A 57671-nucleotide genomic window follows, 5' to 3' on the forward strand; every position below is an offset into this window, starting at 1 on the left:
ATCGAGAACCAATTGCAAACGTTGACTCAGAACCAGTTCCACGCCAATCAACGCTATCATCGAGAGCAAGGCAACGCCGACGCCACCGGCAAACAGCCTGTTTTGGAACAGCGAGAAGTCAATCATCGGGTATCGCGCTTGCCTTTGACGGCGCACAAAAAGGACAAGAGAGACAATACCGATTGCAGCCGCAGTCGTTAACGCAATGAAGGAGGGGGCCGTTTTGCTCAATTCTTTCAGCGCGTAGATGCTGCCCACCAGACCGATCATGATCTGTACCGAACCGATAATGTCGTAAGGGCGCTTATTCTCCCCGCCACAGTGCGGTATCAGCCGCCATGCCAGCGGCAGCACCAACATCACTACCGGCACGTTGATCAGAAACACCGAACCCCACCAGAAATATTCCAGCAATACCCCGCCGACCACGGGGCCCAGCGCAGCCGCACTGGAGGCGACCGCAGCCCAAATGCCAATAGCCAACGCGCGCTCGCGTTCGTCGGTAAAGATATGGCGGACGATGGACAGGGTTGCCGGCATCATCATTGCGGCACCCACGGCGAGAAATGCACGCGCTGCGATTAGCCACTCGGCGGAGGGGGAAAAGGCGGCGCAAAGCGAGGCGGCGGCAAAAACCGGCAATCCGGCCATAAACAGGCGTTTATGACCGACGCGATCGCTCAGCATGCCTGCACCAGGCAGCAAACCTGCAACTACCAGCGGGTATGCGTTTACGATCCATAATTTTTGTGACGCATTGGCATCCAGCGCCTGCGTCAGCCGTGGCAAGGCGGTGTATAACACCGTCATGTCGATGACGATGAGAAATAGGGCGCTGGAGATTAAGGACAGGATCAACCAGCGGTTGTTTACGAACATAATATTATTCCAAAAAATGCGGCCAGCGCGGATGCGCGACCAGAAGGTAAACCCCAGTCTCCACTGATGGTATACTGGTCATAATATATATCCATACGTACGTATTGAAAAGAGGGGTTTATCAATGGGACGTCAACGCAGCATCGATCGTGACAAAGTTCTGGATATGGCCGAAGAAATAGTCGCCAACCAGGGTGCCACTGGGCTGACCATTGATTCCGTCGCAAAAGCGATGGGGATCTCCAAAGGTGGAGTGCAATACTGCTTCGGCAGTAAAGACGCGTTGATTGATGCGATGTTTGAACGCTGGGGCAAGGCTTATGACACTGTGTTCGACGCGATAGCCGGGGAAAATCCCTCTGCTACAACCTCCGTGCGGGCGCATATGCAGGCGACCAGAAGCTCCGATCAGGCGTCCAGCGCCAAGGCTGCGGGGCTGATGGCGACACTGATTCAAACGCCGGAACATCTGAACAGCACCCGTGAATGGTACCGCAGCCGGATTGCCGGTCTGGATTTGACCACTGAGGAGGGAAGGCGCGCGCGATTGGTTTTTCTGGCCACCGAAGGGGCATTCATGCTGAGGTTTTTTGGCCTGATGGATATTGGCCAGCAAGAGTGGGATGCTATGTTTGCGGATATGCAGGCACTGGTTCTGGCGCAGAGTCAAACGACTGTGGCGGATCCGGCATCGAAGTAAGAAAGTGATCTTACACCCCGACACTGTACGGGGTCGGCGTGCAGGTCGGGTTGATATTCAACCTGGCCGGTTACCCAGTTTTACGGCACAAATATTTGCCCTTTATGACGCCGTCATAAAACCGGCCTTTTGAAACCACCACGACAAAATCCTGGTAGATTCGCTTGGGAACCCCGATATATTGGTAGGTTCCCGCATCACGAAACTGAATTTCCAGAATCTGAGTCTTTTCATCATAGCCTATTGATATAATTCTTGAAGATGAAACCGGTTGTCGCTGCAAGTAGACTCCCCCTGTTAATTCATTATTATTTATATGGTTATAGGTTGCCCGTTAACCATACCAGAAGCAGTAATGCGCCGCCAGACGCTTTGCTTTAAGAGGAAAACTATCGCACTGATAGCTGGTGGGGCGGAAGAGGAGAGAGTAGGGTTATCGGACAAGATATTCCCTCGAAGAACCCTTTAGCCAGCCTCTCCGTGCTGGCTTTTTTTTGACTTCAATATGAAAAAGCCGCAGTAATCTGCGGCTGCCGGCAGCATAAAATTTTTATACCTGACGCATATAAACGTCAGTAATGCGCAAATCGAAACCACCCTTCATTTTTGTCGTATCCACCAGCAGGAAAGCGTGGGTTGCCCAATCCGGAGCACGATCGATCATCGGAGACTGCGCATCCGAACCTTGCATTTGGCCCGGAATAACTGCAGTTTTAAACTCCGACTCGCTGCCACTGAAGTTATAGACGTAGCTGTGGCCCGTTGCCTGCATCAGAATCGTAGGTTCAATGTCCTGAGCCGGGCCGTATTGGAGCAGCTTGGCCCAGACAATTTTCACCTGACAACTTTGGCCGTCGCCTGCGTAGGTACCTGCGCGGAAATTGTGGATCACGCTGCCATAGCCTTTCAGCGCAATGGTACCGAGCACTGCCTGATACACGCCGTCCCCTGCGGCTGCGTTACGACCAAGAGAGACGAATCCAGCCTGGCGTATTATGCTGAAGTTGGTACTATTTGCCGTGCCCCAGCCGAAGCGAGATTTGCGTACATTGTTAATCCCACCCGGCGACAATACCCAAGCCTCTTCTGTCCATTTATCATTACTGCCGCCACTGGTATAGGTCGTGCTGTCCAGCCAGTTATCCTGCACGCTGGGGTTCGTGCGTACTTTCGTCAGCAAATAGGGCCAGTTCATCGGTAATTGCATATCGCGAAATGACACCGAACCAGTGCCGTCAACCCAGCCACTTACGCCGACGTCACCTGCCTGTTGCAGCTTGCCAAGATTAACGGCTTGAAATACTGCGCGAGCCTGGTCACCAAAGTAGAATGGGTTAGAAAGGGTAGCTTCGTTCTCTGTTGAAGGATCACCAGCCTTAAAGGTAAATAAACCACCAATAAAGTTGATTTTGCATTTCTTGGTATCAGGTACGTTAACGATGTAATTTCGCGGGCCAAAACCTTCAATGTGACAATCGCGGAAAATGTGCTGTCCACCCTCGATATGAATATATTTCCCCAGACTTACCGTTGAGTCCTTTGCTCCGCTATCACCATAGATATAGTCAAAGGAACAATTAAAGAAATAACTGTAGCCTCCCTGCAGGTTAACGCCGCAGTTGCTTTGTGCAAAGACGCAACTATGGAAGTTCATCTCTTCGCCAGAGTTCGTCGCGTTGTTGGGGAAGTAATAGCAGGTATGGCAATGGTTGAACATAAAACTGTACATGCGCAGGAAATAAAAGTTGTTGTTGCCGGTAATGCCGTAGGCGAAGCTTTCAAGGCCACCGCCGATGAATGTCATCGAGTTACGTGGGTAGGTGGTTTTAACCTCTTTAGCAGGCTCTGTGGGGGTTGCGGGGGTGATATCGTTGCGAAAAGTCATGCCGTCGACAAACTTATCCGCTCCGGGACCAATCATGCGTAGATTTTTCACGGTCAAGCTACCCTGCGGATAGCCATCAGTATTCATCCAATAAATGGCGGTTGCGTGCGCAGTGGCTGTACCGCTGGCAAAAGACCGGAAATCCAGTAACGCGCCGGAAAAATCATAATCGACGGTTTTGGTGTCAAACTTTAGTGTGTTGCTGCACTTAAAACGACCGTTTCCAAACGTCAGGATGCCGTTTTTCAATACTTGCTCGATGCTTGTATAAACCATACCGCCAATCGTAGTTTGCTTAGTGGTATGTTCATGCAGCGAGCTGACGTAGTCATGCGCTTTTTGAATCGCATCGGTATCATCGGCAATGCCATCGCCTTTAGCGCCGTACATATAAGGCGACACTGTACCGGCGACCTCCAATACGCGCAGCCAGACCCATGACGTATTAGGACGTATAAACATGCCGCCATCGTCTGCGGGCGTTGACTGTGCTTTAGCGACAAAAATGCCCCCGCCGGTGGGTTGACGGTTACTGGTGCTCCAGTTGGCATCATAGGCGGTTACAGCGATCAGCTCGCCGGCAAGGGTAGGTACAGTACTTCTCAATGTTGCGATATCAGGGCAGGTGTTCATCATTTGGATCCTCATAGGAAAATACTGTATTTATATACAGTTATTGGAGTCTATGAGCATGCCGGTTAATGTACAATAGAATGAGAGAACAAGGCTGTTGTGCCGGGCAAGACTAAACGAGGAAAGGAAGTTTTGGGTTTTGCGTTGATCTTCAACGGATACGTCAGGTTATGGGCCACCAATATCTGCAGTCCAGCGTGATAAAATTGCTCGTAATAGCCAACCCGCGGAGGCAGAACCCAACGGGTTGTGATTAAACTAAAACACCTGCTTGAACGGTTTTACCGTCACGTCACCATAAACGCCGGCAGCGACATAGGGATCCTGTTCAGCCCAGGCTTGAGCATCCGCCAGCGAGGCGAATTCCGCAATCACCGTAGAACCGCTGAAGCCCGCACTGCCCGGATCGTTGCTGTCGATAGCCGGGTTTGGGCCGGCAATCACCAGACGGCCTTCATCCCGCAGCGCCTGTAGGCGTGCCAGATGCGCCGGCCGCACCGACAGACGGTTTTCCAATGAATTGGGAACGTCCTGCGCATAGATCAGATAAAGCATGTTTCACCTTTAAAATCATTAGTATAGAAGGGGTGATTCAAAGTAGCGCAAAAGGCGCGTCAAGGGAATGCCTGGTAAAGGGAATTTATCCACAGCTGGCGCTTATGCCTTGAAGCCGCTAGTTTTTATTCGTATAGTGCGGCCGCGCGATGAATTGAACTCCTGTGTGAGAGGTGAGGAAATGACGGAACTGGTTAGGGATAAACTCGACTTGCCCGAAGGCAAAAGCAAGCTGTTGCTGCACTCTTGCTGTGCGCCTTGTTCCGGTGAGGTGATGGAAGCCATTCAGGCCTCCGGCATCGAATATGCCATCTTTTTCTATAACCCGAATATTCACCCGCAAAAAGAGTATCTGCTGCGCAAGGAAGAGAACATTCGCTTTGCCGAGCAACACGGGATACCCATTATTGACGCCGATTACGACACCGATAACTGGTTTGCCCGCGCCAAAGGCATGGAAAACGAACCAGAGCGAGGGATCCGTTGCACCATGTGTTTCGACATGCGTTTCGAGCGTACCGCGTTGTACGCACATGAGCATGGCTACGACACCATCTCCAGCTCGCTGGGTATTTCCCGCTGGAAGAATATGCAGCAAATCACCGACTGCGGTGTCCGCGCGGCAGAAAAATATCCTGATCTGCAGTATTGGGATTACAACTGGCGCAAAAAAGGCGGCGCATCGCGAATGATAGAAATCAGCAAGCGCGAACGCTTTTACCAGCAGGAGTACTGCGGCTGCGTTTATTCGTTGCGTGATACCAACCTGCATCGCAAAGCGCAGGGGCGACCTCTGATCAAACTGGGTGTGTTGTACTACGGTGATGAAGAATAAGTGCCGCATTGGTGAAAAATGACCCGCTACGGCGGGTTTTTTTGTTTTTGTCGCGGTTAGCCAGGTTAATAGAGCGTGTGAAATCCTCAATAAAAAAGCAAATGAAAGGTTAATATCCCTATGAGTTTGCAGGTTTTAGCGATGAATAATGACGATTAAAGCGATAGTTCGCCATTCGTTATTGAATATGATTGCTATTTGCATTTAAACTTGGCGAACCAGAGGAAACAGAATCATTATGCCGCTAAAAAAGATGTTCCTTAATCGCCGTTTGTCAGTGCCGATTGTCTTGTCCGTTGGCTTACACAGCGCCCTGGTGGTGGGGTTGCTCTACGCTTCTGTCAAAGAGGTTATGGAGTTGCCGAAACCCGAGGATGCGCCGATCAGCGTCATGATGGTCAATACCGCCGCGATGGCGGAACCGCCGCCACCTGCGCCTGCTGAACCAGAACCGCAGGTGGAACCGGAACCAGAACCCGAGCCGGAACCGCTGCCAGAGCCACCGCCAAAGGCGATACTGAAACCGGAGCCGGTAAAACCCAAACCGAAGCCGAAACCGAAGCCGAAGGTTGAAAAAACGGTCAAACGCGAACCGCAGAAAACCGAGCCGCGCGAGCCATCGCCGTTTGAAAATAACGAGCCGGCCAAGCCAGTCGATAAAGCGCCGGTGAAGCAAGCACCTTCAGCGCCGGTTCAGGGCAATTCGCGTGATGTGGGGCCGAAGCCAATCAGCCGTGCAGATCCGATCTACCCGCCGCGCGCCAGGGCATTGCAGATTGAAGGCAATGTGCGGGTACAATTTGATATCGACAGCGACGGCCGCGTGACGAACGTGCGCATTTTGTCTGCGGAGCCACGCAATATGTTCGAGCGTGACGTGAAACAGGCATTGCGCAAGTGGCGCTACGAAGCCAAGGAAGCGAAAGATCGCGTCGTTAACATTCGCTTTAAAATAAACGGCACCACGGAGATGGACTGATATCGACGTTGGCGCCAATAGAAAAGGGTCGCGGAAGCGACCCTTTTTGCTGCCTGCGTTTCAGCTATTCTTCAAAGCCGACGCGGAAGTTCATTTTACCGTCGGGCAGGGCGCGTGAATTGCCCTCGTCGTCCACCGCGACGTAGGTAAATACCGCCTCGGTTGCACGGTAACGCTGGCCGATAGGCGCAGAAGACACCTTCTTCACCCACACTTCGATATTGATGGTGATCGAACTGCGGCCGGTACGGATACACTGCGCATAGCAGCAAACCACATCACCCACTGCGACCGGTTTCAGGAAGGTCATACCGTCGACACGCACTGTCACCACGCGTCCTTCGGCAATTTCTTTCGCCTGAATAGCGCCGCCGATGTCCATTTGCGACATCAGCCAGCCGCCAAAAATATCACCGTTGGCATTGGTATCTGCCGGCATTGCCAGAGTGCGCAGCACCATCTCGCCACTGGGTAAAGGTCGTTGTTGAGTCATAGCCGTCTGCTTATCAAAGAAGGGTTTTCATTATACTGCCCGCAGCAAGCGCAACGGGCATTAACAATTTTGTAACTATTTTTTCTGTTCTTCCGGCATGTGCCGATAAATATAAATACCGCTGAGCAGGGTAAACACCAGCGTCAGGGCCGTCAGGCCGAACACTTTAAAGTTAACCCAAACGCTTTGCGGCAGCCAAAAGGCGACGTAGATATTTGCCAGACCACAGAGCAGGAAGAACACTGCCCAGGCCAGATTGAGGTTGCTCCACACTTTGTCCGGCAGCGTGAGCTCTTTACCCAGCATGCGCTGAACCAGCGGCTTCTTGAGCACCAGTTGGCTGATCAGCAACGCCAATGCAAACAGGCTATAGATGACCGTGACTTTCCATTTGATAAACAAATCGTTATGGAATACCAGCGTCAAGGTACCGAACACCAGCACCATCAGGAAGGTGATCAGCGTCATCTTCTCGACCTTGCGGTATTTGATCCAGGTGAACACCAGCGCCAGCGCGGTAGCGACAATCAAGGCGCCGGAGGCGACGTAGATATCGTAGAGCTTGTAAAAAGCAAAAAAGACAATTAACGGGAGGAAATCAAGAAACTGCTTCATAAATCAATCCATCATATGTTCATCAGCCGACTATACCGGATTCGGCGGGCTCTGTGTACCGCAGGTAGGCGCTGATTATCGGCGTTTGAGAGCTGGATTTCTGCCATGAAAGCAGGAATTTGCATAAACTTACGATTGAGGTCGCGAGTCTGCGGCGGGTTGCTTGCCAGCACGGTACTGGCATCTCATGATGTGCATAATAATAGCCTGATAATTTATAACGGAAAACAGTTTATGCAGTGGAAATCTCTCCAGGCGCTAACGCCCGGTTTGACGCATTTATTGGGGTATCAACGCAGTTGGCTTAAACCGGATATACGCGCCGGGCTCTCCGTAGCCGCGGTGGCATTGCCGGTGGCGATTGCTTACGCCGAGCTGGCCGGGGTCAGCCCGGTGGTGGGGTTGTATTCCTGCATTTTGCCGATGGTCGCTTACGCGTTTTTCGGATCGTCGCGCCAGCTTATTGTCGGGCCGGATGCCGCCACCTGCGCCGTGATAGCCGCAGTAGTGACGCCGCTGGCGGCGGGTAATATGGAGCGGCATTGGCAGCTCACCATCATGATGACGGCAATGATGGGCGCCTGGTGCCTGTTGGCGAGCCGTTTCAAACTGGGCGCACTGGCGGATCTGCTCTCCCGGCCGATACTCAGCGGGCTCCTGAACGGCGTGGCGATCACCATCATTGTCGATCAAATCGGCAAAGTCCTCGGTTTTGGCGTTCATCCTGCGCAGTTGATTGAGCGCATTTACGCGCTGCCGGGTAACCTGATGCACAGCGACTGGCTGACCATGGCGGTGTCGCTGCTGACGCTGGTCACGCTGGTGGGGTTTAAGAAATGGCGCCCTAACTGGCCGGCACCGCTGTTTGCCATCGTATTGGCGGCTTTCGTCACCTGGATAGGCGGGTTGCAGCAGCATGGCGTGGTGACGGTGGGCGGTTTTAGCGACGTGCTGCCGATAGTCCAGTGGCCGGATTTCCAACCGGGTTTGCTGCGAGACATGGTCATTCCGGCGCTTAACCTGGCGGTAGTGAGTTTTGTCAGCATGATGCTGACCGCTCGCAGTTTTGCGGCGAAGAACGGCTATGAGGTGAATGCCGACGCCGAGTTCCGCGCGCTGGGGTTGGTGAACATCGTTTCGGCGCTTTCGCAGGGGTTTGCCATCAGCGGGGCGGATTCCCGTACTGCGGTTAACGATGCCAACGGCGGCAAGAGTCAATTGGTATCGATCATTGCAGCGGGGGTGATTGCTTTCGTGCTGTTGTTCCTGATGGCGCCGCTGCAGTTTATTCCGGTGGCGGGGTTAGGCGTAGTGCTGATGTATGCCGCTTGGTCGCTGCTGGATTTTCGGGGCATCTGGATCATGCGCCGCCGCAATGTGCAAGCCTTCAGGCTGGCAATGTTCACCTTCTTGTGCGTGCTGCTGGTGGGGGTGATCAGCGGCATCGGCCTGGCGGTATTGCTGGGGCTGATGCAGTTCCTGCGCACGGTATTTCGTCCGACGGAGCAGTTGCTGGGGGTGAACGACGAGGGCATGATCCACTCGATGGGCAACAACAACGGCGTTAAAGCGGTACCGGGTGTGATGATGTACCGCTTCAACTCGCCGTTAACCTATTTTAACGTGGCGTACTTCAAGCGCCGGATCCTGAATTTGGTGGACAGTACGCCATTTCAGCCGCGTTGGGTGGTGGTGGATGCTGTCGCCAGCTTTACCCACGCGGATATCAGCGTTCTGGCGGCGATAGATGAGCTGAAACGCGATCTGTTACAGCGTAACGTGAAACTGGTATTGGCGGGGAGGCGAACCGAGCTGACGCGCTGGTTCCGCATCAATCGGCTGGGCCGCGATCGGGAATTGATTCTGGTACCGGATTTGTATTTGGCGCTGAAGCTGATTCAGAGCAAGGAACAAGCGGAGACGGCGGCGGCCCCATAAGCAAAAAGGGCACGCCGAGGCGTGCCCTTTTAGTTACTGCGGGCAGATCAACTGCGCAGCAGCATGTACAGACGGAACAGGTAAATCAGCAACAGGGCGGAAACCAGGTTGCTCAGCGCGGTAAGCACTACGCTGGCGACATTCGGGGTCAGTACCGACAGGTGGCTCACCATAAACAACACCAGCAGCTTGGCGGCCAGCCACAGCATCATGGCCGGCACAATCACGCGTGCATTGGCGAAGGCCAGTTTGCAGCTCAGCTTAATCGAAGCGAATACGCCTTTTTTGTCTGCTGTGGTGATGACAGGCGCTAATGAGAAGGCGATCGCCATGATCACGCCCGGCACGACAAACAGCGTCAAGCCCAGCTGAATCAGCAGAGTGCAGATAAACAGCAGCAGCAGCAAACGCGGCAACTCCGGCGCAGACGCGCCAATAGCGCGCAGTGCGCTGATGCGTTGCCCCTGGGAAACCAGGCGAATCAGCGTCAGCATCCCGCCAACCAACAACACGTTGCCCACCAAAGCGGAGAAAGTGGCGGCAGCTGACACCTTCAATAACACCATCTGCTGCTCGGGCGTCATTTGCTGAATGATTTCCTGGATCCCCATTCCGGCGGATGCCGTAAAATCACCTTCCGTTGCGGACAACATTTTCAACTGCTCGACGTCAGGGCTAAAAACCTGATTGAGCAGCACCGAAATGAACGCGGTCAACAGCGCCAGCATCAGGATGCTGGTCAGTTGATTACGGAAAAAGTTAAAACTGTCACGGTACAACGTGTTGGCCGTGATAGGCATGCAGACTCCTTGGCGTCGAGAAACAAAGATATATCCATCGCTTTTCAAGCTGCGCCGTGGTGGCCGCAACTTGAAATTCATAGGTATATAGCAAAATCAGTGGGCGATTGTACCCTGTTCCGCGTCGCTGTGGCACCCCGCGAGTTGCACTGCGGCTATTTCTTCGGCAATCACCGTTATTGGCAGCGACAGGGGTAAAGGAACCGGCAGCGGCGGTAGACCATAACGCTCGCGAGCGCGATCGCAAGCTTCGTTGCGCAGGCCGTTTTCTCCGGACTGATCGAACTCGCGACAAGGGCTGGGGCGATTGAGGTAAATGGAGCAGGACACGGCCTTGCCGATTTCCCCCTCGAGAGCGGTACAACGCGGGGACTTGCTGTTGGTCCCCTGCATACAGCGCAAAAAGGGAGTTAAGGGTTCGGTAAGAGATATAGGAACCACGCCGCCGCCATCTTCCGCTTCGGCCCAATAGAATGACACTCGAAAATAGCCGCAGCATGCGCCGCAACTGACACAGGGATTAAGAAGTTCGCTCATCTTGATTGCGCCGACTCCTTACGGCACCAACCAAAACCAACACGGATGATGAAATTACTCAGCGGTTGTTTTTTTAGCAACTGAAATTTGAACATGTAGATAATTTGCAACAAAATACATTTTTTGATTCAGATCAATCCTCGATTTATTAGTCCCTTAGGTAACCTTGTTTTTAGTGGGAATTAAAAAATTTACACATAAGATGTGATCTCGATGGGATCATGAATACCCGTAAGTAGGTATATTCCCTTCCGAATAGTAACCATACAAATGGAATGGATAATGAAAAAGACAACTCTGGTGGTATTGGCGGCCATGATGGCCCCTATGTTGGCAAGTGCGCATCAGGCGGGTGATTTCCTTTTCCGCGCGGGAGCGGCGACGGTACGGCCTAATGCAGGCTCGGACGACGTACTGGGACAGGGATCGTTCAATGCCGATAATAATACCCAGCTCGGCCTGACCTTCGGCTATATGGTGACGGACAATATTGGTGTGGAACTGCTGGCTGCGACGCCATTCCGCCATAAGGTGTCGTTGAACGGCGCTGCAGTGAACGGCAATATTGCTACGGTGCGCGATCTGCCGCCGAGTCTGATGGCGCAATATTACTTTGGCGATAAGCAAGACAAACTGCGTCCGTATCTGGGGCTTGGCGTGAACTACACCACTTTCTTCGATGAAAAATTCAATGACAATGGTAAAGAGGCCGGGCTGAGTAATCTGAGTCTGAAAGACTCCTGGGGTGTCGCTGCGCAGGCGGGCCTGGATTACAATCTTGATGAACACTGGATGTTGAATATGTCGGTGTGGTGGATGAATATCGAGACCAAAACCCGCTTTGATGACGCCAACGGCAATCATCACAGCATAGATACACGGTTGGATCCTTGGGTGTTTATGTTCGGGGCAGGTTATCGCTTCTGAGGATGGCCGAGACAGGGAGGCTAAATGCCTCCCTGCGATCGTTATTTGAGCTGCATGACGTTCTCAACGGATTTAACACCCGCCACGCCGCGTGTGGTCTGCACCGCACGGTTGGCATCTTCGCTGGAAGTGACAAAACCACTCAATTGCACCCGGCCTTTGAAGGTCTCTACGCTGATTTCTCTCGACTTGATGTTTTTATCTGCCAGCAGTGCTGATTTCACTTTGGTGGTAATCACCGTATCGTCAATATAACCGCCAGTCCCCTCGGATTTCGCTGTCGGCGCGCAGGCGCTGACTGCGAATGCCACAACGGCTGCCATGCATAAGGCCGAAAGGGTTTTAAATAGCTTCATAAATTACTCTCCATGCAATGTTATTGTTGAAACTACATTCAGGTTATTACCTGAAAACGCTCAGTATTTCCGCAAAGTGCAGAAATCTGCAACGGGCATCTTCAAGTGTGAGTCAATAAGTGGGTTTGTTCAAATTTTAGATGTAAAAAAATAGAACAACCCTGAGAGGAAACAAGATGTTATCGACGGGCGCGATCCACCACGCCCGTCGCAGGAAGGATCAGGTTCGGGTCGCAGCTTTCATTTCGCTGACAAAGTTCGCCAGCCGAGTCAGCATTTCTGCCGGCTGCGCCTGATTTTGCTCGATAATTTTGACGATCGCCGAGCCGGAGATCGCACCGGCGGCACCGGCCTGCAGCGCATCACGTACCTGCACAGGCTCGGAAATGCCGAACCCCTGCAGCGGTGGCGCGGCATGGTATTCGCGCAGTTTGTTCACCAGATGATGCAGTGGCAATTGAGCGCGGCTTTCGGTGCCGGTAACGCCGGCACGTGACAGCAGGTAGGTATAACCCCGGCCGTGTGAAGAGATCTCACGCAACAAATCGTCGTCTGCGTTTGGCGGGCAGATAAAGATAGGAGCGATGCCATGGCGCGTGGCCGCGGCACGGAAGGGCGCAGACTCTTCAAAGGGTACGTCGGCAATCAGCACCGAATCCACGCCGACTTCGGCGCAACGCTGGTAAAACGCATCGATGCCTTTATGAAACACCAGGTTGGCGTACATCAGCAGGCCGATAGGAATGGTCGGGTACTTCTGACGAATGGCGGCCAGCATTTCAAAGCATTGGGTCGGCGTCACGCCGGAGGCGAAAGCGCGGAGCGCAGCGCTTTGGATAGTTGGGCCGTCGGCCAGCGGATCGGAGAACGGAATGCCCAGCTCCAGCGCATCGGCGCCGGCTTCAACCAGAGTATCGATAATTTGCAGCGACAGCGCCGGGTTCGGGTCGCCCAGGGTGACAAACGGGACGAAGGCGCCTTCCTTGTTGCTTTCCAGACGTTTGAACAGTTGCTGATAACGTTCCATCAGATTTCTCCCCGAGCTTTCAGTATGTCGTGAACGGTAAATATGTCTTTGTCGCCGCGGCCGGACAGGTTAACCACCAGGATCTGTTCTTTTTGCGGCGTTTCACGGATCATTTTCAGCGCGTGCGCCAGGGCGTGGGAAGACTCCAGCGCCGGGATAATGCCTTCGCTGCGCGACAGAGCCTTGAAGGCATCCAGCGCTTCGTCGTCGGTAATCGACACGTATTCGGCACGGCCAATGCTGTTCAGATAGGCGTGCTGCGGCCCGACGGACGGGAAATCCAGCCCGGCGGAAATGGAATAGGATTCCTCGATCTGGCCTTCGGAAGTCTGCATCATCGGCGCTTTCATACCGAAATAGATACCGACGTGGCCGTGCTTCAGCGGCGCACCGTGTTGGCCGGTTTCGATACCGAGACCGGCGGGTTCTACGCCGATCAGGCCAACGCTGACGTCATCGATAAAGTCGGCAAACATGCCGATAGCATTGGAACCGCCACCGACACAGGCCAGAACTGCGTCCGGCAGGCGACCTTCGCGCTCCAGCATCTGCGCTTTGGTTTCTTCGCCGATCATGCGCTGGAATTCACGCACGATGGTCGGATACGGGTGCGGGCCGGCTGCGGTACCCAGCATATAGTGGGCTGTTTCATAGCTGCCGGACCAGTCGCGCAGCGCTTCGTTACAGGCATCTTTCAGCGTGGAGGAACCGCTGTGCACCGGGATGACTTCAGCACCCATCAGGCGCATGCGGAACACGTTCGGCGACTGGCGTTCAATATCTTTGGCGCCCATGTAGATACGGCATTTCAGACCTAGCAGAGCACAGGCCAGAGCAGAGGCCACGCCATGCTGACCGGCACCGGTTTCGGCGATGATTTCGGTTTTGCCCATGCGCTTGGCCAGCAATGCTTGCCCCAGCACCTGGTTGGTTTTGTGCGCGCCGCCATGCAGCAAATCTTCACGCTTCAGGTACAGCTTGGTTTTGGTGCCGGCGGTGAGGTTTTTGCACAGCGTCAGCGCCGTCGGGCGGCCGGCGTAGTTTTTCAGCAGGTCGATAAACTCAGCCTGGAATTCAGGGTCGCGCTGGGCGCTGACGAAGGCTTCTTCCAGTTGTTTTAATGCCGGCATCAGAATCTGCGGCACATACTGGCCACCAAATTCGCCGAAGTAGGGGTTAAGCAGCGTCATTATAGTTCCCGTTATTATCCGTTAAATTGTCTACCCTTCATCTTTCAAACCGCAGGTGTGTTGGTTGCGCTCTTTCACCCAAGTCACTTACCTGAGTAAGCTCCTGGGAATTCACTCTCTTACCGCCTTCCTGTGCCTTGAAATCTATTGGGTATATTTGATTCAGTAGGCGCGCAGGGTCTTGAACACCGCCGCCAGGCGAGCAGGGTCTTTAATCCCTGGCTGGCTCTCAACGCCGGAGTTAAAGTCCAGCCCGGCACAGCCGAGTTTGGCTGCGTCAACGCAGTTATCTGCGCTCAAGCCGCCCGCAAGCATCACGTTATCCAGGTTTTGGCCGTGCAAGACTGACCAGTCGAAACGCTGGCCAGTGCCGCCGGCACCGTTATCCAGCAGATAGCGGTCAACGTGCTGCAGGTCACGCGCCGGCAAGCTGTCTTTCACACTCAGCGCTTTCCAAATCTGGCAGGCGGCAGGCAGTTTGGCGCGCAGGGCGTCGATATAGGTTTGATCTTCCGCCCCGTGTAGCTGTACCGCTTGAAGACCAAGACGTTCAACGGTTTGCACCAGGGTTTCCACCTGCGCATCGCAGAACACGCCGACGTATTTCAACGGCGCGCCGGCAATCACTTCGCGGGCGCGGTTGATGTCGACATAGCGCGGTGAACGGCCGACAAAAATCAGCCCGCCGTAGACGGCGCCGGCCTGATAGGCGGCTGCGGCATCCTGCGGGCGGGTTAGCCCGCAAACTTTATTGTCGCCCAGCGTTACCCGGCTCACGGCGGCGCGCAGATCGGTTTCCGACATCAGCGCGCTGCCGATAAGGAAGCCGTTGGCGAAGTGGCTCAGTTCGCGGATTTGGCCATAATTGTTGATGCCGGATTCGCTGATCACCGTCACGCCATGCGGCACGCGTGGCGCAAGTTGGCGGGTGCGGTTCAGATCGATGCTCAAATCCCGCAGGTCACGGTTATTGATGCCGACCACACGCGCTTCCAGCGCGATCGCCCGTTGCAGCTCTTCTTCGCTGATCACTTCGGTCAGCACGCCCATATTCAGGCTATGCGCTACTGCCGCCAACTGGCGATATTGTTCGTCGTCAAGTACCGACAACATCAACAGGATGGCATCGGCCTGATAGAAACGCGCCAGGTAGATCTGGTACGGATCGATAATAAAATCTTTGCACAGCACCGGCTGCGTCACCGTTTTGCTGACCAGCGGCAAGAAATCGAAGCTGCCCTGAAAGTATTTCTCATCGGTCAGCACCGAGATGGCCGATGCGAAATCCTTGTAAACCGAGGCGATTTCGACCGGGTCAAAGTTTTCGCGGATCAATCCTTTGGAAGGGGACGCTTTTTTGCATTCAAGAATAAACGCCGTTCTGGCCCCTTGCAGCGCATGATAAAAGCCGCGTTCGCTGGGGACGATTTCATTGTGAAAACTGGCCAGTGGTTGTTGTTGCTGTCGTGCTGCGACCCATTGCGCTTTATCACGAACAATCTTGTTGAGCACGGTTTCCTGCATCATTTATCCTCTTGCTGCCAGTGCGGTGACGCGCTCGTAAGCTTGCCCGCTGTGAATCGTGTCCAGTGCCTGCTGCGCGTTTTGGCGCAGGTCTTCATGCCCGAATAACTTCAGTAGCAGCGCCACGTTAGCGGCTACCGCTGTGGCGTGCGCCGGGTCGCCTTTACCTTGTAACAACCGTGCCAGAATGTCACGATTTTCTTCCGGCGAGCCGCCCTGCAGGGCTTCCAACGGGTAGCTTTGCAGTCCGAATGACTCTGGCGTCAGCTGATAGCTTTCAATTTCACCGTTGTTAAGTTCCGCCACCTGAGTAGCTGTGTGGATCGCCACTTCGTCCATACCACCGCCATGTACCACGGCGGCACGTTGATAACCCAGCACACGCAGGGTTTGGGCTATCGGCAACACCAGCTCCGGGCTGTAAACGCCGATCAGCGCCAGCGGCGGACGTGCCGGGTTGATCAACGGGCCGAGTACGTTAAATACCGTGCGCGTTTTCAATTGTTGACGTACCGGCATCGCATGGCGAAAACCGGTGTGATACTGCGGTGCAAACAGGAAGCACACGCCCAGATCATCCAGCGCCTGGCGAGACTCTTCCGCCGGCAGATCCAGGCGAATACCGAATGCCGCCAACAGGTCCGAAGAGCCGGAACGGCTGGAGACGCTACGGTTGCCGTGCTTCGCTACTTTGGCGCCGCATGCCGCCGCCACAAAAGCGCTGGCGGTAGAGATATTGATGCTGTTGGTGCCGTCGCCACCGGTGCCGACAATATCGGCAAACGGATAGTCCGGGCGCGGGAACGGCAAGGCATCGGCCAGCAGGGCTTTGGCCGCACCGGCAATCTCTTCCGGGCGCTCACCGCGGATTTTCATGCTGATCAGTGCCGCTGCCAGTTGGCTTGGCTCCAGCTCACCGCGCACGATGGCGCTGAACAACTGCTGGCTTTCCTCTTGGCTCATTGACTCTGAGCGGTACAGCTTCTCAAGAATAGGTTGCATCGTCGTTTCCCTTATTATTTCGCCAGCGCCCAGGCCAGAGTTTGCTCAAGCAAACGCGCGCCGTGGGTGGTGAGGATCGATTCCGGATGGAACTGGAAACCACATACGCGATGCCGGTCATTACGTACTGCCATCACCATGTCGCCAAATCGAGCGTTAACGGTGAGTTCGGCCGGGATATTGCTGCCGACCAGTGAATGGTAACGAGCCACCGGCAGCGGGTTCACCATACCGGCAAACATGCCTTCGCCATCGTGGCTGATGGCCGAGGCTTTGCCGTGCAGGATCTCGCCTGCCTGGCCGACGTGGCCGCCGTAAGCTTCCACGATCGCCTGGTGCCCCAGACAGATGCCGATAATCGGCAACTGGCCGCGCAGGCGTTGCAGCAGTTCCGGCATGCAGCCGGCTTCGGACGGCGTCCCCGGGCCTGGGGACAGCATCAGCACCGGTTGCTCCATCTGTTGCAGGCGTTCGATAATCACGTCTGCGGAAATCTGATTGCGGTAAATCACCACCTGGTGGCCGCTGGCACGCAACTGATCGACCAGGTTATAGGTAAAGGAATCGACGTTATCGAGCAGTAAGATATCGGCCATCAGAACACCTCCTTGGCTTGGTGCGCGCTGGCAATGGCACGCAGCACGGCACGTGCCTTATTACGGGTTTCATCGGCTTCCGCCTGCGGAACGGAATCCAGCACTACGCCAGCGCCGGCTTGCACGGTGGCGATACCGTCTTCAACATACGCGGAGCGGATGACAATACAGGTATCCAGATCGCCGGTGGCGGTGAAATAGCCCACTGCGCCGCCGTAGCTACCGCGACGGGAGCCTTCAGAAGCGGCGATCAACTGCATGGCGCGAACCTTGGGCGCACCGCTCAGGGTCCCCATGTTCATGCAGGCCTGGTAGGCGTGCAACACGTCAAGGTCTGCGCGCAAGGTGCCGATCACCCGGGAAACCAGGTGCATCACGAAAGAGTAGCGATCCACTTTGGTCAGATCTGCCACGTAGCGGCTGCCGGCCTGGCAGATGCGCGCCAGATCGTTACGTGCCAGATCGACCAGCATCAGATGCTCGGCCAGTTCTTTGTGATCGGTGCGCATTTCCAACTCGATGCGACTGTCGAGATCCAGATCCAACGAGCCATCGATTCTGCGGCCACGCGGGCGGGTACCGGCGATAGGGTAAATTTCGATCTGGCGGTTGCCGGCGTCGTATTTCAACGCGCTTTCCGGAGAGGCGCCGAACAGCGTGAATTCGTCGTCCTGCATAAAGAACATGTAAGGGCTTGGGTTGCTGTCTTTCAACGTTTGATAGGCCGCCAGCGGGGCCGGGCATGGCAGCGAGAAGCGGCGTGACGGCACCACCTGGAAAATCTCGCCCTGGCGAATGGCCTGCTGCAGTTCGCTGACCACGGCGCTGTATTCCTCATCGGTCTGGTTGCAGCTCAACTGCATGTTTTCCAGCTTCTGATGCGGAATGGGTTGCGGGCTCTGTTTCAACTGGGTCTGCAACTGCTCAAGACGCTGCTGCAGACGCTGTTCTTCCGCCGTGTCGGCGGTAAACACGCTGGCCTGCAGGCGAGCGACGCCGCGCTGGTGGTCCAGCACCAGCAGGGTTTCCGCCAGGTAGAAGCAGAAGTCCGGGCAACGTTGATCCTGGCGCAGTGCCGGCAGATCTTCGAAACCGGCAACCAGGTCATAGGCAAACAGGCCGCCGAGCATGACCGCTTCACGTTCGTCCGCCGGGGCGTCAACCAGTGTCAGCAGTGTGCGCAGTGCGTCAAATACTGACAGCGAGCGCAGGCGGGCATCTTCATCCTGCACCGAATCGATGACCGGGAAGGTCAGTTCACGGCCGTTTGGGCGAGCCTGAATCTGCACTTCCGCCGGCAGCGCTTCATCGAGCAGCGGTAACATCGCCGCACCGTTAGCGGTCAGCGCCTGCAGCGTGACGCTGCGGCCCAGTGCTGTGATGCGCAGGGCGCTGTCGATCACCAGCAGGCTCTGGAGGTTTTGCTTGCTGTTTATCTCGGCAGACTCCAGCAGCAGAGTGGCCGGGCGCGCGCCGCACAACTGGTGGAAAATGGTAGTCGGATCGCCCCGATAGCTGGTTTCCGCCTTCAGTAGTGTGAGTTGTGGCTTGATGTTCGTCATGGGTGGTTCCAGTTAGATTTTGTCCATAAAAAAGCCCGCATTACCGGCGGGCTTAGGGAATCTGCAGTGTCAGATGACAGGTATGCGTGATTACACCGCCCGCGAAAGGGAAGTACGCCACCAACGAAGAAGAGAAGTTTGCTTATTCATTTCTATGCTCTCTCGATTATCATCCAACCAGGGAATGCCCCTGAACTTGTGTACTAGTTAACTGGTTCGCGGGAATAAAGTCAACCCTCTTTTTACACAATGTTTTAGCGGCAAACGTGAGTTATTTTCATCAGGACGGGAGTGCGTGGTCCAGAATAGATTTCCGTCCGGCCGACGATAGCGGGTATGATAGAAGGCCAAGCCATTGCCGGATATTTCTTTTGACAGACAGCAACTCACAGCCTTCCGCGTTCACCCTTTACGACCTCCACAGCCATACCACCGCCTCCGACGGCTATCTGACGCCGGCGCAGCTGGTGCAGCGGGCGGTTGAAATGCGGGTTGGCGTATTGGCCATCACCGATCACGACACTACCGATGGGCTGGCCGCCGCCGCCGCCACGATTGCCGAGCTGTCGCTGCCATTGCAACTGGTGAACGGGGTAGAAATCTCCACGCTATGGGAAAACCACGAGATTCATATTGTTGGTCTGGGGATTGATATTGCCCATCCGGCGATGGTGCAACTATTGGCCGAACAAAGCGAACGCCGCAACCTGCGGGCGCAGGAAATTGGCGTTCGGCTGGCAAAGGCGCGTATCGATGGCGCCTTCGAAGGCGCACAAAAACTGGCGGACGGCGGAGCGGTGACCCGTGGGCATTTTGCGCGTTATCTGGTGCAGATTGGCGTTGCCGACAACATGGCGCAGGTGTTCAAGAAATATCTGGCCAAGGGCAAAACCGGTTACGTTCCGCCACAGTGGTGTACAATAGAACAAGCCATTGATGTGATTCATCAATCTGGCGGGCAGGCGGTGATAGCGCATCCGGGCCGTTACGATCTGACGGCTAAATGGCTGAAGCGGCTGTTTGCGCATTTTGCCGAACACGGCGGCGACGCGATGGAAGTGGCCCAGTGCCAGCAAGCACCGCATGAGCGTTCGCAACTGGCGAAGTACGCGCAAGAGTATCAATTACTGGCGTCGCAGGGGTCGGATTTTCATCAGCCCTGCTCGTGGATCGAACTGGGCCGTAAACTGTGGTTACCCGGTGGCGTTGAGCCGGTGTGGCGTGACTGGCCGCAACCGCAGCAGGCAGCAGTATATTGATTTAACGTGGGCGGATACGCCTGCGTGCATCATTTTTAGGAGCAAGTCATGAGTCAGCTTTTTTATATTCATCCAGATAATCCTCAACCGCGTCTGATCAACCAGGCGGTGGACGTGCTGCGCAAAGGCGGGGTGATTGTCTACCCCACCGATTCCGGTTACGCGCTGGGCTGCAAGCTGGAAGAAAAATCGGCTATGGAACGTATTTGCCGTATTCGCCAGTTGGACGGTAACCACAACTTTACGCTGATGTGCCGCGATTTGTCCGAACTCTCCACTTACGCCTATGTCGACAATACCGCATTCCGTTTGATCAAAAACAACACGCCGGGCAATTACACTTTCATCCTGAAAGCGACCAAAGAGGTGCCACGTCGTTTGATGAATGACAAACGCAAAACCATCGGTCTGCGCGTACCTTCGAACCCGATTGCGCTGGCGCTGTTGGAAGTGCTGAACGAGCCGATGATGTCGACTACGCTGATGTTACCGGGTAACGATTTCGCCGAGTCCGATCCGGAAGAGATCAGCGATCATTTGGGCAAGCAGGTAGATCTGGTGATCCACGGAGGATTCCTGGGTCAGCAACCGACCACAGTGATTGATCTGACGGAGTCGGCGCCGGAAGTGGTGCGCGAAGGCGCGGGAGACACAACGCCTTTCCGTTGATGTTATCGTTGCGGCGGTTGCTCATTTTCTGAAAAGTGGCTGAAACGACGTCATTTATCGTGAAAGCCGCTATTCTACAATATCGAAAACTGAAAATAGGCAGGATGCATAGCGATGATTAAACGGGGTTCTTTTTTAGCGGTCTTATTGTTTTCTTCTGTGGCCAATGCCGGTTTTTATTCCGGCAACGCTTTGCTGTCTGAAACCGGCGGCTATGTGAAAAATAAAAATGGGGCGGCTACCGTTGCCGAAGCCCTCGATGGCGGAATGTTTATGGGTTATGTGGCCGGCGTCTTTGACACCTATTCGATGCAGGGTAACCGCAATATTTGCCCGGACGCCGGCATGAGCGTAGGCATGGCTGCCGATGCGGTCATGCATTATTTAAATGAACATCCGGAACAACTGCACTATTCTGCACCTTCAGTGATCATGCTGGCGTTAACCGCTGCTTATCCTTGTGAAAGGCACTAAATTTGTTCATTTGGTGCGTATTTTTTCATTAGGTGCGCCCCCCCGTTTTTTAGCACGTTCTTCAATAGATTAGATCGCTAAACGCTGTCAGTTTACTTCCTGTGCACAAGTCCTCTTAACTGCTTTGAGGACATGACGCTTCAGGAGGCAAAATGACAGCGTTTCACTTTGGTACCCACTCTCTCGATTATCATGATTCCGGTTCAGGTTCGCTGACGCTGGTCTTGCTGCCCGGCTGGTGTGAGCCAAAAACGGTATTTGACCCCTTTTGCGTGCTGGCTGGTGAGCGATATCGGGTGATTAGCATCGACTGGCGCGGCCACGGTCTGTCTTCCCGCGATGACGCGCTTTCGCTTGGCGCCGAAGATTTGCTCGAGGACGTCCATCATCTGCTGACTGCGCTGCAGGTGGAGAGCTTTGTGACGCTTTCGGTGGCGCACGCAAGCTGGATTGCCGTCGCGTTGGCAGAGCTTATGCCGCAGCAGGTCAAAGGCCTGGTATTTCTCGATTGGATCATGACGCAGCCGGTACCGGCATTTTTCCAGTCGGTGCAGCAAATGCAACGGTCAAACCAATGGCTGGCGGCACGCGATGCGTTGTTTGCGTTCTGGCAGGGCGGCCTTGATCATCAGCGAGTGAAACATCATCTGACCGTTGAAATGGCCGGCGAGAATTTCCGCGTCTGGCAGGCCGCCGGCGTGGCAATAGAACAAGCTTACCGGCAATACCGTTCACCGCTTGACCGGTTGGCCGAATTAAGTTCCCCTCCTGCTTGCCGGCATATTTACTCGCTGGATCGCGATGAAAATTATCTGGAGCAACAGCGGGCGTTTGCTGCCGAATATCCGTTTTTCTCGGTAGTGCGACTGGAGCATGCCCGCACACACCTGGGGATCCTCGAGCGGCCTGATGAAGTGTATCGGGCGGTAATTAACTTTCTTGGCGATTAATCTTCTTTCCTGTTTTGACCTAATGCGGGGCAGAGCCCGCAGTTAATGGATTTCGATAATCTGTCGGGTAATAAAGAGGGTTCCAACCCTATTGAAAGCCTGTATAATGCGCGGTTCGATCCAAGTAAACGTATTGTTACCGCTGTGGTGTCTGCCGCCGCAGTGGTCATCCCCCCGACGCCTGTGAAGGCGACACTAGAGGTTGCTCAATGAGCGAAAAGTTACAAAAAGTTTTAGCGCGTGCCGGCCATGGTTCGCGTCGTGAAATCGAAACCATAATTGAAGCCGGCCGCGTCAGCGTTGACGGTAAAATTGCCAAACTGGGCGACCGTGTTGAAGTGACTGCGGCGATGAAAATTCGCCTGGATGGTCACGTGCTTTCCATTAAAGAATCCGAAGAAACGGTTTGCCGCGTGCTGGCTTATTACAAGCCGGAAGGTGAACTCTGCACTCGTAGCGATCCTGAAGGCCGCCCGACGGTGTTTGATCGCCTGCCTAAACTGCGTGGTTCTCGCTGGGTAGCGGTAGGGCGTCTGGACGTCAATACCTCGGGCCTGCTGTTGTTCACTACCGATGGTGAGCTGGCAAACCGCCTGATGCACCCGAGCCGCGAAGTCGAGCGCGAATACGCGGTACGCGTATTTGGCCAGATTGACGATGAAAAAGTGAAGCAACTGAGCAAGGGCGTTCAGTTGGAAGATGGCCCGGCCGCTTTCCGTACCATCACATTCCAGGGCGGCGAAGGCATTAACCAGTGGTACAACGTGACGCTGACCGAAGGGCGTAACCGTGAGGTGCGTCGTCTTTGGGAAGCGGTTGGCGTTCAGGTCAGCCGTCTGATCCGCGTGCGTTATGGCGATATCGATCTGCCTAAAGGCCTCCCGCGTGGCGGTTGGACCGAGCTGGAACTGCCGGCGATTAACTACCTGCGCGAATTGGTTGAGCTGAAGCCTGAAACCGTCAGCAAGATGCCGGTAGAACGTGAACGTCGCCGCGTGAAAGCGAATCAAATCCGTCGTGCAGTCAAGCGCCACACCCAGGTGGCCGGCAGCGGTCGCCGTAGTGCAGCGGGCAGCAAGCCTGGCAAGCCAAGCAAGCGCAGCTAATCATTACGCCGCACCCTCTCAGGGCTGCGGCGTTTTCTTTACGTTACCAGTCAATTCCCTTTTGCGCCATGATACCTGCGTCGAACGCGTGTTTTACCGGCCGCATTTCCGTCACCGTATCCGCCATTTCCAACAGATCGCGATGGCAGCCACGCCCGGTGATAATGACCGTCTGGTGTGCAGGGCGCTGTCGCAAGGCTTCCAGCAGCTCGTCTAACTCAAGATAACCGTAACTGACCATATAGGTCAGCTCATCCAACAGCACCAGATCCAGGCTGCTGTCGGCCAGCATGCGTTTGCCGTGTTGCCATACGGCCTGACAGGCTGCGGTATCGCCGGCTTTATTCTGAGTTTCCCAGGTGAAGCCGGTTGCCATTACCTGGAATTCGACCCCGTGCTGCTGGAGCAGGTTTTTTTCCCCGTTCGGCCATTCGCCTTTGATGAACTGAATAACGGCGGATTTCATACCGTGGCCGACGGCGCGGGTCACTGTGCCGAACGCCGCGGTAGTTTTGCCTTTTCCGTTACCGGTGAACACCAGCAGTAAACCGCGTACTTGCTGGGCGGCGGCGATACGAGCGTCAACCTGTTCTTTCAGGCGCTGCTGACGTTGTTGATGGCGGTCTTCGGCCATGATAAAGCCTCCTTTACTCAGCGGCACCGGGTTTACGATTGGGTTGAGCATCGAAGCTCATACCGGTTTTGCGGCGGCTGTCATCGCCCATTAAATAGAGGTAAAGCGGCATGATATCCGCCGGTGTTTTCAGTTTGTCTTTATCTTCATTCGGGAAGGCCGATGCGCGCATTTGAGTGCGTGTTCCGCCAGGATTGATGCAATTTACCCGAAGATGACGGCTTTTATATTCGTCGGCCAACACCTGCATCATGCCTTCCGTGGCAAATTTGGATACCGCATAGGCGCCCCAGTTGGCCCGGCCCGTGCGGCCAACGCTGGAACTGGTAAAGATCAGAGATCCCGCATTGGATTTCAGCAGCAGCGGCAGCAGCGCCTGAGTGAGCATAAAGGTCGCGTTGACGTTGACCTGCATGACTTCGTTCCACATCTCCATCGACAAGTCAGCCATCGGAGCGATATCGCCCAACAGCCCGGCGTTATGCAGAACACCGTCGAGGCGTGGGATCTGAGTGGCCAGAGCATCCGCAACTTGTTTGCACTGTTCCTGCGTGGTGTGCAGCAAATCCAGCGTAACGGTGAAGCTGGGTGCGCCTCCCAGCCGGGCGATCTCGGATTGTACCGCCTGCAGCTTGCTTTCGGTACGGCCCAGCAGCACCAATTGTGCGCCAAATTTGGCATAGGTGAGTGCGGCTTCTCGTCCGATGCCGTCGCCGGCGCCGGTGACCAGAATGATTCTTTGTTCCAGCAGGTCATGTTTAGGGTGGTAATGCACAATAATTCCTCGCGCCGTGGTGGCTATCTCCCGCTTGCATCGGGGAGTGGTGTGAATGAGAGAGAACCCGGCGGGAGCAAAGGCTCGACCGCATGCAGGATCCCGCAGCGAATTTGGTTCATCATGTTGATGAATAATGCGTGTTATATGCCTCAAATGGATCGTATTTTCAATGATTAGGCAGCAGAATCGGCATTCTTTTGTAACAAAAACGGAACAGCGGTAGCTTGGTTAAGTCAAAAAGCGCCCACATAGTACAGAGGCATCACAAGGAATTTTTATTTAGCCGCGACAGCCACAGCGTCGGTTGGCTAGAATGAATGAGATCATACTAACAACCTGTAAATAAAGGCGGAATCTGTGGAGTTTATATCTGTTTACGGCCTGTTTCTGGCCAAAGTCGCGACGGTAGTGATTGCCATCGCCGCGCTGGCGTTGCTGGCGGTCAGCATTGGGCAACGCAAGGCCCGGCACAAAGGGGAATTGCAGCTTACCGATCTCGGCGAGCAATATCGGGAGATGCAACGCGACATGCGCCTGGCGCGTATGGGCGATGCGGAACAAAAGACCTGGAGCAAACAGTTTAAAAAGCAGACAAAAGCCGACGATAAACTGAAAAAACAGCGCGCTAAGGCCGGTGCGGTCGAAGCGACCAAACCTTGTCTGTATGTGCTCGATTTCAAAGGCAGTATGGATGCCCATGAAGTGACTTCTCTGCGTGAGGAAATCTCGGCGGTGCTGGCGGTGGCAACGCCGCAGGACGAGGTTCTGTTGCGGTTGGAAAGCCCGGGTGGGGTAGTGCACGGTTATGGCCTTGCGGCATCGCAGTTGGCCCGCTTGCGCACTGGTGGGATCCGGTTGACGGTAGCGGTGGACAAAGTGGCGGCAAGTGGTGGTTATATGATGGCTTGCGTGGCGGATCGCATCGTCGCGGCACCCTTTGCCATCATAGGGTCAATCGGCGTAGTGGCGCAGATCCCCAATTTCCATCGCCTGTTGAAAAAGAACGATATTGATGTGGAACTGCATACTGCCGGCCAGTTCAAACGCACGCTGACTCTGTTTGGTGAAAACACCGAGCAGGGGCGCGAGAAATTCCGTGAAGATCTGAATGAAACCCATGAACTGTTCAAAGAGTTTGTGCACCAGCAGCGGCCTTCGCTGGATATCGACAGCGTGGCGACCGGCGAGCACTGGTTTGGCTCTCAGGCGAAAGATAAAGGGCTGATTGATGCGATTGGCACCAGTGACGATCTGGTGATCGCCGAAATGGAAAATCACGAAGTGGTCGGGGTGCGCTATGCGCGTCGTAAACGTCTGATGGACCGTTTTACCGGCAGCGCGGCGGAAAGTGTCGATCGTTTGTTGCTGCGCTGGTGGCAGCGTGGTGAAAAACCGCTGCTTTAAGCACTTTTGATTAATCACCACGGGGGCTAAAACCCCCGTTTTTTTGCTTAATCAGCCAAATGATATTTTTCGGAAAGCACGTGGGCCAAATGTTTAAACATATTAAATACTGCAGTGGTTTTTACCGTAGGTAATCCATCCTGATCCAAAAAGAATTCGCCGCGAAAAACTAAAACGCTGCCTTTTTGTTCAACATCGTTGGCCACCATGCCTTGCAGATAATCGCTATGCTGTCGAATAATGTTATTTGCTTCCTGCAGCAAGGCCTCGCGGCCAATGGGGGTGGTATTAATGCGCATTATTACACTCCAATCATAAATTCTGCGCGTATTCTAACGCCGGTTCGCATTTATCCGCAAACAGACTAAGGTTTATTTGCCATCTGGATGGCTAACGGTATCCATCGATTGGCGAAATCTCTGTTTCCGTGCTAATTAGGTTGCGTGACGCTTTTTATCAGGTACAGTGTGGGATTTTGCGGCGTCGGGTGGAAGCTTTTGTTTACGCCATGAATGAGTCTCACACAGCCATACTTCTGGGGCATGAGTGAATAGTCGGCAGGATCAACAACTTGCACTCAGGTTGAGCAGTTAAGCAACCAATAGAAAAAAACATGTTGATCTCTTGCCAGACTGCCGCAATATAAAAAAGAGATATGAATCGCTGCGGCACGGCGAGATAAAAGACTTCTTTTTAGAAGAAACAAATTTAGGTAAAGGTAAATATGGGTAAAGCTCTCGTAATAGTTGAGTCCCCGGCAAAAGCCAAAACTATTAATAAATACTTAGGTAATGACTACGTGGTGAAGTCCAGCGTCGGTCATATCCGTGATTTGCCGACCAGTGGCTCAGCCAGCAAAAAGAGCGCTGACTCAACCGAAGACAAAGCCAAGAAGAAAGTTAAAAAAGATGAGAAAACGGCGCTGGTAAATCGGATGGGCGTCGATCCTTATCATGGCTGGAAAGCGGATTATGAAATTCTGCCAGGTAAAGAAAAAGTTGTCGCAGAGTTAAAATCGTTAGCGGAAAACGCCGACCATATTTATCTCGCAACCGACCTTGACCGCGAAGGGGAAGCCATTGCCTGGCACCTGCGGGAAGTGATCGGCGGTGATGACAAACGCTTTAGCCGCGTGGTGTTCAATGAAATCACCAAGAATGCGATCCAACAGGCCTTCAAACAGCCGGGTGAGTTGAATATCGATCGTGTTAACGCACAGCAGGCGCGTCGCTTTATGGACCGCGTAGTGGGTTACATGGTATCGCCGCTGCTGTGGAAGAAAATTGCCCGCGGCCTGTCAGCCGGTCGAGTGCAATCTGTTGCGGTACGGTTGGTGGTGGAGCGTGAGCGCGACATCAAAGCCTTTGTGCCGGAAGAGTACTGGGAGCTGCACGCCGATCTGCTGGCGAAGAATGATACCGCGCTGCAGATGGAAGTGACGCATGCCCACGACAAACCGTTCAAACCGGTTAACCGTGAGCAGACTCATGCTGCCCTTAAACTTCTGGAGAAAGCCCGGTATACGGTGCTGGATCGCGAAGACAAACCTACCAGCAGCAAGCCTGGCGCGCCTTTCATTACTTCTACGTTGCAACAGGCGGCCAGCACCCGGCTGAGTTTTGGCGTGAAGAAAACCATGATGATGGCACAGCGGTTGTATGAAGCCGGCCACATCACCTATATGCGTACCGACTCCACCAACCTGAGCCAGGATGCGCTCAACATGGTGCGTGGCTATATCGGCGACAATTTCGGCGACAAGTACCTGCCGAAAGCGCCAAATCAGTACAGCAGCAAAGAAAACTCGCAGGAAGCGCACGAAGCTATCCGTCCGTCGGACGTGAACGTGCTGTCCGAGCAGTTGAAAGACATGGAAGCGGATGCGCAAAAGCTGTATCAACTGATCTGGCGCCAGTTTGTGGCCTGTCAGATGACGCCGGCGCAGTACGATTCCACTACGCTGTCAGTGAAGGCCGGTGATTATCAGTTACGCGCCAAAGGCCGTACGCTGCGCTTCGATGGCTGGACCAAAGTGATGCCTGCCTTGCGCAAGGGTGATGAAGACCGCACTTTGCCGTACGTCGAAGTCGGCAGCGATCTGGAACTGCAAAAGCTGATCCCGAGCCAGCACTTCACCAAGCCGCCTGCGCGTTACAGCGAGGCCTCGCTGGTGAAAGAACTGGAAAAACGCGGTATCGGCCGTCCATCGACTTATGCGTCGATTATCTCGACCATTCAGGATCGTGGCTATGTACGGGTCGAAAGTCGTCGTTTCTATGCCGAGAAAATGGGTGAGATCGTTACCGACCGTCTGGAAGAAAACTTCCGCGAGTTGATGAATTATGACTTTACAGCTCGCATGGAAGATGGCCTTGATCAGGTAGCCAATAATCACGCCGAGTGGAAAGCGGTGCTGGATGAGTTTTTTGCCGAGTTCAGCGAACAGCTGGAGACGGCGGAGAAAGATCCTGAAGACGGCGGCATGCGCCCGAATCAGATGGTCATGACCAGCATTGACTGCCCGACCTGCGGCCGTAAAATGGGTATCCGAACCGCCAGTACCGGTGTGTTCCTCGGTTGTTCCGGCTATGCGCTGCCGCCGAAGGAGCGCTGCAAAACCACCATTAACCTGATACCGGAAACGGAAGTGCTGAACATCCTCGAAGGGGATGATGCAGAAACCAACGCGTTGCGTGCTCGTCATCGTTGCCAGAAATGCGGCACGGCGATGGACAGCTACCTGATCGATAACCAGCGCAAGCTGCACGTCTGCGGTAACAACCCGGCGTGTGACGGCTATGAAATCGAAGAGGGCGAATTCCGTCTGAAAGGGTACGATGGCCCGGTGGTTGAGTGCGACAAATGTGGTTCCGAAATGCACCTGAAAATGGGGCGCTTCGGTAAGTACATGGGTTGCACCAATGAGACGTGCAAAAACACCCGTAAGATCCTGCGTAACGGCGATGTTGCGCCGCCGAAGGAAGATCCGGTTCCGTTGCCGGAGTTGCCATGCGAAAAGTCAGACGCTTACTTTGTGCTGCGCGACGGTGCTGCCGGCGTGTTCCTGGCGGCCAACACCTTCCCTAAATCGCGCGAAACTCGTGCGCCGCTGGTAGAAGAGCTGGCCCGTTTCAAGGATCGTCTGCCGGAAAAACTGCGTTACCTGGCGGATGCGCCGGTGGCGGATGGCGAAGGCAACAAAACGATGGTGCGCTTCAGCCGTAAAACCAAACAGCAGTATGTCTCTTCAGAGAAAGACGGCAAGGCCACTGGCTGGTCCGCTTTCTACGTTGATGGCAAATGGGTGGAAGGCAAAAAGTAAATCCGCAATGTGGACGCAATAATAAAAACCAGCCCTCGTGGCTGGTTTTTTGTTGCCTAAACGGGGGCGGGTCTATTTTCCCGGTCCCTGAGACTGGGTTTCACGTTGATAGCAATGCAAAATAATCGTTATCATGGTGTGACGTGGATCTATACTTGAAGCGGCTACGTGATATAGTGGTTATATAAAAAGTTTTTTTATGATTAAAGCTTATTAATAACGGCGTTTTCTTCAGCATCTGGGTAAGACACTGTGTTAAGGCTTGTCAGTTTTCAGCATACCGGGGCGACACCGATATACCTGGCTGCGGGTAAGCCGCAGTGTTTAACCTAGGATGGTATAAGATATGAAATTGCAGCAGCTTCGTTACATTGTGGAAGTGGTTAACCACAACCTGAATGTCTCCTCGACGGCAGAAGGGCTTTACACTTCACAACCCGGTATCAGCAAGCAAGTGCGAATGCTGGAAGATGAGTTGGGTATCCAGATTTTCGCTCGCAGCGGAAAACACCTTACTCAGGTCACCCCGGCAGGCCAGGAAATCATCCGCATCGCGCGTGAGGTTCTGTCTAAAGTGGACGCGATCAAAGCCGTTGCCGGCGAGCACACCTATCCAGATAAAGGTTCGCTGTACGTCGCTACCACTCATACTCAGGCGCGTTACGCGCTGCCCAACGTCATCAAAGGCTTTATCGAGCGCTACCCGCGCGTGTCGTTGCACATGCACCAGGGGTCGCCGACACAAATTGCAGAAGCGGTATCCAAAGGCAACGCGGACTTTGCCATTGCCACCGAAGCGCTGCATCTTTACGACGATTTGATCATGCTGCCTTGTTACCATTGGAACCGTGCGGTGGTAGTGAAACCCGATCACCCATTAGCCGGCAAAAGCCATGTCACCATTGAAGAATTGGCGGCGTACCCCATAGTTACCTATACCTTCGGCTTTACCGGGCGTTCTGAACTGGACACGGCGTTCAACCGCGCCGGCCTGACGCCACGTATCGTATTTACCGCAACAGATGCCGATGTGATTAAAACCTATGTGCGCTTGGGACTAGGGGTTGGGGTTATCGCCAGCATGGCGGTGGATCCGGTGCAGGATCCGGATCTGGTGACTGTGGATGCGCGCGATATCTTCACCTACAGCACCACCAAAATCGGCTTCCGTCGCAGCACTTTCCTGCGTAGCTACATGTACGATTTTATCCAGCGCTTTGCACCGCACCTGACCCGCGACGTGGTCGACAATGCCGTGGCACTGCGATCGAACGAAGAAATCGAAGCGATGTTCAAGGACATCAAGCTGCCGATTAAGTAAATACCGAATAGCGACTTTCACTTAGCGAAACGGGAGGATAACCCCTCCCGTTTTGCTTTATTACTGCGTATCGGTAATCAATAAGTTGGCAATCCCATAGCCGGTCAAAAAGTCCCTGCTCACACTGGAAACCCCTTGAAAAGCAGGTTGCTGGAATGTCAAACCTCTGCCCCCAAAGTGGCTAATGGCGCCACTTTCAGTCCTGAGCCGTTAGCGCCGCTGAATGTACAAACCCAACCTGGTGACTGGTTTGCCAACGCTTCACGCTTCAGAATTAGCGCTCCTTTTTGAATGATGCCGCTAATTTCGGTGTAGCTGTTATCAACGTAAATAATGGCTGGCGAGGTTTTGCCGATGCTGATGTTATTTCCCGTAGCAGCAATGGATTCATTCCCGATCACCACGTTATGCACTGCGCTGCAATTGGCGCCCGGCAACGTCAGATCGCCGAAAATATGGCAGCCGGCAACGCTAACTCGCTGTGCCGTTGTTCCAGCGATCAGGCTACCGGTAATCTGGCTATTGCTAATCTTGAGTCCGCCAGCGGAACCAAGCGGTGCACCTGTTGCTGCTGCGACCGTCACATCGCCGTTGATCCTGCAGTTGGTAACCAGAGTTGAACCCGACATCACAACTGTCCTCAGGTAATTCAGCACGCTGTTGCTGATTTGATAATCGCCCTGAATATTGCCTGAGATATACAAACCGCTGCAGAGGGTGTTATCGAGTTTGATACGACCGTTGCCAATCGTTGTCGTATCGTAAGGATAAATATCACCCGAAAGTCGATTACAACCATTGATCACCATTTGAGCGTATGGACCGTAAGAAACGGCGCGCGTGAAATTGCTAATGCCGCATTCGGTTAGCCAAATCTCACCCCCCACTTTGATGAAGGTCCCTAATGGCCAATGACCTTCAGCATCACCCCCACCAGGGCGTTCAGCATGCATTCGCGTAAAATGCATTTGAATGCCTCCACGGACTTCAACAAACGGTGTAACGTTGTTCAGCTCGATAGAACCGTCAAAAAAGCGGTTAAAATTACTTTGATCACCTGGGCGGGTACTCATGATTAACAGTGGTGGATAAGCGGTAGCATCTGGGTTGGCAACATCATCAAGGTTGGCGTAGCTGTAACCGTCCTTCATACGGCCAGAGGCAAAAACGGAAACCCGGTTGAAGTTGTTATCGAAGGCATTGTCGAGGTACAACGCTGAACCGCGGAAGTTTTGTATGGCGACATCCTCCCACATGGTAGCAATGGTACGACAATAGACTCCGTGGCAGTATGCCCGACCTTTTTCGTCTTGGGTGGGATCAACGATGCTGGTGCCAATCCCTTGCACCATCAGGTTGCGCAGAGTGAGTTGCTGGAACCCAAAAGGTTCGCCCCAGCAATGAATCGCACCGTAGTCGCCATAGCCTGCGCTGCGAGGAATATTAAAGTCGAGCACGGTACCTGAAGCGCCGTGGCCGCCTTGCCCTTCCAAAAACCAATCTTTGCTGTAATCCAGCACTATAGGTTTTTTAAAATTCACTGTTCCACGCGGAAACACAATTTTGGCTGCATTCCCGTTGATAGTCGATGCATGGTTGAGCAATGCATCCATTGCCTGGTCCCAACTGTTATTGGCGGTCTTAAACCAGGCAAGTTCGAGCGTATTACCGTCTCTAACCAGACGCCAGCGTTTGCCCGCCTGAGTGACTACGGTCAATGTACCGTCATCAGACGTGTTGTCGCTCGCTTTATAGACATAGAAAAGCACGCGATCGGCAGTGCCACGTAACAGAATCACCTGACCCTCTGATTCTGGTTCTGTAGCCCTTAATTCAGCCACATTCGCAAGGGTATTGATTTTAGTCTCGGCCATGTTTTTCTTCCTGGGTAATGAAAAATTGATATGCAAGGTAGGGCGTCCTGATGGCTGTACCTGCTGCATGACTTTGCCTGGGAAGATTAGCGTCGAGGGAAAGGAGAGGCACTTTGTTCGGGCCCTGTCAGGGTTCAATAAACATTGGCGATTAACTTATTGAGCCAACGTCACTTCGCTCACTTGATTGCTTCTGCCTATCGTTCTGATCAAAACGTGTTGTTATCAAAACGTTAATTTCTCTATGTGGTATCTTTAAACAAGACCTCAGTGATTACCCTGTTTTAGTCATAATAAGAAATGGAGGAGCTATGTCGTCCGATCTTCGAGAAATGAGTCTGGATAAGCTGGTTGCGCTGAACAGCGAGTATTACTACTACAGTCTGCCGCTGGCGGCGAAACAGTTGGGTGATATCGACCGGCTGCCAAAATCGATGAAAGTGCTGTTGGAAAACCTGCTGCGCCATGTTGATGGCGACACCGTACAGGTTGATGACCTGAAAGCCATAGTCGATTGGTTGCAAACCGGCCATGCCGATCGCGAAATTGCCTACCGCCCGGCGCGCGTGTTGATGCAGGATTTTACCGGCGTGCCTGCGGTGGTGGATCTGGCCGCCATGCGCGAAGCGGTGCAGCGGTTGGGGGGCAATGTTGACCAGGTTAATCCGCTGTCGCCGGTTGATCTGGTGATTGACCACTCGGTCACCGTGGATGAGTTTGGTGACGATGATGCGTTTGAAGAAAACGTGCGTATCGAAATGGAGCGCAATCACGAGCGCTACACTTTCCTGCGTTGGGGGCAGAAAGCCTTCAACCGCTTCCGCGTGGTGCCGCCGGGTACCGGTATTTGTCATCAGGTCAACCTGGAATACCTCGGCCAGACGGTGTGGCATACCGACGAAAGCGGCAGGCACGTTGCCTACCCGGACACCCTGGTCGGCACCGACTCTCACACCACCATGATTAATGGCCTGGGCATTCTCGGCTGGGGCGTCGGCGGTATCGAAGCCGAAGCGGCGATGCTTGGTCAGCCGGTCTCCATGCTGATCCCGGACGTGGTGGGTTTCAAGCTGACGGGCAAACTCAGCGAAGGCATCACCGCCACCGATCTGGTGTTGACGGTAACCCAGATGCTGCGTAAGCACGGTGTAGTAGGTAAATTCGTTGAATTCTACGGCGATGGGCTGGCCAGCCTGCCACTGGCCGATCGGGCGACCATCGCCAATATGTCGCCGGAGTTTGGCGCTACCTGCGGTTTCTTCCCGGTAGATGAGGTCACGCTTGGCTATATGAAGTTGAGTGGCCGCAGCGATGAGCAAATTGCGTTGGTGGAAGCCTACGCCAAAGTGCAGGGCATGTGGCGACATCCAGGCGATGAACCGGTGTTTACCAGCACGCTGGCGTTGGATATGTCGACGGTAGTGGCCAGTCTCGCCGGGCCGAAACGCCCGCAGGATCGCGTGGCGTTGCCGGATGTGCCGAGGGCGTTTAATGCCGCAACAGAATTGGACATCGGCAGCCAAAAGAGCAAATCGGAATTTAAAACCTTTACTCTCAGTGGTCGGGAACACGAACTGCACAATGGCGCGGTAGTGATTGCAGCGATCACTTCATGCACCAACACCTCTAATCCCAGCGTGATGATGGCCGCCGGCCTGTTGGCGAAGAATGCGGTGAACAAAGGGCTGCGGACCAAGCCTTGGGTGAAGACTTCGTTGGCGCCTGGCTCCAAGGTGGTCACCGACTATTTCGACAGCGCCAAGCTGACGCCATACCTTGAAGAGCTGGGTTTTAATCTGGTGGGCTATGGTTGTACCACCTGTATCGGCAACTCCGGACCATTGCCTGAACCCATCGAGCAGGCGATCAAAGAGGGCGATCTTACCGTTGGCGCTGTGCTGTCGGGTAACCGCAACTTCGAAGGGCGCATCCACCCGCTGGTGAAAACCAACTGGCTGGCCTCGCCGCCGCTGGTGGTAGCCTATGCACTGGCCGGAAGCATGAAGATTGATCTGACCAAAGAGCCGCTAGGTGACGGGCGTGACGGCAAGCCGGTTTATCTGAAGGATATCTGGCCGAGCAGCCAGGACATCGCTCTGGCGGTGGAGCAGGTTCGCACCGAAATGTTCCACAAGGAATATGGCGCGGTGTTTGACGGTGACGCCAATTGGCAGGCGATTCAGGTTGCCGGTTCGGCCACTTATCAGTGGCAGGCCGATTCCACCTATATTCGCCACCCGCCGTTCTTCAGCACCATGCAGGTGAAACCGGACCCGGTGCAGGATATCAAGAATGCGCGCATTCTTGCCATTCTGGCGGATTCCGTGACCACCGACCACATCTCCCCGGCGGGGAATATCAAGCGCGACAGCCCGGCGGGACGCTACCTGAGCGATCGCGGTGTCGCGGCCCAGGACTTTAACTCATACGGCTCGCGCCGCGGTAACCATGAAGTGATGATGCGCGGCACCTTTGCCAATATCCGCATCCGCAACGAAATGGTGCCGGGAGTTGAAGGGGGTTACACCCGCCATATTCCTTCGCAAAATCAGCTGCCGATCTACGATGCTGCGATGCAGTATCAGCAGGAGCAGGTGCCACTGGCGGTCATTGCCGGGAAAGAGTACGGCTCCGGCTCCAGCCGCGATTGGGCGGCGAAGGGGCCTCGCTTGCTGGGGGTTCGTGTGGTGATTGCCGAGTCCTTTGAGCGTATCCATCGCTCCAATCTGATCGGTATGGGCATTCTGCCACTGGAGTTCCCGGCAGGCGTCAACCGCAAAACGCTGGGGCTGAGCGGGGATGAGCAGATCAGCGTAAGTGGCTTGCAAACGCTGAAACCGGGGCAGACGGTGCCAGTGCATATCACTTACGCGGACGGTCGCCAGGACGTGGTTAATACCCGTTGCCGTATCGATACCGGCAATGAACTGACCTATTACGAGAACGATGGCATCCTGCACTATGTGATCAGGAAAATGTTGTAAGAATGCGGTAATAAGAAGGGCGCCTTTTATGGCGCCCTGATTTTTGGGAGGGAAATTACTTCTGGTCCAGCAAATGGCCCATTTTGGCGGCTTTGGTCGCCAGGTAGCGTTCATTTTTTGGATTGCGGCCGACGATCAAGGGTACGCGCTCGGTGATGTTGATTCCCGCCTCGGTCAAGATCTCCACCTTTTTCGGGTTGTTGGTCAACAAACGCACCGCGTCCACGCCCAGCAATTTGAACATGTCCGCACACAGGGTGAAATCACGTTCGTCAGCGGCAAAGCCGAGTTGATGGTTGGCCTCTACGGTATCGGCCCCCTTGTCCTGCAGGGCATAAGCGCGGATCTTGTTCAGCAAACCGATATTGCGACCTTCCTGGCGGTGGTAGAGCAGGATGCCGCGGCCTTCTTCCGCGATATGTTCCAGCGCGGCTTCCAGTTGAAAACCGCAGTCGCAGCGCAGGCTGAATAACGCGTCGCCGGTCAGACATTCAGAATGTACGCGTGAGAGTACCGGCGTCGAGCCGGCAATATCACCGAAGACCAGCGCCAGATGATCGTGCCCGGTAGCCAGTTCTTCGAATCCTACCATCAGGAAATCGCCCCAAGGTGTTGGCAGTTTTGCCTCTGCCACCCGTTTAAGCTGCATGTTGCTCTCCACAAACACATCCGATTCAATCATTGTTGCGCATCCTACGTCCGACGCAGTGACCTGACCAGTATTAAAACGTGCAACGACGATCTCTATTTCGTTAATTATCGGCTATTTTGCCATAACTTCTTGCCCTGCGGTGCTCAGCAAACCAGCATCCGGCGTTTTCAGCCCATTATTATTGCGATAGGTTTTTTATCTGTTTAATTTTTCGAGTGTTATCGATATTGCAAGATTGTTACACTGACCCTTGGCTAAAACAAAGGAAACGTGGAATGTTTGAGATAGCGAAACGCACGGCAGCGGGTGCGATAGTGCTGTTGCTGATGCCGCTGGCAGTATGGCTATCCGGCTGGCAATGGCAGCCGGGCGGTAACGAACAGGTGCTGAGAGGCCTTTATTGGGTGACCGAAACCGTGACCTCGCCGTGGGGGATTATCACCAGCGTCATTCTCTCCGTCTGGTTTCTTTGGTGTCTGCGCTTTCGTCTCAAGGCGGCCATCGGCCTGGTCATTTTGCTCTCTGCCGCGGTATTGATCGGCCAGGGCGTAAAATCCCTGATCAAGGACCGGGTACAGGAGCCGCGGCCGTTTGTCGTCTGGCTGGAGCAAAACCATGGCGTGGACGGAAAATACTTTTACTCGTTGCATCGCAAAGAGCGCAGCGCGCTGGTAGCGGAACAGTTGCAGGATCAGCCGCTGGTGCCCGTCTGGCTTAGCAAGCATTGGCAATTTGAAACCGGTTTTGCCTTCCCGTCAGGGCATACCCTGTTCGCCGCCACCTGGGCATTGCTGGGTGTGGGGTTATTGTGGCCGCGCCGCCATTATAAAACCGTCGCATTGCTGATGCTGTGGGCGACCGGAGTGATGGGCAGCCGGTTGCTGCTGGGCATGCACTGGCCGCGCGACCTGGCGATGGCGACATTGATCAGTTGGCTGCTGGTGACGATTGCTTGTTGGCTGGCGCAACGCTGGTTTGGTCCGCTGACGTTGCCTCCTCAGGAGCAACAGGAAGTGGTGGAAAGAACGTCCGGAAGCAAACATTAGGTGACGTAGTCACTTATCGCGGCGCCGGGCAGGCGCCGTATTAATCTCTTACATTCGTCAATCATTGCAATTCCTGTGGCAGCCCCCATATCTTTATAAATTCATTGTTTTGAGAAGCTTTCTCATTAATTTCCCTGGAGGGGCCATTTACTGCCGAATATGCCGGCAGATATCTGGTTTTATCGTGCCGCAGGGTTTCCCAGGCACGATAGGAAATGCTAACTTAATGGGAGGGACGCCACGCATTGGCATATACCTTTCGTCTTTCAAGTCGCCGCCAGGCGGCAACTTGAAATACATCGGGTATAATTCATCCGATTAACTCGGCATCGCGGGAAAGAATGTGAAATATTTGCTGATTTTTTTGTTGGTTCTGGTGGTTTTCGTGATTTCTGTCACGTTGGGCGCGCATAACGATCAGGTTGTGAGTTTTAATTACCTGGTTGCGCAGGGTGATTATCGTATATCGACCCTGTTGGCTGCGTTGTTTGGCGCCGGTTTTGTTCTCGGTTGGGTCATTTGCGGCCTGTTCTATCTGCGTACCCGCATTGCGCTGGGGCGAGCCGAACGCAAAATCAAGAGGCTGGAACTGCAGCTTGAACAACCTGCTGAGCCGGCAGCTCAGTCCGTTGTCAGCAAGGAATAATCTTCTATGTTAGAGCTGTTGTTTCTGTTGCTGCCCGTGGCTGCCGCGTACGGTTGGTACATGGGGCGCAGAAGTGCTCAACAGGATAAACAACAGGAAGCCAACCGTCTGTCGCGTGAATACGTGGCCGGGGTGAACTTCCTGCTTTCCAATCAACAGGATAAAGCGGTCGATCTGTTCCTCGATATGTTGAAAGAGGATAGCACCACCGTTGAGGCCCACCTGACGCTGGGTAACCTGTTCCGCTCGCGCGGCGAGGTCGACCGCGCAATACGCATTCATCAGGCGCTGATGGAAAGCGCTTCCCTGACCTTCGAACAACGCCTGCTGGCGGTGCAACAGCTGGGGCGCGACTATATGGCCGCCGGCATGTACGATCGCGCGGAAGACATGTTCGGCCAGTTGGTCGGCGAAGAGGATTTCCGCATCTCGGCGCTGCAGCAATTGCTGGTGATCCACCAGGCAACCAGCGACTGGCTGAAAGCGATCGACGTGGCGGAAAAACTGGTCAAGCTGGGTAAAGACAAACAACGTATCGAGATCGCGCATTTCTACTGTGAGCTGGCGCTACAGGCAATGGGCAGTGACGATCTTGATAAGGCGATGAGCCTGCTGAAACGCGCGGCCTCGGCGGATAAACAGTGCGCCCGTGTGTCGATTATGCTCGGCCGCATCTATATGGCCCAGGCTGAATACGCCAAAGCGGTCGAGTCTCTGCAGCGGGTGCTGAACCAGGATAAAGAGCTGGTTAGCGAAACCTTGCCTATGCTGCATGAATGTTATCAACATTTGGAAAATCAGCAGGACTGGGCGGACTTCCTCAAGCGTTGCGTAGAGGAAAATACCGGTGCCACCGCCGAGCTGATGCTTGCTGAGATCATTGAACAGCACGAAGGGCGCGACGTGGTTCAGGTGTATATCAACCGTCAATTACAACGCCATCCGACCATGCGCGTGTTTTATCGCCTGATGGATTACCACCTGGCGGACGCCGAAGATGGGCGTGCAAAAGAGAGCCTGCTGCTGTTGCGGGACATGGTGGGTGAGCAAATCCGTACCAAGCCGCGCTATCGTTGCCACAAATGCGGTTTTACCGCGCATTCACTGTATTGGCATTGCCCGTCATGTCGGGCCTGGGCATCGGTTAAGCCGATTCGAGGGCTGGATGGGCAATAAAAAACGGGGCGATTATCGCCCCGTTTTTCGTAGAATACGTAATTACTTTTTCTTGCCGGCTTTCACGCCACCTTTCAGCAACTGACGCAGCTTTTTCAATTCTTTCTGATTCAGAGGCTGTTCGATTTCTTCTTCAATTCCCTGATTATCAATTTCGCCGTGGTGCAGCTCATCCGATTTTTTAGCGGCTTTTTCCGCTTTAACCGGCACGTCGAAGCTGGTTTCAAGGCGTTGACATACCTCAGCGCTCAGAGAGAGTTGATTCTCAGCGGCGATAGCACGAATTTTCTCTTTGAGTTCCAGAGGGATTTTGATGGTTAGTGTAGATATCTCGCTCATTTTGAAGCCTTTCTGCGGGAAGATACCTTCAAGCTAAGCCAGTAATGAGTAAGAGTCTAGGGTGTAATAAAAATTTAATATTTATGTAACATGGGGCGCGGGAATAATGAACGGAATGACGGGAAAACAGGCAGAGCCCGGCGTGCCGGGCCCTCTGGCGAAAAAACTTATTTGTAGATGACAGCGGTACCGCTCAGCAGGTTGTTACCACCGGCTGAGATAATGCGGTAGCTGCTGGCGCCCTGGGCTTCTGCTTTGGCTGCCAGTTTGGCTTCCAGGCTGCTCAGGGTCGTCGCGTGGCCTGCGGAGACTACACCGGCAGGCGCCAGGTCGTTGGCTTGTTGCAAATTGACCGGTTCAGCGGCGAGGGTCGCGAAAGAGGTCAGGGCGATGGCAGTAGCGGCTACAAAATATTTGATGGTTTTCATGGGTGACTCCAGTCCGTTTGTTTAGGTTGGAAGCAGTTCGCTTCCGATGTGTTGAATAATAAAGCATCCGTATGGATTTGAAATCTGATAATGCTGAGTATTTTATTCAAAATATTTGATTGATAATTTACGCATCTTTACGGCGCTTTACGCATCCTGCGCTAGTGGTTGTGGGGGCTTATTGACGCTTGATGACGAACGATGAATTAACATTACTTAACGGCAGGGTGCGCTGTGGCTGGGATTTCTGCCGGCCGGCATGTAGAATGCGGCGGTCAGTTTGATGGGTTGTTACCTGGTCATGTCCATTTTAAAGAAGGTAGAAGAAATGAAGTCTGAAAAAAATATTAATAACAATGACTTAAAATCATCTCCGATCATCGTTGCGCTGGATTATGCCGATAAGGGCGCCGCGTTGGCGTTTGCCGATCGTATTAATCCACAGGACTGTCGATTAAAAGTGGGCAAAGAAATGTTCACCCTGTTTGGGCCGCAGCTGGTGCGAGATTTGCACGAGCGTGGCTTCGACGTATTCCTGGATTTAAAATTCCACGATATCCCCAATACCACGGCCCATGCGGTAGCGGCAGCGGCCGAACTGGGTGTATGGATGGTCAACGTCCACGCCAGCGGTGGCGCACGAATGATGACAGCAGCTAAAGAAGCGTTGCTGCCCTATGGCGCAGAGGCGCCGTTGTTGATCGCCGTTACCGTGCTCACCAGCATGGAGGCGGAGGATCTGCAGGCCATTGGCATTAACATTTCTCCGGCCGAGCAGGCTGAACGGCTGGCACGGCTGACTCGTGATTGCGGGCTGGACGGCGTGGTCTGTTCAGCGCATGAAGCCGAACGGCTGAAAGCAGTCTGTGGGCGTCAGTTCCAATTGGTCACGCCGGGCATTCGCCCGGTAGGCAGCGCAGCCGGCGATCAACGCCGCATCATGACGCCGGTACAGGCGCAGGCCGCCGGAGTCGATTATATGGTGATTGGGCGTCCGATCACCCAATCTGCCGATCCTGCCGCCACGTTGAGCGCTATTCGCGCCTCGCTGGCTTGAGGAGGCTTGAAATGAATGACGACAATAGCCGGTTGGTTTACTCCACCGACAGCGGGCGTATCAAGCAAGAAGAGGTCAAACCGCAACGAGCCAAAGGTGACGGCATCGTGCGCATTCAACGCCAAACCAGCGGGCGCAAGGGGAAAGGCGTTTGCCTGATCACCGGCATTGATTTGGACGATGCAGCACTTGAAAAGCTGGCGGCAGAGCTGAAAAAGAAATGCGGGTGCGGTGGTTCGGTCAAAGACGCGGTGATCGAGATCCAGGGCGATAAACGCGATCTCCTCAAGCAGTTGCTGGAAGCCAAAGGGATGAAGGTCAAGCTGGCGGGCGGTTAACGCCTGCAGGCGGAGTGCCATGCCGCGGTGCAATGCTGCGGCATGGCTTAGGTCGTGCTGTCGGGCCGGAGCCCATCGGTGGCGAAAATACCATGGATTAAAGGTAATACAGACCTGAAATAATCTTTATTATGCTTAATACGTCAAAGCGAAAACGCTTTTGCCAGCCTGTCGGCAGAGGTATCTATTAGTGGCCTGCAGGTTATTTTCCAACCTGATGACCAATGATGCCCCCAACGGCGGCCCCACCCAGCGTACCCAATGCGCTACCATCGGTCAGCACTGCACCGCCTACAGCCCCTGCGCCGGCACCAATTGCGGTGTTGCGGTCACGTTTGGACATGTTGGAACAGGCACTGAGTGAAAACGCCAGAGTCAGTGCCAGAGCGGCGGTGGCGAAACGTTTATTGATAATCATCATAATGACTTCTCCTTAGCATTGGCTATATGGAAGTGCCCTTTAAGTATAGGCGTGAACCATAAATTCGGCCTGCTATCGGCTCCCATACAGTATCGATATAAAAAATGGCATTATTTGTTAAAGGCAGAACATTAAAAAGTTGAAAGCGGTCTCTCTGCCCAAATTCACTATAAGCTACCGTTGATCAATAAACAGGTAAATAGTCCTAAATTCCAGACGCCTGTTTCTCTTTCTTTCCTATAAGCGAAGCATCGTTAACCCCGCAGAACTCCGCATCCAGCAGAAGCCTACGCGGTCTTCAGCGATTTATGCCATACCGCCCCGTCGCCAGCCTACCGACAATATTCGCAGGCAGGCTTAACCGGGAAAGACAAATGCTTAACGATCTTAAACAGCAGGTATTGGAAGCGAATCTGGCATTGCCGCGCCATCATCTGGTGACCTTCACTTGGGGCAACGTCAGCGCCATCGATCGCCAGACAGGGCTGATGGTGATCAAACCTTCCGGGGTGGAATATGCGCTAATGACCCGTGACGATATGGTGGTGGTGGAACTGGAAAGCGGCAACGTGGTGGAGGGCAATAAAAAACCTTCTTCAGACAGTGATACCCACCGGGCATTGTATCTCGAGTTCGAGGCGGTCGGCGGCATTGTGCACACCCATTCGCGGCACGCCACCATCTGGGCGCAGGCCGGCCAGGATATTCCCGCCTGGGGCACCACTCATGCCGATTATTTCTACGGTGACATTCCCTGTACGCGAACCATGCGGGATGAGGAAATTGCCGGGCGTTATGAATGGGAGACCGGCAGGGTGATTGTCGAAGCCTTCCACGAAAGGCGATTGGATCCGGCCAGCATGCCGGCAGTGTTGGTGCATTCGCACGGCCCGTTTACCTGGGGCAAAGACGCGGATAACGCGGTGCACAATGCCGTGGTGCTGGAAGAAATTGCCTATATGGGGATTTTTTCACGCCAACTCACGCCTGGTCTGGAGAATATGCAGCAAACGTTGCTGGATAAACACTACCTGCGCAAGCACGGCAAAAACGCCTATTACGGGCAGTGATCATCAGGCGGGCAACCGAACGGTGCCCGCCTGCCGTTTCAGATGAGGTTTAATCGCTGACTCTATCCAGCCGTATTCCCTGGCGTTTCAACTGATGCTGGTATTCCGGTTCCAGGCGTGAATCGGTGATCACACGATCAATCTTTCCTTGCTGAGCCAACGGATTGGGTTGGATCTGACCAAACTTGGACGAATCTGTCAGCACGATATTTTCCATACCCTTCGCCAGCACGGCGTTGACCACGTCGGCGCGCATCATATCGCGGCCGGTAAAGCCGGTTTCCGCATGGTAACCGTCAATGCCGATAAACGCCTTGCTGAAATGAACCTGCTGGATGCACATGCGTGTCAGCGGCCCGACCACGGTCTCACTCTTTTTCTGATACATGCCACCCAGCACTATCACCTCACAATCGCTCTCTTTCAGTAGATTGGCGATATAGTGGCTGACGGTGATCAGCGTGATGCTTTTGCGTTCGGCGATATAGCGCGCCAACAGCGCATTGGTACTGCCATTTTCTATAAAGATGGTTTCGCCGTCGTTAACCTGCGAAGCGGCAAACTGCGCCAGCTTCTGTTTGAGAGCAAAATTGGACATCATACGCGCATCGACGTCGTCGCTTTCCAGCGCCAGCGCGGAACCGTGCACCCGTTTCAGATAGCTGCGCTTTTCCAGCAGGTTCAAATCCTGACGGATAGTGACCTCTGAAACCCCGGTGGTGCGCGACAGATCGCTGACGCTGATCCTTCGACGTTCGTTTACCAACTGCAGAATTGTTTGTTGTCTTGAATTCATATCGACCTGATGCGCGACTACCAATGTGCGGCCGCTAAAATTTATTGTTGAAATAGTATGTTCTGTTCGCGCCATAATATCATCCTGCGCGTCAGAGGATGATGAGGTAAAGAAAGCGGATTATCCAGCGTCACGAAGTGAAGATCATCAACCCTCTGCCATTCAGTTGCTCTACTTTTCCCATTAACGTTGTTTTGAATGAAAATTGATTTGATTGCGATCAAAAATCATGAGTTCTTTTGTCCTACTATGATGAGAGTTTGAATTCGCCCACAGAAGATTCAGGAGTTCGTAATGGAGCTTTATCTCGATACCGCTGATGTGAATGCAGTAAAACGCCTGGCGCGCATTCTGCCGTTGCACGGCGTCACCACCAATCCGAGCATTGTCGCTAAAGAGGGGAAACCCATTTGGGAAGTACTGCCGGCGCTGCGTGATGCACTGGGCGGTACCGGCAAACTGTTTGCCCAAGTGATGGCCAACGACGCCGAGCGCATGGTGGCGGAGGCGGCGCTGCTTCATCAGCGAGTGCCTGGCCTGGTAGTCAAGATCCCGGCGACCGCCGAGGGGCTGGCGGCGATTAAAAAACTGAAATCGATGTCGATACCTACGCTGGGTACGGCGATTTATGGCGCCGGTCAGGGGCTATTGGCGGCGTTGGCCGGTGCGGAGTATGTGGCCCCCTACGTTAACCGGCTGGACGCACAGGGCGGAGACGGTATCGAAATGGTGCACGAGCTGCAGCAATTGCTGACGCTGCATGCGCCGGGCACCCGGGTGCTGGCCGCCAGCTTCAAGACGCCACGGCAGGCGTTGGAGTGCCTGTTGGCGGGCTGTCAGGCCATTACCTTGCCGGTCGATGTGGCCGAACAGTTCCTTGTTGCTCCGGCGGTGCAGGCGGCGGTCGAAAAGTTCGAGCAGGATTGGCTGGGGGCATTCGGTACCAACCTGCTTAACTAATCCTTTTTTCAGTGGCAAGAGGCGGCTTTGGCCGCCTTTTTTGTGAGTACGATTTAATTTTGAAATAATGGATCTTTAAATTCAAAACAATGTTTTAATTTTATGCTTTCGATCACTTTTATTCCCTCGTTGAACAGTTAGCTTGAGTGAGCCAATCATCACGAAGCGTGCCGGTTGGAAAGGCTGCTGTCAGCGGTGCGTTGCTTTAACAATTCAACAGCAAGGTGGAATGAGTGATGCAGATTAAGCGTGCGATAGACAAGATCCCTGGCGGCATGATGCTGGTACCGCTGTTCATTGGCGCGGTGTGTCATACCTTTGCGCCAGGCGCCGGGAAATATTTCGGTTCCTTCACCAACGGGCTCATTAGCGGCACGGTGCCGATTCTGGCGGTATGGTTTTTCTGTATGGGGGCCTCAATCAAGCTGAGTGCCACCGGTACGGTATTGCGTAAATCCGGCACGCTGGTGGTGACCAAGGTCGCGGTGGCTTGGATGGTGGCGGCAGTGGCATCGCGGGTAATGCCCGAAAACGGTGTCGAAGTCGGTTTTTTCGCCGGCCTGTCGACGCTGGCGCTGGTGGCGGCGATGGACATGACCAACGGCGGTTTGTATGCCTCGGTGATGCAACAATACGGCAGTAAGGAAGAGGCGGGCGCTTTTGTGCTGATGTCGCTGGAATCCGGGCCGCTGATGACCATGATTATCCTCGGTACCGCCGGAATAGCCTCGTTCGAACCTCACGTGTTTGTCGGTGCTGTGTTGCCATTCCTGGTCGGGTTTGCGCTGGGTAACCTCGATCCCGAACTGCGCGAATTCTTCGGCAAGGCGGTGCAGACGTTAATCCCGTTCTTTGCCTTTGCGCTTGGCAACACCATCGATCTTGCGGTGATAGCGCAAACCGGGCTGTTGGGCATCCTGCTGGGCGTAGCGGTAATAGTGATTACCGGCATCCCGCTGATTATTGCCGATAAGCTGATTGGCGGGGGTGACGGCACGGCGGGCGTGGCCGCATCCAGCTCTGCCGGCGCTGCGGTGGCGACGCCGGTGCTGATTGCTGAAATGGTGCCGCAGTTCAAGGCGATAGCCCCGGCTGCGACGGCCTTGGTGGCGACGTCGGTGATTGTCACCTCGATTCTGGTGCCGATCGTAACTGCGATCTGGTCGAAACGCGCCAAGGCCAGAGCTGCCATGCGAGAACATATGGCGGTGGTGAAATAATCAAAAAAAGGGCGCCGCAGCGCCCTTGCGAGAGTGTCCTTAACGTTTAGATCTTGCCAGTCTCTTCACGAAAGGTGACTGGCGACTCGTTCGCCGTAGGCTGGCTGGCGTTCAGCGCACGGCGGATCACAAAGAATGCAGAAACCAGCATGGTCACCGCCACCAGCATAAAGAAAGCGCAAAGCGCGGCGTTAATCTGATTACTGAACACTATGGTTTCCATATCTTTCAGTGTCTTGGCCGGGGCAATCAGGGTGCCTTGCTCAATGCCGGCTGAGAATTTCTTCGCCTGCGCCAGGAAGCCGATGCTGGGTTTCTCGTGGAAGATTTTTTGCCAGCCGGCGGTCATCGAGGTAATGAACAACCAAACGGTTGGCAGAATGGTCACCCAGGCGTAGCGCTGTTTTTTCATTTTAAACAGCACCACGGTGCCGAGGATCAACGCCATTGAGGCCAGCATCTGGTTGCCGATACCAAACAGCGGCCACAGGGTGTTGATGCCGCCAAGCGGATCGACCACACCCTGATAAACGAAGAAACCCCAACCGGCTACGGCCACCGTCGTACCTGCCAGATTACCGAACCATGAACGGTTGTTGGCCAGCCGAGGGATTGCCACGCCAACCAGATCCTGCACCATAAAGCGGCAGGCGCGGGTGCCGGCATCGACGGCGGTCAGAATGAACAGCGCCTCAAACAGAATGGCGAAGTGATACCAGAACGCCATCATCGCGCGGCTGTTAAACACTTCGGTGATGATGTGCGCCATCCCTACAGCAAAGGTCGGTGCGCCACCGGCGCGCGACAGGATCGAATGCTCGCCCACGTCTTTGGCGATCATCGTCAGGGTTTCCGGCGTAATGACAAAGCCCCAGCTGTTGATGACCTGCGAGGCGTTTTCCACCGTGGTGCCAATCAGCGCCGCCGGAGAGTTCATGGCGAAATAAACGCCGGGGTCGATCACCGAAGCGCAAATCAGCGCCATGATGGCCACGAAGGATTCCATCAGCATGGCGCCATAACCGATAAAACGAATATGGCTTTCGCGCTCTACCAGTTTAGGGGTGGTCCCGCTGGACACCAGCGCATGGAAACCGGAAATCGAACCGCAGGCGATAGTGATAAACAGGAACGGGAACAGTGAACCGGCGAATACCGGGCCGCTGCCATCGATAAAGCGCGATACCGCAGGCATTTTCATTTCCGGCATGGCAAAGACAATGCCTATCGCCAGCCCGATAATGACGCCAATCTTCATAAAGGTGGAAAGATAATCACGTGGCGCCAGCAGCAGCCATACCGGTAGCACCGAAGCGACGAAACCGTAGATCACCAGCACCCAGGTCAGGGTGGTGCCATGCAGCGTAAAGAAGGGCCCCCAGTAGGGGTGTTGCGCCACGTTGCCGCCATAAATGATCGCCAGCAGCATCAGTACGAAGCCGACCACCGAGATTTCGGCGATTTTCCCCGGACGGATAAAGCGCATGTATATTCCCATAAACAGCGCGATAGGAATGGTGGCGGCGATGGTGAACAGGCCCCATGGGCTGTCGGCCAGCGCTTTTACTACCACCAGAGCCAAGGCAGACAGAATGATGATCATCACGCCCAATGCGCCAAGCATGGTGATCACCCCGGCGAAGGCACCCAGTTCCTGTTTGGCCATTTCACCCAGCGAACGGCCGTCGCGGCGGGTAGAAATGAACAGGATCAGGAAGTCCTGCACCGCCCCGGCCAGCATAACGCCGACCAGGATCCAGATGGTGCCCGGCAAAAAGCCCATCTGAGCGGCCAGAATCGGCCCAACCAGTGGCCCCGCGCCGGCGATGGCGGCAAAGTGGTGACCGAACAGCACCCACTTGTTGGTGGGGACATAGTCCAGGCCATCGTTGCGACGCTCCGCCGGCGTCATGCGGCGATCGTCAAGCTCAAACACTTTTTTGGCGATGAACAGGCTATAGAAACGGTAAGCGATGCTATAACAGGCAACGGCAGCCACCACCAGCCAGACCGCGTTAACATGCTCCCCGCGGCTGAGCGCCAGCATGGAGAAGGCAAATGCGCCGACTAACGCCACCACCAGCCAGATGATCCCGGACTTGACGTTTTTCATGATCAACAACTCCTTGGTGTGCAGAGATAAAGAAAGAGATGTTCTTATAGAGAATGAATACAGATTAAAAATAGGAGTTTTGGCGCTGAACAGAAGCAGGTTGGACGAGAAATGTGAACCAAGTGGGGTTTTATTGTAAAAACAAGGTGATGAGCGTCGGTGGTGCAGGATGCCGAGGAAACCGTCTGATACAGCTTTTCATTCTGCAGTTTTAATTTCCCCTCAGCGGATAATCGTCGTTTTATTGTCGAAAACCTCGGTCAGCGGATTATTAATTGCCATGTCGTCAAGCTGGCGAAAAAAATAATTAATACCGTGTTATACCTTTCCTTTCAAAAGAGCATTCAATTATTCATCTCGCAAATAATAAAGAAAAAAAAGGAGTTTAATTATGATAGATAAAATGATCGGCGGTTATTTATCTCAATTGACGGCAATTCGGCACGATATTCATCGACACCCGGAGCTGGGTTTTGAAGAGTTTCGCACCAGCGATCTGGTGGCGGACTATTTGAGCGCGTGGGGTTATGAGGTGCATCGCGGGCTGGCGGGCACCGGCGTGGTGGGCACCCTGCGACAGGGGTGCGGCGAAAAACGCCTCGGGCTGCGCGCTGACATGGACGCGTTGCCGATTACGGAGAACAACGGTAAACCCTGGAGCAGCCGCATCGCGAACCGCATGCACGCCTGCGGCCATGACGGCCATACCACCATGCTGCTCGGCGCTGCCCGCTACCTGGCACAGACGCGCAATTTCAACGGTACGCTGCATCTGATATTTCAACCGGCGGAGGAGATGCTCAACGGCGGCGCCCGCATGCTGGAACAGGGGCTGTTTGAGTTGTTCCCCTGCGACGCTATCTTCGCCATGCATAACATGCCGGGCATGCCGGCCGGCGAGTTTTTCTTCCAGCACGGTCCTTTTATGGCCTCGATGGATCAGTTCAATATTAGCGTGCAGGGGCGCGGCGGTCACGGTGCTATCCCGCACCTGGCGGTCGATCCGGTGCTGGTGGCGTCGCATATCACCGTGGCGCTGCAAAGCATCGTCTCGCGCAATATAAACCCGCTGGAGGCCGCGGTGATCACCGTCGGTAGCATCAAAGCCGGTGAAGCGGCCAACGTGATACCAGAGAGTGCAGAGATGAAACTCAGCGTACGCTCGCTGGACCCTCAGGCGCGCGCCACATTGCTGGCGCGTATTCCGGCACTGGTGCAGGCGCAGGCGGAAAGCTTTGGTGCCTGCGCCCGGGTGGAACACGTCAACGGCACGCCGGTGCTGATGAATGACGAAGCGATGACGCGCTTCGCCCACAGGGTAGCGGAGCAGCAGTTTGGCACCGCGCGCGCTCACTACGGCACCCAACCGCTGATGGGCAGTGAAGACTTTGCTTTTATGCTCGATGCACATCCACAAGGCTGTTATTTGATTATCGGCAACGGTAAGGGTGAGGGCAGCTGCATGGTGCATAACCCCGGATACGATTTTAACGACGATTGCCTGGCTGCCGGCAGCCATTATTGGGGAGCGTTGACTGAAGCCTATCTAAAATAAATCAGCTTGATGATTTCAGGGAAATACTATGAGTGAAAATACGCTTTCCAATGATCAGGAAATAACATCGGTGCGGAAGGTGGGCGGCAAGCGGGTTATTTTCGCCGCCTCCTTCGGCAATGCGCTGGAGTTTTTTGATTTCGGTATTTACAACTTCTTTGTTATTTATATCAGCGTGCTGTTTTTCCCGCCCTCGAGCGATCCGAATCTGGCGCTGTTGCTGGCGTTCGCCACCTTTGGCGTCAGTTTTATTATGCGGCCGCTGGGCGGTGTTCTGATCGGCGCCTATGCCGATCGCTGCGGGCGAAAATCGGCGATGGTTCTGACGATTTCGCTGATGACTCTGGGGACGGCGATGATCGGTTTTGCACCGACCTACGCTACCGCCGGCTATTGGGGAACGATAACGCTGGTGGCCGCGCGGTTGATTCAGGGCGTGGCGGCGGGTGGGGAGGTCGGAGCGTCGATGTCGCTGCTGGTGGAGGCTGCTCCGCCCAACCGGCGAGGATTTTATTCCAGCTGGACACTGGCAACGCAGGGGATTGCCAGCGTCGTTGGCGGCGCGACGGCACTGGGATTGAGCGCCGCACTGCCGGTACTGTCGGGCGACCCCGAGGCCATGGCCAGCTGGGGTTGGCGCATTCCGTTCTTTATCGGCGTGGCGTTGGCGCCAATCGGCTGCTGGCTGCGGCTCAGTCTGGAGAACGATCGGCCGCACGCGGCGAAAGAACCGCAGGCACCACCGCACTTGCGTCAACATTCACGGGCGGTTGTGCTCGGCGTGATGTTGACCATCGGCGCGACCGTGGCTACTTACATCTCAATGTATTATCTCGGCACCTATGCGGTGAAGTACCTCGGCATGGCGCAATCCCACGGCTATGCCGCCATGTTGTTGGCGGGGGCGGTGACCTTTGGCGGCAGCTTACTGGTGGGCCACTGGTGCGATCGCTACGGCAGACTGCCGCTGATTCTCTGGGCACGCATCGCCATTTTGCTGCTGTCGTTGCCGGTTTTCTGGCTGTTAAATGAGGTGCCGCATCCGGCGGTGTTGCTGAGCGTAGTGGTGCTGATGGTCAGCCTGACTACTCTGGGCTCGGTACCGACCTTGCTGATGATTTCCGAACTGTTCCCCCAGCGCATCCGCGCATTGGGATTTGCGCTGGTGTATAGCCTGGGCGTAGCGATTTTCGGTGGATTTGCCCAGTACATCGCCTCGCAGTCGATCGCCCTGAGCGGTTCGCTGCTGGCGCCTGCCGGCTATCTGATGCTGGCTACCGTGATTTCGTTGCTGGCACTGCCGCTGCTGCGGGAAACCGGTGGCGACAGGCTGCAATAACCCGAAGAGGAGGCAAAAAAACGCCGGCGATTTTCATCGCCGGCGTCGACTGTCTTGCAGAGAGAAACGTCAGGCCGCAGGGCGGGCGATCACGCTGCGGGTTTCCATACGCACTTCGGCGATGTTGACCTCCAGGGTATCGCTCTGGCGATAGACGACTTCGCCTTTCACCTGGACCGTGCCGGTATCCTGGCTGCAGACCATTTCATCACGCACCGCGTGAATAAACGGCGCAGGGATAAAGGCGACGGCACCGTTGTCCAGCAGGCGCACGCGCAGACCACCGCGGGTCACGTCGATGATTTCCGCATTGAAGCGCTCATCGGTACCGGCTTTGTCTTTCAGGTAACGCGCATACAGCCAGTCACCGACGTCACGCTCCGCCATGCGGTTAAGACGACGGCGCTCTGCCAATTGGACCGTCACTTCGTCCTGCGGTTTTTCGGCGGACTGTTCGGCGATGATGGCTTTCAGGAGACGGTGGTTGACCATGTCGCCGTATTTACGGATCGGTGAGGTCCAGGTCGCGTAGGCTTCCAGTCCCAGGCCGAAATGCGGGCCCGGCGTGGTGCTGATCTCGGCATAAGTCTGGAAACGGCGGATACGGCTGTCGAGGAACTGGGTCGGTTGCGAGTCGAGATGACGGCGCAGTTCGCAGAACCCGTCCAGCGTCAGCAGTTTCTCGGCATCGGCTTCCACGCCGTTGGCTTGCAGCACGGTAACCGCCTGCTCAACCAACGCCGGATCGAAACCGGTATGCACGTTGTAAATCCCGAAGCCCAGACGATCGCGCAGCATGATGGCGGCGCAGACGTTGGAGGCAATCATGCACTCTTCAACGATGCGGTTGGCGCTGCGGCGTTGTTCGGTGATGATTTCCAGCACTTCGCCTTTTTCGCCCAGAACAAAGCGGTAGTCAGGACGATCCTTGAACACCAGGGCATGTTGGTGGCGCCAGGCGTTACGGGCATCGCAGACGCGTTTCAACAGGGTGATTTGCTGTGCAATCTCGTCGCTTGGCGGTTGCCAGCCGGCAATGCCTTCCAGCCAGTCGGATACTTCGTCATAAACCAGTTTGGCTTTTGACTCGATCTCGGCGGCAAAGAAATGAATGTCGTTACCCAACGCGCCATCGGCACCTATGGTGACGCGGCAAGCCAGTACCGGACGGCGTTCGTTCGGGCGCAGAGAGCACAGGTTATCAGACAGGTCGCGCGGCAACATAGGAATGTTGAAACCCGGCAGATAGTTGGTGAAGGCACGCTTGCGGGCGATATCATCCAGCGGGCTGCCTTGCGCTACGTAAGCGGTTGGGTCGGCAATGGCGATGGTCAGTTGCAGTGAGCCGTCGCCGTTGTCCTGAACGAACAACGCATCGTCCATATCTTCGGTGCTGGCGCTGTCAATGGTGACAAAATTCAGCGCGGTCAGATCTTCACGCTGCAACGCGGCGTCCGGCTCGCTGATGGCAACCATCTCCGGCGCTTCTTTTTCCAGGTTATGGCGAGCCAGCGTGACCCACCAAGGGGCCAGATGGTCTTCGCCGTCGGTGATGAAGTGGGTCAGATCGGCGTTGAAACCGCGATCGCCTTTCAACGGGTGGCGGCGCATTTCCGCTACCGCCCAGTCACCGGCCTGGAAGTTATGGGTCAGTTCACGCACCGGGCGACACTGAATTGCGTCTTTCAGCAACGGATGATCGGGCACAATGGACAGGCGGTCATCACGCTTTTGCACGCGGCCGACAAAGCGCGAAAGGAATGGCTCGACCAGGGTTTCCGGCTCGGCGATTTCGCGTTCTTTCTCGGTGTGCAGGGTGGCGATCACGCGATCCCCATGCATGACTTTCTTCATGTACGGCGGTGGGATGAAATAGCTCTTTTGACCGTCGACCTCAAGAAAGCCAAAGCCTTTCTCAGTCCCTTTTACTACGCCTTCAACGCGTGGGGTCTGAGAGTGAAGTTGCTGTTTAAGCTGCGCCAGCAGCGGGTTATCTTGAAACATATCGTCCAGTGAATGGGTTGTGAGTGGCAAGATTTGCGGCAGACAGTTTTACGCGAATCACCCGCTGCGGGCAAGCCTAACGTCACGGTTTTCCTGCGTTGGCGCGCGATTTTGCCCAATAGCGGCCAATCAAGGGAGGTAAAGTAAAACCCCGGCACAGAGGGCCGGGGGGAAGGGCTGCGAATCAGTCCAGCAGCGGCGTTGGCTGCAGGATCTCAATCCAGTAATCATCCGGATCGCGGATGAATGCCACATAGTTCATTCGTCCCTCATGCAGGCGCTTCTGGAAGGCCACGCCAAGGCGCTCAAAACGCTCGCAGGCGACACGCACGTCCGGCACCGTCACGCACAGATGGCCAAAGCCGCGCGGCTCGCTATTGCCATTGTGATAGCGGAAATCGGCCTGCTGTTCGGTGCCGTGGTTGTAGGTCAGTTCCAGAATGCCCGGTTGGCTCAGGGCCCAGCGTTTGCGCTCTTCGTCATCCTGCGGGATCTGCTCGCGCGGGCTGCGTGTCAGATAACAGATGGTAAAGGCCGCCTCCCGAAACTCTTCCAGGTAAACCGGGGTAAAGCCCAGCACGCGGGTATAGAAATCCAGCGCTTTGGTCAGGTCCTTCACGCGGATCATGGTGTGGTTGAACACGTAGCCGTCGGTGACCGCATCCGGTTGAGCGGCAACGCCCGGCAGCGTCAATAGGTCGTTCAGTGGCATTGGGTTTCTCCTCAGGTTGTCGACAGAACTGTAGGGCAAATCGATGCTAATCTAAAGTGATTGTTTTTAAGTAAGATCATTACTAAAAGTGAATGTTTAATGAAACTGAGCCAGCTCAAATTTTTCTGCGCCCTGGTTGAGCATAAGACCATTGCCGCCGCTGCACGGGAGCTGCACTGCGTGCCCTCCAACGTTACCCTGCGCATCCGCGAACTGGAGACAACGCTGGGTGGAGATCTGTTTTTTCGCGACAAGAACCGGCTGTACGTAAACCCGCGAGGCAGGCTGTTTTACCAGCAGGCGCGCGATATCGTGATGCAAGCCGAGCGCAGCCGACAACTGTTCGTCGGGGAGCAACCGCAGGGGTTGCTGAATCTTGGCGCGCTGGATTTCTCGCTGGTCAGCCATTTGCCGGCGCGCATCGCTCAACTGCGCCGCCTGCAACCGCAGTTGCAGGTCAACGTGCTGAGCCGCGATTCGCTGGTATTGGAACGAATGCTGATTGACAGTGAGCTCGATCTGGCTATCACCGACGGACCGATTGAGCATCCTCTGTTAGCCAGCCAGAAGGCCTTTGACGAGCGGCTGGTGCTGCTGATGCCGGCCGCGGTAGCACAGCCCGATGCCGCCACGCTGTCAGAACTGGAGTTTTATACCTTCAGCCGCGAGTGTTCGTTTCGCCTCAAGGTCGATCACTGGCTGGCTTCGCGTAACCTGAAACCGCGCATGACGCTGGAAATGGAGTCTTATACCGCAATGGCGGCCTGCGTAAAGGCCGGCTGTGGGGTAGCCTGCATCCCCGGTTCGCTGCTGCCACTGATCCTGCCTGCACCGGAATTGAAGGTGGTGGAAATGGGAGAGGAAGGAGTGAGCGATTTATACTTCGTCTGGCGCCGTCATCAGCTTTCGGCCGAATTGCAGGCGACCCTGGAAATATTGGCGCGCCCGGCGTAAACCGGGCGCATCAGGTCAGGCGATACGCAGCGTTGGTTGCGCAGTGCAGCGGCGGATCGCCACCGGGATGGATTTGGAGGTCGGTGTGCCGGTACCGTCGCCAAAACTGGCCAGTGGCACCAGCGGGTTGGTTTCCGGGTAGTAGGCCGCCAGGTTGCCGCGTGGAATATCGTAGCTCACCAGTTTGAAACCGCTCACCTTGCGGATGACGCCGTCATTCCACAGGGTTTCGATCTCCACCAATTCACCGTCCTGCATGTCCAAGGCCGCCAGATCTTCCGGGTGGATGAACAGTACTTCACGCTGGCCATACACGCCGCGATAGCGGTCGTCCAACCCGTAGATGGTGGTGTTGTACTGATCGTGGGAACGCAGTGTTTGCAGCGTAAAGGGCGCTTTTTTGCCGTCGAACTCCGGGAGCAGGCTCTCTGGTAGCGAGGCTGCGCTGAATTCCGCTTTACCGCTAGGCGTGGCGAAACGCAATTCGGCGGCGGCATTACCCAAATAGAAACCGCCGGGTTGATCGCAGCGACGGTTGAAATCCTCGAAACCGGGAACGGTGGCGGCGATATGGTCGCGGATCAGCGAATAGTCATCCGCCAGCGCCAGCCAGTCCAACGGCTTGTTGCCCAGCACCGCATCGGCGATGCCGCAAACAATGGCGGTTTCTGACCGTTGGGTATCTGCCAGCGGTTTACCGACGCCTTCGGAGGCGTGAACCATACTGAATGAATCTTCCACCGTGATGTACTGCGGGCCACTGGCCTGCAGATCCTGCTCGGTACGCCCCAGCGTTGGCAGGATCAGCGCGTCTTTACCGGTGACCAGATGGCTGCGGTTGAGCTTGGTGCTGATATGCACCGTCAGGTCGCAGCAGCGCAGGGCGCGGGCGGTGCGTTCGGTATCCGGTGCCGCCGCCGCCAGATTGCCGCCCAGCGCCAACAGCACCTTCACTTCACCGCGCAGCATCGCTTCGATGGCCTCTACCGTGTTATGGCCAGGCTCGCGTCGTGGGGAGAAGTTGAAATGTTTTTCCAGGCTGTCGAGCAGCGCCTTGGGCGATTTCTCGTCAATGCCCATGGTGCGGTTGCCCTGTACGTTGCTGTGGCCGCGCACCGGGCACAGGCCGGCGCCCGGTTTGCCCAACTGACCGAACAGCAGTTGCAGATTGGTTATCTCGCGCACCGTCGGCACCGAATGCTTATGCTGAGTGATGCCCATCGCCCAGGTGCAAATCACCCGCTCGGCACCCTGATAAATCGCCGCCGCCTGCCGCAACTGCACCTCGCTGAGGCCAGACTGTTGGATGATGTGATCCCAGGAGGTGGCATCCACTTGCGCCAGGTAGCTTTCCACGCCGACGCTGTGCTGCTCAATGAACGCCAAATCGAACAGGCCAGGTTCACCGGAGGACAAACGCTGGCGATGGTTTTCCAGCAGCGCTTTCACCATGCCGCGCACTGCCGCCATATCCCCGCCAAGGTTGGGCTGAAAATAAGCTGAACTTATTGGCGAAGATGTCGGCGTTAACATTTGAATCGGGTTTTGCGGATCGGCGAAGCGCTCCAGACCGCGTTCGCGCAGGGTGTTAAAACTAACGATACGCGCCCCACGACCGGCGGCATTTTTCAGGCTGTGCAACATGCGCGGATGGTTGGTGCCGGGGTTTTGGCCGAACACAAAGATGGCGTCGGCTTTTTCAAAGTCATCCATGCGAATGGTGCCTTTACCCACGCCGATGCTTTGTTTCAACCCGACGCCGCTGGCCTCATGGCACATATTCGAGCAGTCGGGGAAATTGCTGGTGCCGAGCATGCGGCCGAACAGCTGATACAAATAAGACGCCTCGTTGCTGGCGCGGCCGGAGGTATAGAGTTCGATCTGATTCGGATTATCCATCTGTTTGATGTGGTGGGCAATCAACGTCAGCGCCTCCGGCCAACCGATCGGCTCGTAATGGTCAGTTTCGGCGTTATAGCGCATCGGATGGGTAATGCGGCCCTGATACTCGAGGAAATAGTCGCTTTGCTGTTGCAGGGCACTGACGCTGTGGGCGGCGAAAAATGCCGGTTCAACCGCATTGCGCGTGGCCTCCCAACTGACTGCCTTGGCGCCGTTTTCGCAGAAACTGAAGGTACTGTGATTGTCGTCGCCCCAGGCGCAGCCCGGGCAGTCGAAGCCGCGGACCTTATTCACGCGCATCAGATTGCGCAGGTTTTTCAGTGCCTGTTTGCTGTCGAGCACGTAACGGGTGGTGGCTTCGAGTGAACCCCAGCCACCTGCTGCGCCGGTATACGGCTTTATGGACGGTTTGAATTTCATGATTTTCTTCACATGTGTTGTAGCTAAAAAGTAAATTATTTTTTAATCGTTTTAAGTATTTATGTCGCAAGTTTAGGTGGGTACGGCATAAGCGTCTAATAGAATTGGGTAATCGCGGCATAGAGCGGGTTTATCGCTCGCTGTTCGGGTCCTCAGCCGGACATACAAATAGTTTCACTATGTTATGCCCTGCAAAAGACTAATGATTCCGCTACGCGCCGCTTTAGGGCAGTCTATCTCGCGGATTATATTAGAATTTTATTTAAGGATGGATGAGTGAAGCATTCAGTATTGTCTGTGATAACCGGAATTCTGCTGCCGTTGGCGGTACAGGCGGCGGATGCGCCACTCAGTTTTCCTCTCAATACACCGCCGGCGATAGACGCGGCCTCTTATGTATTGATGGATTACACCACCGGTCAGGTACTGGCGGAGAACAATGCGGACGAGCGGCGCAATCCGGCCAGCCTGACCAAACTGATGACCGGGTTGGTGATTGATCATGCGCTCGATCAACACAAAATTGGCCTGGACGACGTAGTGACCGTGGGCAAAGACGCCTGGGCGCAGGGCAATCCTGTGTTCAAGGGTTCCTCGCTGATGTTCCTGAAGCCCGGTGACAGGGTCACGGTACGTGATCTCAGTCGCGGCATTATTATTGACTCCGGCAACGATGCCTGCGTGGCGATGGCGGACTACGTGGCGGGCAGCCAGA

52 protein-coding genes, 1 pseudogene and 1 other annotated feature (2 of these 54 running past the window's edge) are annotated in these 57671 nt (G+C 54.8%); of the genes and pseudogenes, 26 read left to right on the forward strand and 27 right to left on the reverse strand.

The window, feature by feature from the left end; all coding sequences use genetic code 11:
* Positions 1 to 879: the 5' portion of an MFS transporter gene (locus QZQ97_RS04305; protein WP_311992394.1), read on the reverse strand. 597 nt of this gene lie to the left of the window's left edge; only the first 879 of its 1476 coding nucleotides appear in the window; its start codon is at positions 877 to 879; its stop codon lies beyond the left edge, outside the window.
* Positions 880 to 1003: 124 nt separating this feature from the next.
* Between QZQ97_RS04305 and QZQ97_RS04310 the strand changes: the two genes are divergently transcribed.
* Positions 1004 to 1579 carry a TetR/AcrR family transcriptional regulator gene (locus QZQ97_RS04310; RefSeq protein WP_311992396.1) on the forward strand — a complete coding sequence of 192 codons (576 nt, stop codon included), beginning with the start codon at positions 1004 to 1006 and terminating at the stop codon, positions 1577 to 1579.
* Positions 1580 to 1649: 70 nt separating this feature from the next.
* On the opposite strand, the gene QZQ97_RS04315 is transcribed toward QZQ97_RS04310, so the two are convergent.
* From QZQ97_RS04315 to QZQ97_RS04325, 3 genes are all read right to left on the reverse strand, one after another.
* Positions 1650 to 1862, reverse strand: a complete 213-nt coding sequence (locus tag QZQ97_RS04315; RefSeq protein WP_311992398.1) for a KTSC domain-containing protein — start codon at positions 1860 to 1862, stop codon at positions 1650 to 1652.
* Between the two features lie 267 nt (positions 1863 to 2129).
* The gene (locus QZQ97_RS04320; protein WP_311992399.1) at positions 2130 to 4100 is read right to left on the reverse strand and encodes a hypothetical protein; all 1971 of its coding nucleotides are present in this window, start codon (positions 4098 to 4100) and stop codon (positions 2130 to 2132) included.
* A gap of 255 nt (positions 4101 to 4355) precedes the next feature.
* Positions 4356 to 4652 (reverse strand): YciI family protein, encoded by a 297-nt coding sequence (locus QZQ97_RS04325; protein ID WP_311992400.1) that lies wholly within the window; start codon positions 4650 to 4652, stop codon positions 4356 to 4358.
* 181 nt (positions 4653 to 4833) lie between these two features.
* Between QZQ97_RS04325 and QZQ97_RS04330 the strand changes: the two genes are divergently transcribed.
* The gene (locus QZQ97_RS04330; protein ID WP_013813154.1) at positions 4834 to 5487 is read left to right on the forward strand and encodes an epoxyqueuosine reductase QueH; all 654 of its coding nucleotides are present in this window, start codon (positions 4834 to 4836) and stop codon (positions 5485 to 5487) included.
* Positions 5488 to 5725: 238 nt separating this feature from the next.
* Complete coding sequence (tonB, locus tag QZQ97_RS04335; protein WP_311992401.1) at positions 5726 to 6466, forward strand: TonB system transport protein TonB; 741 nt, start codon at positions 5726 to 5728, stop codon at positions 6464 to 6466.
* A gap of 64 nt (positions 6467 to 6530) precedes the next feature.
* Here tonB and yciA read toward each other — a convergent pair whose 3' ends face one another.
* Together yciA and QZQ97_RS04345 are read right to left on the reverse strand one after the other, a co-directional pair.
* Entirely contained in the window at positions 6531 to 6959 is a 429-nt protein-coding gene (yciA, locus tag QZQ97_RS04340; protein WP_004945276.1) for an acyl-CoA thioester hydrolase YciA, read from the reverse strand.
* Between the two features lie 75 nt (positions 6960 to 7034).
* Positions 7035 to 7574 (reverse strand): septation protein A, encoded by a 540-nt coding sequence (locus QZQ97_RS04345; protein ID WP_212560050.1) that lies wholly within the window; start codon positions 7572 to 7574, stop codon positions 7035 to 7037.
* A gap of 234 nt (positions 7575 to 7808) precedes the next feature.
* Here QZQ97_RS04345 and QZQ97_RS04350 point away from each other — a divergent pair, with 234 nt between their 5' ends.
* Positions 7809 to 9512: a SulP family inorganic anion transporter gene (locus QZQ97_RS04350; protein ID WP_311992402.1), complete on the forward strand. Its 1704-nt coding sequence runs from the start codon at positions 7809 to 7811 to the stop codon at positions 9510 to 9512.
* A 47-nt stretch (positions 9513 to 9559) separates the two neighbouring features.
* Here QZQ97_RS04350 and QZQ97_RS04355 read toward each other — a convergent pair whose 3' ends face one another.
* Positions 9560 to 10312, reverse strand: a complete 753-nt coding sequence (locus QZQ97_RS04355) for a YciC family protein (RefSeq protein WP_311992403.1) — start codon at positions 10310 to 10312, stop codon at positions 9560 to 9562.
* Between the two features lie 96 nt (positions 10313 to 10408).
* Positions 10409 to 10849: a YkgJ family cysteine cluster protein gene (locus QZQ97_RS04360; RefSeq protein WP_311992404.1), complete on the reverse strand. Its 441-nt coding sequence runs from the start codon at positions 10847 to 10849 to the stop codon at positions 10409 to 10411.
* A gap of 282 nt (positions 10850 to 11131) precedes the next feature.
* On the opposite strand from QZQ97_RS04360, the gene ompW reads away from it, so the two are divergent.
* Positions 11132 to 11776, forward strand: coding sequence for an outer membrane protein OmpW (gene ompW, locus QZQ97_RS04365; protein WP_311992405.1), 645 nt, complete (start codon positions 11132 to 11134; stop codon positions 11774 to 11776).
* Between the two features lie 41 nt (positions 11777 to 11817).
* Here ompW and QZQ97_RS04370 read toward each other — a convergent pair whose 3' ends face one another.
* The 6 genes and pseudogenes from QZQ97_RS04370 to QZQ97_RS04395 form a co-directional block, all read right to left on the reverse strand.
* Positions 11818 to 12132, reverse strand: a complete 315-nt coding sequence (locus tag QZQ97_RS04370; RefSeq protein ID WP_004945257.1) for a BON domain-containing protein — start codon at positions 12130 to 12132, stop codon at positions 11818 to 11820.
* 220 nt (positions 12133 to 12352) lie between these two features.
* Positions 12353 to 13159: a tryptophan synthase subunit alpha gene (trpA, locus tag QZQ97_RS04375; RefSeq protein ID WP_311992406.1), complete on the reverse strand. Its 807-nt coding sequence runs from the start codon at positions 13157 to 13159 to the stop codon at positions 12353 to 12355.
* A complete protein-coding gene (trpB, locus tag QZQ97_RS04380) occupies positions 13159 to 14349 on the reverse strand; it encodes a tryptophan synthase subunit beta (protein ID WP_004945250.1) in 1191 nt (396 codons plus the stop codon). The genes trpA and trpB overlap by 1 nt, the downstream gene beginning before the upstream one ends.
* Before the next feature lie 162 nt (positions 14350 to 14511).
* Positions 14512 to 15873, reverse strand: coding sequence for a bifunctional indole-3-glycerol-phosphate synthase TrpC/phosphoribosylanthranilate isomerase TrpF (gene trpCF, locus QZQ97_RS04385; protein WP_311993868.1), 1362 nt, complete (start codon positions 15871 to 15873; stop codon positions 14512 to 14514).
* A gap of 3 nt (positions 15874 to 15876) precedes the next feature.
* Positions 15877 to 17471: pseudogene (trpD, locus tag QZQ97_RS04390) on the reverse strand (bifunctional anthranilate synthase glutamate amidotransferase component TrpG/anthranilate phosphoribosyltransferase TrpD).
* A complete protein-coding gene (locus QZQ97_RS04395; RefSeq protein WP_311992407.1) occupies positions 17471 to 19033 on the reverse strand; it encodes an anthranilate synthase component 1 in 1563 nt (520 codons plus the stop codon). Before QZQ97_RS04395 ends, trpD begins: the two are co-directional and overlap by 1 nt.
* 25 nt (positions 19034 to 19058) lie before the next feature.
* Positions 19059 to 19162 (reverse strand) — a sequence feature (Trp leader region).
* 242 nt (positions 19163 to 19404) lie between these two features.
* Between QZQ97_RS04395 and rnm the strand changes: the two genes are divergently transcribed.
* The 5 genes from rnm to rluB all read left to right on the forward strand — a co-directional run bounded on the left by rnm (position 19405) and on the right by rluB (position 23491).
* Entirely contained in the window at positions 19405 to 20292 is an 888-nt protein-coding gene (rnm, locus tag QZQ97_RS04400) for an RNase RNM (RefSeq protein WP_311992408.1), read from the forward strand.
* A gap of 48 nt (positions 20293 to 20340) precedes the next feature.
* The gene (locus QZQ97_RS04405) at positions 20341 to 20961 is read left to right on the forward strand and encodes an L-threonylcarbamoyladenylate synthase (RefSeq protein ID WP_311992409.1); all 621 of its coding nucleotides are present in this window, start codon (positions 20341 to 20343) and stop codon (positions 20959 to 20961) included.
* 114 nt (positions 20962 to 21075) lie between these two features.
* A complete protein-coding gene (locus QZQ97_RS04410; RefSeq protein WP_311992410.1) occupies positions 21076 to 21435 on the forward strand; it encodes a Rap1a/Tai family immunity protein in 360 nt (119 codons plus the stop codon).
* A 152-nt stretch (positions 21436 to 21587) separates the two neighbouring features.
* Positions 21588 to 22385 (forward strand): alpha/beta fold hydrolase, encoded by a 798-nt coding sequence (locus tag QZQ97_RS04415; RefSeq protein ID WP_311992411.1) that lies wholly within the window; start codon positions 21588 to 21590, stop codon positions 22383 to 22385.
* 209 nt (positions 22386 to 22594) lie between these two features.
* On the forward strand, positions 22595 to 23491 hold the full coding sequence (gene rluB / locus QZQ97_RS04420) for a 23S rRNA pseudouridine(2605) synthase RluB (RefSeq protein WP_006321138.1): 897 nt from the start codon (positions 22595 to 22597) through the stop codon (positions 23489 to 23491).
* A gap of 43 nt (positions 23492 to 23534) precedes the next feature.
* Here rluB and cobO read toward each other — a convergent pair whose 3' ends face one another.
* Together cobO and QZQ97_RS04430 are read right to left on the reverse strand one after the other, a co-directional pair.
* A complete protein-coding gene (gene cobO, locus QZQ97_RS04425) occupies positions 23535 to 24125 on the reverse strand; it encodes a cob(I)yrinic acid a,c-diamide adenosyltransferase (RefSeq protein ID WP_311992412.1) in 591 nt (196 codons plus the stop codon).
* Positions 24126 to 24138: 13 nt separating this feature from the next.
* Positions 24139 to 24900 (reverse strand): YciK family oxidoreductase, encoded by a 762-nt coding sequence (locus QZQ97_RS04430; protein WP_311992413.1) that lies wholly within the window; start codon positions 24898 to 24900, stop codon positions 24139 to 24141.
* 360 nt (positions 24901 to 25260) lie between these two features.
* Here QZQ97_RS04430 and sohB point away from each other — a divergent pair, with 360 nt between their 5' ends.
* The gene (gene sohB / locus QZQ97_RS04435; RefSeq protein ID WP_311992414.1) at positions 25261 to 26307 is read left to right on the forward strand and encodes a protease SohB; all 1047 of its coding nucleotides are present in this window, start codon (positions 25261 to 25263) and stop codon (positions 26305 to 26307) included.
* Positions 26308 to 26354: 47 nt separating this feature from the next.
* Here the strand turns inward: sohB and QZQ97_RS04440 are convergent, their stop codons facing one another.
* Positions 26355 to 26606, reverse strand: a complete 252-nt coding sequence (locus tag QZQ97_RS04440) for a YciN family protein (protein ID WP_119802578.1) — start codon at positions 26604 to 26606, stop codon at positions 26355 to 26357.
* A 425-nt stretch (positions 26607 to 27031) separates the two neighbouring features.
* Here QZQ97_RS04440 and topA point away from each other — a divergent pair, with 425 nt between their 5' ends.
* Entirely contained in the window at positions 27032 to 29629 is a 2598-nt protein-coding gene (topA, locus tag QZQ97_RS04445; protein ID WP_006321120.1) for a type I DNA topoisomerase, read from the forward strand.
* 346 nt (positions 29630 to 29975) lie between these two features.
* The gene (cysB, locus tag QZQ97_RS04450) at positions 29976 to 30950 is read left to right on the forward strand and encodes an HTH-type transcriptional regulator CysB (protein WP_311992415.1); all 975 of its coding nucleotides are present in this window, start codon (positions 29976 to 29978) and stop codon (positions 30948 to 30950) included.
* A 158-nt stretch (positions 30951 to 31108) separates the two neighbouring features.
* Here cysB and QZQ97_RS04455 read toward each other — a convergent pair whose 3' ends face one another.
* Entirely contained in the window at positions 31109 to 32824 is a 1716-nt protein-coding gene (locus QZQ97_RS04455) for a hypothetical protein (protein ID WP_311992416.1), read from the reverse strand.
* 311 nt (positions 32825 to 33135) lie between these two features.
* On the opposite strand from QZQ97_RS04455, the gene acnA reads away from it, so the two are divergent.
* The gene (gene acnA, locus QZQ97_RS04460) at positions 33136 to 35808 is read left to right on the forward strand and encodes an aconitate hydratase AcnA (protein WP_311992417.1); all 2673 of its coding nucleotides are present in this window, start codon (positions 33136 to 33138) and stop codon (positions 35806 to 35808) included.
* A 55-nt stretch (positions 35809 to 35863) separates the two neighbouring features.
* Here the strand turns inward: acnA and ribA are convergent, their stop codons facing one another.
* The gene (gene ribA, locus QZQ97_RS04465; protein WP_311993869.1) at positions 35864 to 36457 is read right to left on the reverse strand and encodes a GTP cyclohydrolase II; all 594 of its coding nucleotides are present in this window, start codon (positions 36455 to 36457) and stop codon (positions 35864 to 35866) included.
* Positions 36458 to 36735: 278 nt separating this feature from the next.
* Between ribA and pgpB the strand changes: the two genes are divergently transcribed.
* The 3 genes from pgpB (at position 36736) to lapB (ending at position 39328) form a co-directional block, all read left to right on the forward strand.
* A complete protein-coding gene (gene pgpB / locus QZQ97_RS04470; RefSeq protein WP_311992418.1) occupies positions 36736 to 37506 on the forward strand; it encodes a phosphatidylglycerophosphatase B in 771 nt (256 codons plus the stop codon).
* A 343-nt stretch (positions 37507 to 37849) separates the two neighbouring features.
* Entirely contained in the window at positions 37850 to 38152 is a 303-nt protein-coding gene (locus tag QZQ97_RS04475) for a LapA family protein (RefSeq protein WP_020439141.1), read from the forward strand.
* Positions 38153 to 38158: 6 nt separating this feature from the next.
* On the forward strand, positions 38159 to 39328 hold the full coding sequence (lapB, locus tag QZQ97_RS04480) for a lipopolysaccharide assembly protein LapB (protein ID WP_311992419.1): 1170 nt from the start codon (positions 38159 to 38161) through the stop codon (positions 39326 to 39328).
* Between the two features lie 42 nt (positions 39329 to 39370).
* Here the strand turns inward: lapB and QZQ97_RS04485 are convergent, their stop codons facing one another.
* Both QZQ97_RS04485 and bhsA read right to left on the reverse strand, forming a co-directional pair.
* A complete protein-coding gene (locus tag QZQ97_RS04485) occupies positions 39371 to 39667 on the reverse strand; it encodes an Arc family DNA-binding protein (protein WP_311992420.1) in 297 nt (98 codons plus the stop codon).
* 167 nt (positions 39668 to 39834) lie between these two features.
* Entirely contained in the window at positions 39835 to 40095 is a 261-nt protein-coding gene (gene bhsA, locus QZQ97_RS04490; RefSeq protein ID WP_311992421.1) for a multiple stress resistance protein BhsA, read from the reverse strand.
* Positions 40096 to 40423: 328 nt separating this feature from the next.
* Here bhsA and pyrF point away from each other — a divergent pair, with 328 nt between their 5' ends.
* Positions 40424 to 41152: an orotidine-5'-phosphate decarboxylase gene (pyrF, locus tag QZQ97_RS04495; protein ID WP_311992422.1), complete on the forward strand. Its 729-nt coding sequence runs from the start codon at positions 40424 to 40426 to the stop codon at positions 41150 to 41152.
* Positions 41153 to 41163: 11 nt separating this feature from the next.
* Positions 41164 to 41490 (forward strand): stress response translation initiation inhibitor YciH, encoded by a 327-nt coding sequence (yciH, locus tag QZQ97_RS04500; RefSeq protein WP_006317152.1) that lies wholly within the window; start codon positions 41164 to 41166, stop codon positions 41488 to 41490.
* Positions 41491 to 41692: 202 nt separating this feature from the next.
* Here the strand turns inward: yciH and osmB are convergent, their stop codons facing one another.
* Positions 41693 to 41911 carry an osmotically-inducible lipoprotein OsmB gene (gene osmB / locus QZQ97_RS04505; RefSeq protein ID WP_004945176.1) on the reverse strand — a complete coding sequence of 73 codons (219 nt, stop codon included), beginning with the start codon at positions 41909 to 41911 and terminating at the stop codon, positions 41693 to 41695.
* Between the two features lie 374 nt (positions 41912 to 42285).
* Here osmB and araD point away from each other — a divergent pair, with 374 nt between their 5' ends.
* On the forward strand, positions 42286 to 42981 hold the full coding sequence (gene araD, locus QZQ97_RS04510) for an L-ribulose-5-phosphate 4-epimerase (protein ID WP_311992423.1): 696 nt from the start codon (positions 42286 to 42288) through the stop codon (positions 42979 to 42981).
* A gap of 49 nt (positions 42982 to 43030) precedes the next feature.
* Here araD and QZQ97_RS04515 read toward each other — a convergent pair whose 3' ends face one another.
* The gene (locus tag QZQ97_RS04515) at positions 43031 to 43777 is read right to left on the reverse strand and encodes a DeoR family transcriptional regulator (RefSeq protein WP_311992424.1); all 747 of its coding nucleotides are present in this window, start codon (positions 43775 to 43777) and stop codon (positions 43031 to 43033) included.
* A gap of 294 nt (positions 43778 to 44071) precedes the next feature.
* On the opposite strand from QZQ97_RS04515, the gene fsa reads away from it, so the two are divergent.
* Both fsa and kdgT read left to right on the forward strand, forming a co-directional pair.
* A complete protein-coding gene (gene fsa / locus QZQ97_RS04520; RefSeq protein ID WP_311992426.1) occupies positions 44072 to 44737 on the forward strand; it encodes a fructose-6-phosphate aldolase in 666 nt (221 codons plus the stop codon).
* Positions 44738 to 44973: 236 nt separating this feature from the next.
* The gene (kdgT, locus tag QZQ97_RS04525; RefSeq protein ID WP_311992427.1) at positions 44974 to 45957 is read left to right on the forward strand and encodes a 2-keto-3-deoxygluconate transporter; all 984 of its coding nucleotides are present in this window, start codon (positions 44974 to 44976) and stop codon (positions 45955 to 45957) included.
* A gap of 46 nt (positions 45958 to 46003) precedes the next feature.
* Here kdgT and QZQ97_RS04530 read toward each other — a convergent pair whose 3' ends face one another.
* Positions 46004 to 48070, reverse strand: a complete 2067-nt coding sequence (locus tag QZQ97_RS04530) for a carbon starvation CstA family protein (protein WP_311992428.1) — start codon at positions 48068 to 48070, stop codon at positions 46004 to 46006.
* A 391-nt stretch (positions 48071 to 48461) separates the two neighbouring features.
* On the opposite strand from QZQ97_RS04530, the gene QZQ97_RS04535 reads away from it, so the two are divergent.
* Positions 48462 to 49625: a M20 aminoacylase family protein gene (locus tag QZQ97_RS04535; RefSeq protein WP_311992429.1), complete on the forward strand. Its 1164-nt coding sequence runs from the start codon at positions 48462 to 48464 to the stop codon at positions 49623 to 49625.
* A 28-nt stretch (positions 49626 to 49653) separates the two neighbouring features.
* Entirely contained in the window at positions 49654 to 50964 is a 1311-nt protein-coding gene (locus QZQ97_RS04540) for an MFS transporter (RefSeq protein ID WP_311992430.1), read from the forward strand.
* A 69-nt stretch (positions 50965 to 51033) separates the two neighbouring features.
* Here the strand turns inward: QZQ97_RS04540 and QZQ97_RS04545 are convergent, their stop codons facing one another.
* Together QZQ97_RS04545 and gloA are read right to left on the reverse strand one after the other, a co-directional pair.
* Entirely contained in the window at positions 51034 to 52968 is a 1935-nt protein-coding gene (locus tag QZQ97_RS04545) for an exoribonuclease II (RefSeq protein WP_311992431.1), read from the reverse strand.
* Positions 52969 to 53152: 184 nt separating this feature from the next.
* On the reverse strand, positions 53153 to 53680 hold the full coding sequence (gene gloA / locus QZQ97_RS04550; RefSeq protein ID WP_311992432.1) for a lactoylglutathione lyase: 528 nt from the start codon (positions 53678 to 53680) through the stop codon (positions 53153 to 53155).
* 99 nt (positions 53681 to 53779) lie between these two features.
* On the opposite strand from gloA, the gene QZQ97_RS04555 reads away from it, so the two are divergent.
* The gene (locus QZQ97_RS04555) at positions 53780 to 54634 is read left to right on the forward strand and encodes a LysR family transcriptional regulator (RefSeq protein ID WP_311992433.1); all 855 of its coding nucleotides are present in this window, start codon (positions 53780 to 53782) and stop codon (positions 54632 to 54634) included.
* A gap of 15 nt (positions 54635 to 54649) precedes the next feature.
* Here QZQ97_RS04555 and QZQ97_RS04560 read toward each other — a convergent pair whose 3' ends face one another.
* Positions 54650 to 56956: an FdhF/YdeP family oxidoreductase gene (locus QZQ97_RS04560; protein WP_311992434.1), complete on the reverse strand. Its 2307-nt coding sequence runs from the start codon at positions 56954 to 56956 to the stop codon at positions 54650 to 54652.
* 276 nt (positions 56957 to 57232) lie between these two features.
* Here QZQ97_RS04560 and dacD point away from each other — a divergent pair, with 276 nt between their 5' ends.
* Positions 57233 to 57671, forward strand: the 5' portion of a protein-coding gene (dacD, locus tag QZQ97_RS04565; RefSeq protein WP_311992435.1) for a serine-type D-Ala-D-Ala carboxypeptidase DacD. The gene runs 731 nt beyond the window's last position; only the first 439 of its 1170 coding nucleotides appear in the window; its start codon is at positions 57233 to 57235; the stop codon falls past the right edge of the window.

Origin of the sequence: Serratia sp. root2, from assembly GCF_031931805.1 — a bacterium.
GTDB lineage: Bacteria > Pseudomonadota > Gammaproteobacteria > Enterobacterales > Enterobacteriaceae > Serratia > Serratia inhibens.

Bases quoted from the DNA above. Each gene is read 5' to 3' on its own strand.
- kdgT (WP_311992427.1), top strand. From the start codon at position 44,974: ATGCAGATTAAGCGTGCGATAGACAAGATCCCTGGCGGCATGATGCTG.
- yciA (WP_004945276.1), bottom strand. From the start codon at position 6,959: ATGACTCAACAACGACCTTTACCCAGTGGCGAGATGGTGCTGCGCACT.
- fsa (WP_311992426.1), top strand. From the start codon at position 44,072: ATGGAGCTTTATCTCGATACCGCTGATGTGAATGCAGTAAAACGCCTG.
- QZQ97_RS04370 (WP_004945257.1), bottom strand. From the start codon at position 12,132: ATGAAGCTATTTAAAACCCTTTCGGCCTTATGCATGGCAGCCGTTGTG.
- ompW (WP_311992405.1), top strand. From the start codon at position 11,132: ATGAAAAAGACAACTCTGGTGGTATTGGCGGCCATGATGGCCCCTATG.
- topA (WP_006321120.1), top strand. From the start codon at position 27,032: ATGGGTAAAGCTCTCGTAATAGTTGAGTCCCCGGCAAAAGCCAAAACT.
- QZQ97_RS04540 (WP_311992430.1), top strand. From the start codon at position 49,654: ATGAGTGAAAATACGCTTTCCAATGATCAGGAAATAACATCGGTGCGG.
- QZQ97_RS04530 (WP_311992428.1), bottom strand. From the start codon at position 48,070: ATGAAAAACGTCAAGTCCGGGATCATCTGGCTGGTGGTGGCGTTAGTC.
- cysB (WP_311992415.1), top strand. From the start codon at position 29,976: ATGAAATTGCAGCAGCTTCGTTACATTGTGGAAGTGGTTAACCACAAC.
- bhsA (WP_311992421.1), bottom strand. From the start codon at position 40,095: ATGAAAACCATCAAATATTTTGTAGCCGCTACTGCCATCGCCCTGACC.
- lapB (WP_311992419.1), top strand. From the start codon at position 38,159: ATGTTAGAGCTGTTGTTTCTGTTGCTGCCCGTGGCTGCCGCGTACGGT.
- pyrF (WP_311992422.1), top strand. From the start codon at position 40,424: ATGAAGTCTGAAAAAAATATTAATAACAATGACTTAAAATCATCTCCG.
- trpA (WP_311992406.1), bottom strand. From the start codon at position 13,159: ATGGAACGTTATCAGCAACTGTTCAAACGTCTGGAAAGCAACAAGGAA.
- QZQ97_RS04515 (WP_311992424.1), bottom strand. From the start codon at position 43,777: ATGAATTCAAGACAACAAACAATTCTGCAGTTGGTAAACGAACGTCGA.
- QZQ97_RS04545 (WP_311992431.1), bottom strand. From the start codon at position 52,968: ATGTTTCAAGATAACCCGCTGCTGGCGCAGCTTAAACAGCAACTTCAC.
- trpCF (WP_311993868.1), bottom strand. From the start codon at position 15,873: ATGCAGGAAACCGTGCTCAACAAGATTGTTCGTGATAAAGCGCAATGG.
- QZQ97_RS04405 (WP_311992409.1), top strand. From the start codon at position 20,341: ATGAGTCAGCTTTTTTATATTCATCCAGATAATCCTCAACCGCGTCTG.
- QZQ97_RS04330 (WP_013813154.1), top strand. From the start codon at position 4,834: ATGACGGAACTGGTTAGGGATAAACTCGACTTGCCCGAAGGCAAAAGC.
- QZQ97_RS04395 (WP_311992407.1), bottom strand. From the start codon at position 19,033: ATGACGAACATCAAGCCACAACTCACACTACTGAAGGCGGAAACCAGC.
- cobO (WP_311992412.1), bottom strand. From the start codon at position 24,125: ATGGCCGAAGACCGCCATCAACAACGTCAGCAGCGCCTGAAAGAACAG.
- QZQ97_RS04320 (WP_311992399.1), bottom strand. From the start codon at position 4,100: ATGATGAACACCTGCCCTGATATCGCAACATTGAGAAGTACTGTACCT.
- QZQ97_RS04350 (WP_311992402.1), top strand. From the start codon at position 7,809: ATGCAGTGGAAATCTCTCCAGGCGCTAACGCCCGGTTTGACGCATTTA.
- QZQ97_RS04485 (WP_311992420.1), bottom strand. From the start codon at position 39,667: ATGAGCGAGATATCTACACTAACCATCAAAATCCCTCTGGAACTCAAA.
- QZQ97_RS04310 (WP_311992396.1), top strand. From the start codon at position 1,004: ATGGGACGTCAACGCAGCATCGATCGTGACAAAGTTCTGGATATGGCC.
- QZQ97_RS04535 (WP_311992429.1), top strand. From the start codon at position 48,462: ATGATAGATAAAATGATCGGCGGTTATTTATCTCAATTGACGGCAATT.
- gloA (WP_311992432.1), bottom strand. From the start codon at position 53,680: ATGCCACTGAACGACCTATTGACGCTGCCGGGCGTTGCCGCTCAACCG.
- araD (WP_311992423.1), top strand. From the start codon at position 42,286: ATGCTTAACGATCTTAAACAGCAGGTATTGGAAGCGAATCTGGCATTG.
- pgpB (WP_311992418.1), top strand. From the start codon at position 36,736: ATGTTTGAGATAGCGAAACGCACGGCAGCGGGTGCGATAGTGCTGTTG.
- QZQ97_RS04360 (WP_311992404.1), bottom strand. From the start codon at position 10,849: ATGAGCGAACTTCTTAATCCCTGTGTCAGTTGCGGCGCATGCTGCGGC.
- yciH (WP_006317152.1), top strand. From the start codon at position 41,164: ATGAATGACGACAATAGCCGGTTGGTTTACTCCACCGACAGCGGGCGT.
- QZQ97_RS04355 (WP_311992403.1), bottom strand. From the start codon at position 10,312: ATGCCTATCACGGCCAACACGTTGTACCGTGACAGTTTTAACTTTTTC.
- rluB (WP_006321138.1), top strand. From the start codon at position 22,595: ATGAGCGAAAAGTTACAAAAAGTTTTAGCGCGTGCCGGCCATGGTTCG.
- acnA (WP_311992417.1), top strand. From the start codon at position 33,136: ATGTCGTCCGATCTTCGAGAAATGAGTCTGGATAAGCTGGTTGCGCTG.
- QZQ97_RS04410 (WP_311992410.1), top strand. From the start codon at position 21,076: ATGATTAAACGGGGTTCTTTTTTAGCGGTCTTATTGTTTTCTTCTGTG.
- QZQ97_RS04560 (WP_311992434.1), bottom strand. From the start codon at position 56,956: ATGAAATTCAAACCGTCCATAAAGCCGTATACCGGCGCAGCAGGTGGC.
- QZQ97_RS04440 (WP_119802578.1), bottom strand. From the start codon at position 26,606: ATGCGCATTAATACCACCCCCATTGGCCGCGAGGCCTTGCTGCAGGAA.
- osmB (WP_004945176.1), bottom strand. From the start codon at position 41,911: ATGATGATTATCAATAAACGTTTCGCCACCGCCGCTCTGGCACTGACT.
- QZQ97_RS04325 (WP_311992400.1), bottom strand. From the start codon at position 4,652: ATGCTTTATCTGATCTATGCGCAGGACGTTCCCAATTCATTGGAAAAC.
- QZQ97_RS04345 (WP_212560050.1), bottom strand. From the start codon at position 7,574: ATGAAGCAGTTTCTTGATTTCCTCCCGTTAATTGTCTTTTTTGCTTTT.
- trpB (WP_004945250.1), bottom strand. From the start codon at position 14,349: ATGACGCTGCTTAACCCCTACTTCGGCGAATTTGGTGGCCAGTATGTG.
- QZQ97_RS04415 (WP_311992411.1), top strand. From the start codon at position 21,588: ATGACAGCGTTTCACTTTGGTACCCACTCTCTCGATTATCATGATTCC.
- QZQ97_RS04555 (WP_311992433.1), top strand. From the start codon at position 53,780: ATGAAACTGAGCCAGCTCAAATTTTTCTGCGCCCTGGTTGAGCATAAG.
- tonB (WP_311992401.1), top strand. From the start codon at position 5,726: ATGCCGCTAAAAAAGATGTTCCTTAATCGCCGTTTGTCAGTGCCGATT.
- QZQ97_RS04455 (WP_311992416.1), bottom strand. From the start codon at position 32,824: ATGGCCGAGACTAAAATCAATACCCTTGCGAATGTGGCTGAATTAAGG.
- ribA (WP_311993869.1), bottom strand. From the start codon at position 36,457: ATGCAGCTTAAACGGGTGGCAGAGGCAAAACTGCCAACACCTTGGGGC.